Origin of the sequence: Comamonas terrae, from assembly GCF_001544075.1 — a bacterium.
Lineage (GTDB): Bacteria > Pseudomonadota > Gammaproteobacteria > Burkholderiales > Burkholderiaceae_C > Comamonas > Comamonas terrae.
Genome location: NZ_BCNT01000011.1, coordinates 1 through 56787, shown reverse-complemented (window position 1 = coordinate 56787; position 56787 = coordinate 1). Strand labels below are relative to the sequence as shown.

48 protein-coding genes (1 of these 48 only partly in view) are annotated in these 56787 nt (G+C 67.5%); 26 read left to right on the top strand and 22 right to left on the bottom strand.

The genetic code is table 11. From position 1 onward, the window contains the following. The 6 genes from Cte04_RS15465 to Cte04_RS15440 all read left to right on the top strand — a co-directional run. Positions 1–608, top strand: partial view of an SDR family NAD(P)-dependent oxidoreductase gene (locus Cte04_RS15465; protein WP_066480271.1) — the 3' portion only. Its footprint begins 160 nt before the window's first position; only the last 608 of its 768 coding nucleotides appear in the window; the start codon falls outside the window, past its left edge; it ends in the stop codon at positions 606–608. Between the two features lie 149 nt (positions 609–757). Next, positions 758–1612, top strand: a complete 855-nt coding sequence (locus tag Cte04_RS15460) for an enoyl-CoA hydratase family protein (protein ID WP_066480264.1) — start codon at positions 758–760, stop codon at positions 1610–1612. 1 nt (position 1613) lies between these two features. Next, positions 1614–2780: an acyl-CoA dehydrogenase family protein gene (locus tag Cte04_RS15455; RefSeq protein ID WP_066480084.1), complete on the top strand. Its 1167-nt coding sequence runs from the start codon at positions 1614–1616 to the stop codon at positions 2778–2780. A gap of 15 nt (positions 2781–2795) precedes the next feature. Continuing rightward, the gene (locus Cte04_RS15450; RefSeq protein WP_066480082.1) at positions 2796–4412 is read left to right on the top strand and encodes a benzoate-CoA ligase family protein; all 1617 of its coding nucleotides are present in this window, start codon (positions 2796–2798) and stop codon (positions 4410–4412) included. 10 nt (positions 4413–4422) lie between these two features. Continuing rightward, positions 4423–4875, top strand: a complete 453-nt coding sequence (locus Cte04_RS15445) for an acyl-CoA thioesterase (RefSeq protein WP_066480073.1) — start codon at positions 4423–4425, stop codon at positions 4873–4875. Positions 4876–4877: 2 nt separating this feature from the next. Continuing rightward, positions 4878–5270, top strand: a complete 393-nt coding sequence (locus Cte04_RS15440) for a RidA family protein (protein WP_066480263.1) — start codon at positions 4878–4880, stop codon at positions 5268–5270. Positions 5271–5488: 218 nt separating this feature from the next. Here Cte04_RS15440 and Cte04_RS15435 read toward each other — a convergent pair whose 3' ends face one another. The 3 genes from Cte04_RS15435 to Cte04_RS15425 are packed head-to-tail and all read right to left on the bottom strand — an operon-like array spanning position 5489 to position 9293. Next, positions 5489–6688, bottom strand: a complete 1200-nt coding sequence (locus tag Cte04_RS15435; protein ID WP_083526691.1) for a phospholipase A — start codon at positions 6686–6688, stop codon at positions 5489–5491. Positions 6689–6694: 6 nt separating this feature from the next. Beyond that, positions 6695–7216 carry a hypothetical protein gene (locus Cte04_RS15430; RefSeq protein WP_245633399.1) on the bottom strand — a complete coding sequence of 174 codons (522 nt, stop codon included), beginning with the start codon at positions 7214–7216 and terminating at the stop codon, positions 6695–6697. A 10-nt stretch (positions 7217–7226) separates the two neighbouring features. Next, a complete protein-coding gene (locus Cte04_RS15425; protein ID WP_066480066.1) occupies positions 7227–9293 on the bottom strand; it encodes an ATP-dependent helicase in 2067 nt (688 codons plus the stop codon). 179 nt (positions 9294–9472) lie between these two features. Between Cte04_RS15425 and Cte04_RS15420 the strand changes: the two genes are divergently transcribed. After that, positions 9473–10423, top strand: a complete 951-nt coding sequence (locus Cte04_RS15420) for an AEC family transporter (RefSeq protein ID WP_066480059.1) — start codon at positions 9473–9475, stop codon at positions 10421–10423. A gap of 570 nt (positions 10424–10993) precedes the next feature. Here Cte04_RS15420 and Cte04_RS15415 read toward each other — a convergent pair. From Cte04_RS15415 to hemE, 3 genes are all read right to left on the bottom strand, one after another. Continuing rightward, positions 10994–12115, bottom strand: coding sequence for an asparaginase (locus tag Cte04_RS15415; RefSeq protein ID WP_066480054.1), 1122 nt, complete (start codon positions 12113–12115; stop codon positions 10994–10996). 210 nt (positions 12116–12325) lie between these two features. Then, complete coding sequence (gene priA, locus Cte04_RS15410) at positions 12326–14494, bottom strand: replication restart helicase PriA (protein ID WP_066480051.1); 2169 nt, start codon at positions 14492–14494, stop codon at positions 12326–12328. Positions 14495–15258: 764 nt separating this feature from the next. Next, positions 15259–16359 carry a uroporphyrinogen decarboxylase gene (hemE, locus tag Cte04_RS15405; RefSeq protein WP_066480048.1) on the bottom strand — a complete coding sequence of 367 codons (1101 nt, stop codon included), beginning with the start codon at positions 16357–16359 and terminating at the stop codon, positions 15259–15261. A gap of 235 nt (positions 16360–16594) precedes the next feature. On the opposite strand from hemE, the gene Cte04_RS15400 reads away from it, so the two are divergent. Beyond that, on the top strand, positions 16595–17455 hold the full coding sequence (locus Cte04_RS15400; RefSeq protein WP_066480046.1) for a GNAT family N-acetyltransferase: 861 nt from the start codon (positions 16595–16597) through the stop codon (positions 17453–17455). Between the two features lie 54 nt (positions 17456–17509). Here the strand turns inward: Cte04_RS15400 and Cte04_RS15395 are convergent, their stop codons facing one another. Further along, positions 17510–18022 (bottom strand): hypothetical protein, encoded by a 513-nt coding sequence (locus Cte04_RS15395; protein ID WP_066480044.1) that lies wholly within the window; start codon positions 18020–18022, stop codon positions 17510–17512. Between the two features lie 240 nt (positions 18023–18262). Beyond that, positions 18263–20518, bottom strand: coding sequence for a protein-disulfide reductase DsbD family protein (locus Cte04_RS15390; protein ID WP_066480041.1), 2256 nt, complete (start codon positions 20516–20518; stop codon positions 18263–18265). A gap of 308 nt (positions 20519–20826) precedes the next feature. Between Cte04_RS15390 and Cte04_RS15385 the strand changes: the two genes are divergently transcribed. Next, positions 20827–21801: a Bug family tripartite tricarboxylate transporter substrate binding protein gene (locus Cte04_RS15385; protein WP_066480039.1), complete on the top strand. Its 975-nt coding sequence runs from the start codon at positions 20827–20829 to the stop codon at positions 21799–21801. Here Cte04_RS15385 and Cte04_RS15380 read toward each other — a convergent pair. Then, positions 21788–23443, bottom strand: coding sequence for an MATE family efflux transporter (locus tag Cte04_RS15380; RefSeq protein ID WP_066480033.1), 1656 nt, complete (start codon positions 23441–23443; stop codon positions 21788–21790). The two genes, Cte04_RS15385 and Cte04_RS15380, sit on opposite strands and share 14 nt — an antisense overlap. Positions 23444–23537: 94 nt before the next feature. On the opposite strand from Cte04_RS15380, the gene Cte04_RS15375 reads away from it, so the two are divergent. Further along, positions 23538–24416, top strand: coding sequence for a creatininase family protein (locus Cte04_RS15375; protein WP_066480261.1), 879 nt, complete (start codon positions 23538–23540; stop codon positions 24414–24416). Positions 24417–24533: 117 nt separating this feature from the next. On the opposite strand, the gene Cte04_RS15370 is transcribed toward Cte04_RS15375, so the two are convergent. The 3 genes from Cte04_RS15370 to Cte04_RS15360 all read right to left on the bottom strand — a co-directional run bounded on the left by Cte04_RS15370 (position 24534) and on the right by Cte04_RS15360 (position 26915). Then, complete coding sequence (locus tag Cte04_RS15370) at positions 24534–25532, bottom strand: Bug family tripartite tricarboxylate transporter substrate binding protein (protein ID WP_066480023.1); 999 nt, start codon at positions 25530–25532, stop codon at positions 24534–24536. A 107-nt stretch (positions 25533–25639) separates the two neighbouring features. Next, entirely contained in the window at positions 25640–26143 is a 504-nt protein-coding gene (locus tag Cte04_RS15365) for a hypothetical protein (protein ID WP_245633398.1), read from the bottom strand. Positions 26144–26240: 97 nt separating this feature from the next. Beyond that, the gene (locus Cte04_RS15360; RefSeq protein WP_066480020.1) at positions 26241–26915 is read right to left on the bottom strand and encodes a histidine phosphatase family protein; all 675 of its coding nucleotides are present in this window, start codon (positions 26913–26915) and stop codon (positions 26241–26243) included. A 288-nt stretch (positions 26916–27203) separates the two neighbouring features. On the opposite strand from Cte04_RS15360, the gene Cte04_RS15355 reads away from it, so the two are divergent. From Cte04_RS15355 to Cte04_RS15345, 3 genes are all read left to right on the top strand, one after another. Next, positions 27204–28241, top strand: coding sequence for a Fe(3+) ABC transporter substrate-binding protein (locus Cte04_RS15355; RefSeq protein WP_066480012.1), 1038 nt, complete (start codon positions 27204–27206; stop codon positions 28239–28241). Between the two features lie 191 nt (positions 28242–28432). Beyond that, a complete protein-coding gene (locus tag Cte04_RS15350; RefSeq protein ID WP_066480005.1) occupies positions 28433–30082 on the top strand; it encodes an ABC transporter permease in 1650 nt (549 codons plus the stop codon). Positions 30083–30206: 124 nt separating this feature from the next. After that, positions 30207–30863 (top strand): ABC transporter ATP-binding protein, encoded by a 657-nt coding sequence (locus Cte04_RS15345; RefSeq protein ID WP_066480002.1) that lies wholly within the window; start codon positions 30207–30209, stop codon positions 30861–30863. Positions 30864–31562: 699 nt separating this feature from the next. Here the strand turns inward: Cte04_RS15345 and Cte04_RS15340 are convergent. Beyond that, complete coding sequence (locus tag Cte04_RS15340; protein WP_066479999.1) at positions 31563–32531, bottom strand: PhzF family protein; 969 nt, start codon at positions 32529–32531, stop codon at positions 31563–31565. Positions 32532–32605: 74 nt separating this feature from the next. Further along, complete coding sequence (locus tag Cte04_RS15335) at positions 32606–33790, bottom strand: aminotransferase-like domain-containing protein (RefSeq protein ID WP_066479995.1); 1185 nt, start codon at positions 33788–33790, stop codon at positions 32606–32608. A 390-nt stretch (positions 33791–34180) separates the two neighbouring features. Here Cte04_RS15335 and Cte04_RS15330 point away from each other — a divergent pair, with 390 nt between their 5' ends. Beyond that, the gene (locus Cte04_RS15330) at positions 34181–35647 is read left to right on the top strand and encodes an aminotransferase-like domain-containing protein (RefSeq protein WP_066479987.1); all 1467 of its coding nucleotides are present in this window, start codon (positions 34181–34183) and stop codon (positions 35645–35647) included. A 141-nt stretch (positions 35648–35788) separates the two neighbouring features. Here Cte04_RS15330 and Cte04_RS15325 read toward each other — a convergent pair whose 3' ends face one another. From Cte04_RS15325 to flgA, 3 genes are all read right to left on the bottom strand, one after another. Beyond that, positions 35789–36160 (bottom strand): hypothetical protein, encoded by a 372-nt coding sequence (locus Cte04_RS15325; RefSeq protein WP_066480255.1) that lies wholly within the window; start codon positions 36158–36160, stop codon positions 35789–35791. A 38-nt stretch (positions 36161–36198) separates the two neighbouring features. Beyond that, on the bottom strand, positions 36199–36513 hold the full coding sequence (gene flgM, locus Cte04_RS15320; protein WP_066479985.1) for a flagellar biosynthesis anti-sigma factor FlgM: 315 nt from the start codon (positions 36511–36513) through the stop codon (positions 36199–36201). Between the two features lie 97 nt (positions 36514–36610). Next, a complete protein-coding gene (flgA, locus tag Cte04_RS15315; protein ID WP_370671034.1) occupies positions 36611–37351 on the bottom strand; it encodes a flagellar basal body P-ring formation chaperone FlgA in 741 nt (246 codons plus the stop codon). Between the two features lie 305 nt (positions 37352–37656). On the opposite strand from flgA, the gene flgB reads away from it, so the two are divergent. The 12 genes from flgB to Cte04_RS15255 all read left to right on the top strand — a co-directional run bounded on the left by flgB (position 37657) and on the right by Cte04_RS15255 (position 49840). Beyond that, entirely contained in the window at positions 37657–38070 is a 414-nt protein-coding gene (gene flgB, locus Cte04_RS15310) for a flagellar basal body rod protein FlgB (protein WP_066479971.1), read from the top strand. 27 nt (positions 38071–38097) lie between these two features. After that, positions 38098–38502, top strand: coding sequence for a flagellar basal body rod protein FlgC (gene flgC / locus Cte04_RS15305; RefSeq protein WP_066479968.1), 405 nt, complete (start codon positions 38098–38100; stop codon positions 38500–38502). Positions 38503–38518: 16 nt separating this feature from the next. Beyond that, entirely contained in the window at positions 38519–39181 is a 663-nt protein-coding gene (locus tag Cte04_RS15300; protein WP_066479966.1) for a flagellar hook assembly protein FlgD, read from the top strand. 31 nt (positions 39182–39212) lie between these two features. Next, positions 39213–40493 carry a flagellar hook protein FlgE gene (gene flgE, locus Cte04_RS15295; protein ID WP_066479958.1) on the top strand — a complete coding sequence of 427 codons (1281 nt, stop codon included), beginning with the start codon at positions 39213–39215 and terminating at the stop codon, positions 40491–40493. A 38-nt stretch (positions 40494–40531) separates the two neighbouring features. After that, on the top strand, positions 40532–41272 hold the full coding sequence (gene flgF, locus Cte04_RS15290) for a flagellar basal-body rod protein FlgF (RefSeq protein WP_066479955.1): 741 nt from the start codon (positions 40532–40534) through the stop codon (positions 41270–41272). Positions 41273–41404: 132 nt separating this feature from the next. Next, positions 41405–42187: a flagellar basal-body rod protein FlgG gene (gene flgG, locus Cte04_RS15285; protein WP_066479953.1), complete on the top strand. Its 783-nt coding sequence runs from the start codon at positions 41405–41407 to the stop codon at positions 42185–42187. Between the two features lie 167 nt (positions 42188–42354). Beyond that, a complete protein-coding gene (locus Cte04_RS15280; protein ID WP_066479951.1) occupies positions 42355–43071 on the top strand; it encodes a flagellar basal body L-ring protein FlgH in 717 nt (238 codons plus the stop codon). A gap of 20 nt (positions 43072–43091) precedes the next feature. After that, the gene (locus Cte04_RS15275) at positions 43092–44261 is read left to right on the top strand and encodes a flagellar basal body P-ring protein FlgI (protein ID WP_066479948.1); all 1170 of its coding nucleotides are present in this window, start codon (positions 43092–43094) and stop codon (positions 44259–44261) included. Next, complete coding sequence (gene flgJ / locus Cte04_RS15270) at positions 44258–45289, top strand: flagellar assembly peptidoglycan hydrolase FlgJ (protein WP_066479945.1); 1032 nt, start codon at positions 44258–44260, stop codon at positions 45287–45289. The genes Cte04_RS15275 and flgJ overlap by 4 nt, the downstream gene beginning before the upstream one ends. Beyond that, positions 45286–47247 carry a flagellar hook-associated protein FlgK gene (gene flgK / locus Cte04_RS15265; protein ID WP_066479940.1) on the top strand — a complete coding sequence of 654 codons (1962 nt, stop codon included), beginning with the start codon at positions 45286–45288 and terminating at the stop codon, positions 47245–47247. The genes flgJ and flgK overlap by 4 nt, the downstream gene beginning before the upstream one ends. A gap of 80 nt (positions 47248–47327) precedes the next feature. Continuing rightward, entirely contained in the window at positions 47328–48536 is a 1209-nt protein-coding gene (gene flgL / locus Cte04_RS15260; protein WP_066479930.1) for a flagellar hook-associated protein FlgL, read from the top strand. 35 nt (positions 48537–48571) lie between these two features. Further along, on the top strand, positions 48572–49840 hold the full coding sequence (locus Cte04_RS15255) for an HDOD domain-containing protein (RefSeq protein ID WP_066479928.1): 1269 nt from the start codon (positions 48572–48574) through the stop codon (positions 49838–49840). 235 nt (positions 49841–50075) lie between these two features. Here Cte04_RS15255 and Cte04_RS15250 read toward each other — a convergent pair whose 3' ends face one another. The 5 genes from Cte04_RS15250 to Cte04_RS15230 are packed head-to-tail and all read right to left on the bottom strand — an operon-like array spanning position 50076 to position 56535. Beyond that, the gene (locus Cte04_RS15250) at positions 50076–50792 is read right to left on the bottom strand and encodes an RNA polymerase sigma factor FliA (RefSeq protein ID WP_066479924.1); all 717 of its coding nucleotides are present in this window, start codon (positions 50790–50792) and stop codon (positions 50076–50078) included. Positions 50793–50797: 5 nt separating this feature from the next. Next, positions 50798–51676, bottom strand: a complete 879-nt coding sequence (locus Cte04_RS15245) for a hypothetical protein (RefSeq protein WP_066479921.1) — start codon at positions 51674–51676, stop codon at positions 50798–50800. After that, a complete protein-coding gene (flhF, locus tag Cte04_RS15240) occupies positions 51669–53249 on the bottom strand; it encodes a flagellar biosynthesis GTPase FlhF (RefSeq protein ID WP_066479919.1) in 1581 nt (526 codons plus the stop codon). Before flhF ends, Cte04_RS15245 begins: the two co-directional genes overlap by 8 nt. Further along, positions 53246–55342 (bottom strand): flagellar biosynthesis protein FlhA, encoded by a 2097-nt coding sequence (flhA, locus tag Cte04_RS15235; protein ID WP_066479909.1) that lies wholly within the window; start codon positions 55340–55342, stop codon positions 53246–53248. The genes flhF and flhA overlap by 4 nt, the downstream gene beginning before the upstream one ends. Then, positions 55342–56535, bottom strand: a complete 1194-nt coding sequence (locus tag Cte04_RS15230; protein WP_066479906.1) for an EscU/YscU/HrcU family type III secretion system export apparatus switch protein — start codon at positions 56533–56535, stop codon at positions 55342–55344. The genes flhA and Cte04_RS15230 overlap by 1 nt, the downstream gene beginning before the upstream one ends. Between the last annotated feature and the right edge of the window lie 252 nt (positions 56536–56787).

Sequence of the window (56787 nt, the reverse complement as noted above, 5' to 3'; positions counted from 1 at the left end):
AATGCCGCATGGAACTGGCCGATGTGGCGAGCGAATCAGAGGTAAAAACGGCCTTTGACCAGGCACAGCAAGCGCAAGGCGCTATCAGTATTCTGGTCAACAACGCCGGCCAGGCGCAGAGCGCGCCGTTCCTCAAGATGGACGCGGCGCAGTGGCAGAACATGCTGGCCGTCAACCTCACCGGCACCATGCTGTGCATGCAGCAGGTGCTGCCCGCGATGGCGGCGGCGGGCTACGGGCGCATCGTCAACGTGGCCAGCACCGCGGGGCTCAAGGGCTATGCCTATGTCGCCGCCTATGTGGCGGCCAAGCATGGCGTGGTGGGATTGACCCGCTCGCTGGCGCTGGAGTTTGCGAAGAAGGGCGTCACCATCAATGCCGTCTGCCCCGGCTATACCGAAACCGAGATCGTGCGCGAGAGCATTGCGCGCGTGGTCGAAAAGACCGGCCGCACGCCCGAGCAGGCCATGGCCGAATTCGTCAAGGGCAACCCCCAGGGCCGGCTGGTGCAGCCGCAGGAGGTGGCCGATGCCGTGCTCTGGCTGTGCGGCCCGGGCGCCGGCGCCGTTACCGGCCAGGCCATTGCGGTGGCCGGCGGCGAAGTGTGATGCACCCCTGAGCCGCTACGCGGCTTCCCCCTGGAAGGGGGACGGCGCCTTCGCAGCGGGGCGGCTCTTGCTCGGCGCCACTGGCTTGGGCTGGGGTGGCTTGAGAGACAGTGCCTTGGATGACTTATTCAATGGAGAGCGAGACCAAGATGAGTGAATACGCAATCGATCCCGCCCTGGTGGCGGGCAACCACCAGCAGCTGGCCGGCTACCAGGCACGGCACTTCCTGTGGCAGGTCGACGGCGGCGTGGCCACGGTCACGCTCAACCGCGCCGAACGCAAGAACCCGCTGACCTTCGACTCCTACGCCGAGCTGCGCGACCTGTTCCACAAGCTCAAGTGGGCGCAGGACGTGAAGGCCGTGGTGCTGGTGGGCGCGGGCGGCAACTTCTGCTCGGGCGGCGACGTGCACGAGATCATCGGCCCGCTGGTGCAGCTCAAGGCGCCCGAGCTGCTGATGTTCACTCGCATGACGGGCGAGCTGGTCAAGACCATGCGCGCCTGCCCCCAGCCCATCATCGCGGCCGTCGACGGCGTCTGCGCCGGTGCCGGCGCCATCATGGCCATGGCCTCGGACATGCGCCTGGGCACGGCGCGCAGCAAGACGGCCTTTCTGTTCAACCGCGTGGGCCTGGCGGGCTGCGACATGGGCGCCTGCGCCATCCTGCCGCGCATCATCGGCCAGGGCCGCGCCAGCGAGCTGCTGTACACCGGCCGCAGCCTGGGCGGCGAGGAGGGCGAGCGCTGGGGCTTCTTCAACCGCCTGTGCGAGCCCGAGGCCCTGCTGGAGCAGGCGCAGCGGCTCGCGGCCGACCTGGCCGCCGGCCCGACGTTCGCCAACGGCATCACCAAGACCATGCTGCACCAGGAATGGGCCATGACCGTGGAGCAGGCCATCGAGGCCGAGGCCCAGGCCCAGGCCATCTGCATGCTGACCGAAGACTTCGCGCGCGCCTACCACGCGTTCGTGGCCAAGCAAAAGCCGGTATTTGAAGGGAACTGACATGGCCGACAGCAGCTATCTGAAATGGCCGTTCTTCGAGCCCCGCCATGCGCAGCTGGCGCAGGAGCTCGACGCCTGGGCCGCGCAGCATGCCGCGCATGTGCACAGTGGCGATACCGATGGCGACTGCCGCCAGCTGGTCAGGGCGCTGGGCGCGGGCGGCTGGCTGCGCCATGCGGTGGCCGGCGCCGAGAATGGCGGCGCGGGCGCGCAGATCGACACCCGCGCCATCTGCCTGATCCGCGAAACCCTGGCACGCCACAACGGCCTGGCCGATTTTGCGTTTGCGATGCAGGGCCTGGGCTCGGGCGCCATTAGCCTGGCCGGCACGCCCGAGCAGAAGCAGCGCTACCTGGGCAAGGTGGCGGCGGGTGAGGCGATTGCGGCCTTTGCGCTGTCCGAACCCGAGGCGGGCTCGGACGTGGCGGCCATGGCCTGCGAGGCCCGGCTGGAAGGCGACCACTATGTGGTCAACGGCGAGAAGACCTGGATCTCCAACGGCGGCATCGCCGACTTCTACGTGGTCTTCGTGCGCACGGGCGAGGCGCCGGGCGCGCGCGGCATCTCGGCGCTGATCGTGGACGCCGGCACGCCGGGCTTCGAGATCGCCGAGCGCATAGCCGTGATCGCGCCGCACCCGCTGGCGCGGCTCAAGTTCACCGACTGCCGCGTGCCCGTGACCCAGCGCGTGGGTGAGGGTGGCGAGGGTTTCAAGGTGGCCATGCGCACGCTGGACGTGTTCCGCACCTCGGTAGCCGCCGCGGCCCTGGGCTTTGCGCGCCGCGCGCTCGACGAGGCGCTGCAGCGCGCCACCACGCGCAGGATGTTCGGCGGCGTGCTGGCCGACTTCCAGCTCACCCAGGCCAGGCTGGCGCAGATGGCCACGCAGATCGACAGCGCGGCCCTGCTCACCTACCGCGCGGCCTGGCAGCGCGACCAGGGCGAAAACGTGACGCGCGAGGCCGCCATGGCCAAGATGACGGCCACCGAGAACGCCCAGCAGGTCATCGACGCCGCCGTGCAGATCTGGGGCGGGCTGGGCGTGGTCAGCGAACAGCCCGTGGAGCGGCTGTACCGCGAGATCCGCGCGCTGCGCATCTACGAGGGCGCGACCGAGGTGCAGCAGCTCATCATCGCGCGCGAATTGCTCAGGGGCGCGAGTGCCTAGATAGCGAGGCTGACCATGACCTATACCGCTCATATCGACACCTTTGCTGCCGACAACCTGCCGCCCGCCGAGCTGCAGCCCGACTACCTGTTCGAGCTGCCCGAGCTGCAGTTTCCCGAGCGGCTGAACTGCGCGGCCGAGCTGCTGGACCGCCATGTGCAGGAAGGGCGCGGCGACCGGCTGTGCGTGCAGGCCGACGGCGTGCGCTGGACCTATGCCGAGCTGCAGGAAAAGGCCAACCGCATCGCCCATGTGCTGACGCGGGACATGGGGCTGGTGCCGGGCAACCGCGTGCTGCTGTGCGGCCCCAACAACCCCATGCTGGTGGCCAGCTGGTTCGGCGTGGTCAAGGCCGGCGGCATTGCCGTGGCGGCCATGCCGCTGCTGCGCGCCAAGGAGCTGTCCACCATCGTCGACATCGCCCGGGTCAGCCATGCGCTGTGCGACGACGCGCTGCGCGCCGAAGTGCTGGGCGCGCAGCAGAAAAGCCAGGTGCTGAAATCCGTGCGCTTTTTCAATGCGCGCGCCGAGGATGCCGGCACGCTCGAAGCCCTCATGGCACAGGCCTCGCCGCACTTTGATGCCGTGGACACGGCCGCCACCGATACCTGCCTGCTGGGCTTTACGTCTGGCACCACGGGCGTGCCCAAGGCCACCATGCATTTCCACCGCGACGTGATGGCCGTCTGCGCCTGCTGGCCGCAGAGCGTGCTGCGCGCCCATGCCGATGACGTGTTCATCGGCAGCCCTCCCCTGGCCTTCACCTTCGGCCTGGGCGGGCAGGTGCTGTTTCCCATGTCCATAGGCGCCTCCATGGCGCTGCTGGAAAAGGCCGGACCCAACCAGCTGGTGGACGGCATGGAGCGCTTCGGCGCCACCGTGGTGTTCACGGCGCCCACGTCGTATCGCGTCATGGCCCAGCAGGGCGAGCGCATACGCCGCACGCGGCTGCGCAAATGCGTGTCGGCCGGCGAGGCGCTCACGGCCTCCACGCGCGCGCTGTGGAAGGACGCCACCGGCATCGAGATCATCGACGGCATAGGCTCCACCGAGATGCTGCACATCTTCATCTCGCACCGCGAGGACGAAGCCCGCCCCGGCGCCACCGGCAAGGCCGTGCCCGGCTACCGCGCGCGCGTGGTGGATGACGACGGCAACGAGCTGCCGCCGGGCACGGTGGGCAAACTGGCCGTGCAGGGCCCCACGGGCTGCCGCTACCTGAACGACGCGCGCCAGCGCAACTACGTGCAGCATGGCTGGAACCTCACGGGCGACGCCTACCTGATGGATGCCGACGGCTACTTCGTCTACCAGGCGCGCATCGACGACATGATCATTTCGGCCGGCTACAACATCGCGGCGCCCGAGGTGGAGGAGGCCCTGATGCAGCACCCGGCCGTGGCCGAGTGCGCGGTGATCGGCGTGGCCGACGCGGAGCGCGGCCAGATCGTCAAGGCCTTTGTCGTGCTGCGTGCCGGGCATGCGGCAGGCGATGCCATGGCCAGGGAGCTGCAGGATTTCGTGAAAAGCACCGTGGCGCCCTACAAATATCCGCGCGCCGTGGCCTTTGTCGACCAGCTGCCGCGCACGCCCACGGGCAAGCTGCAGCGCTTCAGGCTGCACGGGCAGTGAAGGGGCGGCCATGACACAGACATCCGCCGCGCCGCGCTTCGTCAGCCAGGTGCCCATACGCTTCGCGCACTGCGATCCCGCGGGCATCATCTTCTTTCCGCAGTACCTGGTGCTGTTCAACGGCCTGGTCGAGGACTGGTTCAACCGCGCCCTGGGCGTGCCCTATGCCGACATGGTGGCGCAGGACCGCACCGGCCTGCCCATCGTGCACCTGGAGTGCGACTTCCGCGCCATCACGCGCATGGGCGAGACCGTGGATTTCGGCCTGCGCGTGGCCAGGCTGGGCAACCGTTCGCTGACGCTGGCCGTGGACTGCACGGGGCCCGACGGCGGACTGCGCGTGGCCGCCACCAAGGTGCTGGTGTTCACCGATCTGCAGACCCATCAGGCCATTGCCGTTCCCGACCACATCCGCGCGGCGATTGCGCAGTGGCTCGCCATCCCGTCACAAGAAAAGGAATGACCATGCAAGTATTGCTGCCTGCGGGCTGGCCCCGCCCCAAAGGCTATGCCAACGGCGTGGCCGTGAGCGGCCGCCAGATCTATGTGGCCGGCATGATCGGCTGGGACGGTCAGGGCCGCTTCCACACCGACGATCTGGCCGGCCAGGTGCGCCAGGCGCTGCAGAACGTGGTGGACGTGCTCAAGGAAGGCGGCGCCGGGCCCGAGCACATCGTGCGCATGACCTGGTACATCACCGACAAGAAGGAGTACCTGGCGCGCCAAGCCGAGATCGGCCAGGCCTACCGCGAACTCATAGGCTCGTTCAGCGTGGCCATGACGGCCGTGCAGGTGGCGGCGCTGATCGAGGACCGTGCCAAGGTGGAGATCGAGGTCACGGCCGTGGTGCCGGAGTGATTTCATTTTGATAGCTGGCAGCGCTTGTATCCATTGGATTTCAATGCTCGAAAGGCTTGAAATCAATAAGGAGCAAGTGTTGCCAGCTATGGAATATGAGTGCGCGGCAGGAGATGGCCGCGGTCCGCAAGACAGGAGTGTCCAGGCCGGCGGCTGCGGGCAAGGGCGTGGGCCGGATACGCCGCGGCGGCGGTGCCGTCCGCCGGGATGGAAGGCGCCTAGAAGTCCAGCAGGCTCAGGCCCACGCTCAGCACCGTGCGCTTGTAGTTGTAGTCCACCAGGCTGTCGCCATAGCCGCTGAACAGCTGCACATGCAGGCGCAGATTGCTCTTGCCGCCGTTCCAGCCTTCGCCCAGGGTGCGCAGCCATTCGATGCGGCCCGAGCCCCTGCCCTGGCCCAGCGAGCCGCGGGCCGTGAAGCCCAGGTAGTTCTGGTCGTTGACGTTCCAGCCCAGCTTGATTTCGCCGCGGCCTATGTAGTCCTGGATGTGCGGATTGTCGTCTTCCAGCGTGCTTTCGTGGATGCGCTTCCAGGCCTTGAGGTGCAGCTGCCAGCGGTTGCCGAGTTCGGCGCCGGTCATCAGATACCAGCGATTCCAGCTGCGCGACAGCGGGTTGCTCTGGCCGTTGGACTGGTGCACCAGGCCCACGCCCGAATAGCGCCAGCGCCAGCCGAAGGGCAGCTGCGCATCGGTGGGATAGACGTAGAACACCTCGGGCTCGTGGTCCGTGGTGCGGAAGGGGCGCGAGATGGCGCCGTTGAACAGCTGCCAGTACGACTGCTGGGTATAGCCGAACCACAGCGAGTCCTTGCCGCCGGAGGCCGGCCCGGTCAGCAGGCCCGAGGCGATCTTGGTGCGCGCCGACAGCTGGATGCGCATCTCGTGCTTCTGGTAGGCCTCGGAGTCGGGCGAACCGCGGCTGGGCGAGTGGGGCTGGTCGTCGACGCGGCTGCCCAGCACGGCGGACACCGACATGGGCCGGTAGCCGCGGAAGCTGAAGGTGCCGCAGTCCGAGCCGGGCTCCAGCTCGTAAAAGCGCGAGATTTCGCTGTAGCGCGGATCGCGGCAGCCGCCGTTGGTCGGAGTGACGGGCAGGGCCAGTCCCTGGCCGGCGTCGCCTGCGGCCGTGACCACGGCCGCCGCTTCGGAGGCCTGTGCCGGAGTGCTGGCGCTGCTGGCAAGTGCGGCCGGGGCGCTCCAGCCGGTGGCGGGCGGTGCGGTGAGCGGCTGCTGGCTCCGGGCCCAGGCATCGAAGCAGGCCAGGCGCGCCGAGTTGTCGGTGGTGGCCGCGCACTGGCGCCAGGCCTCGGGATCCAGGATGCCGGGGGCCGACGCCTGGGCTTGCGCCGGCAGTGTCCAGGCGCCGCAGGCCAGGGTTGCCAATGCCACGGCGGGGGTGAGAAAAGTTCGTTGCATGGTGCTTCAGTGGCGGATGGGGGCGGTGGCCGGCGCTGGGCTGGAATAGAGGGCCGGTGCCAGCTTGCGCAGCACGAAGGGCTGGGGCCGGGCTTCTTCGCCCGGCAGGTAGTCGCCGCGTATCTCACGGCCGCAGCTGCCGGCGACCACCTGGCCCAGCCAGGTGCCGGTGATGTGCACGCCGTCGGCGCTTTCCTCCAGCGTGACGCTGCCATTGTCCACATCGCCGACCATGGGCAGGCGCGCATCGCCGCGCAGCACATGGCCCTTGGCCGTACCCTTCCACTCAGGGTGCGGGCCGAGCTCTATGCGCACGCTGCCGGGCTGGCCTTCGATGCTGCCCGACCACTGGCCCAGCAGCTGGGTGTCGGACATGTCGCTGTCCGCAGGGCAGGCTCCGGCGGGCTGCGGCGTGGCCGGTGGGGAATTCTGGGCACAGGCGCTGGCCAGCAGGGCGATGCCGGCTGCGCAGATCAGGGTGCGCGAAAGCATCGGAGCGCGCGCACGGAACAAGGCGGAAACTGTCATAGGCAATCGTTCAGGGGGCGGCGCCGGGCTGAGCCTTGCGCGCGGCGAATTCGGCGCGCAGCTGGCGCAGCTTCTCGCGCGGATCTTCCTTGGCGGTGGCGGCATCCAGCCCCATCTCCTTGATGAAGCGGCTGGGCTGGCAGGCCACCATCTCGCGGCCTTTCTTGCGGCGCTTGGTCCAGCTCACGGCCAGCGTGCGCTGGGCGCGCGTGATGCCCACGTACATCAGGCGGCGCTCTTCCTGCAGGCGGGCGGCGGTCTCGTCGCTGACCTGCTGCTGGCGGCCGTTGTCGTCGTCGAGCTTGAAGGGCAGCATGCCCTCGGTGGCGCCGACCAGCATCACATGCGGCCACTCCAGGCCCTTGGAGGCGTGCAGGGTGGAGAGCACCACCATGTCCTGTTCCTGCTCGCGCTCGCTGATGGTGGACAGCAGGGCCACGTTCTGCGCCACCTCGAGCAGGCTCTTGATTTCGGTCTGCGTGGTGGTGCCGGCCGCATCCTCGATCTTGCCGCCCGCGCGCTGCGCCATCCAGTCGCAGAACTCCAGCACATTGCTCCAGCGCGCGGCGGCCACGGATTCGCTGTCCTCGCTGTCGTAGAGATGCTGCTCGTAGCCGATCTCCTTGAGCCAGTCGACCAGGAAGCCGCGCGCGGCCTCGAAGCCCAGCGTGTGGCGCGCCCGGTATTCGAGCTCGTTGACGGCGCGGCCGAACTCCAGCAGGCCGTCATGCGCCTTGCGGGGCAGGGCGTCTTCCAGCATGGCATTGAACAGCGCGCCGAACATGCTGGTCTTGTGGGCCGCCGAGAATTCGCCCAGCTTGGCCAGGGTGGTGTGGCCTATGCCGCGGCGCGGCGTGGTGATGGCGCGCAGAAAGGCCGGGTCGTCGTCGTTGTTGATCCAGAGGCGGAACCAGGCGCACAGGTCCTTGATCTCCGCGCGGTCGAAGAAGCTGGTGCCGCCCGAGACCTTGTAGGGAATGCTGGCCTTGCGCAGCGCCTTCTCGAAGGGCTTGGCCTGGTGGTTGGCGCGGTAGAGGATGGCGAAATCCTTCCAGGCCGGCTGCGGGTTCATGCTGGCACGCAGGCTCTGGATGCGCGCCACGGCGCGCTCGGCCTCGTGTTCCTCGGTGTCGCAGTCCACGATGCGCACGGGGTCGCCCTCGCCCAGCTCCGAGAACAGCGTCTTGGGAAACAGCTTGGGGTTGGGGCCGATGACATTGTTGGCCGCGCGCAGGATGGCGCTGGTGGAGCGGTAGTTCTGCTCCAGCTTGATGATCTTGAGCTGCGGAAAATCGAGGGGCAGCTTCTTGAGGTTGTCCAGCGTCGCGCCGCGCCAGCCGTAGATGCTCTGGTCGTCGTCGCCCACGGCCGTGAAATGGGCCCGGCTGCCCACCAGCAGCTTGAGCAGCTCGTACTGGGTGGCGTTGGTGTCCTGGTATTCGTCCACCAGCACGTGGCCCAGCAGGCGCTGCCATTTCTCGCGCACCTCGGCATGGCCGCGGAGCAGGCGCATGGGCATGCCGATCAGGTCATCGAAGTCCACGCTCTGGTAGGCGGTCAGGCGCTCTTCGTAGCGCTGCATGATGAGCGCGATGGTGCGCTCGTTGTCGTCCTGGGCCATGGCCAGGGCCTTGCGGCTGTCCCAGCCCTGGTTCTTCCAGTTGCTGATGGTCCACTGCCACTGGCGTGCCGTGGCCACGTCGGTGGTGCCGCCCGCGCAGTCCTTGAGGATGCCGGTCACGTCGTCCTGGTCGAGGATGCTGAACTGGGGCTTGAGGCCCAGCACATGGCCGTCCTCGCGCACCATGCGCACGCCCAGGGCATGGAAGGTGCAGACCAGCACGTCCTTGGCCTGGCGACCGATGAGGCCGGCGGCGCGCTCGCGCATCTCGGCGGCGGCCTTGTTGGTGAAGGTGATGGCCGCGATGCGCCGCGGCGCCAGTCCGTTCTCGATCAGCCGCCCGATCTTGTGCGTGATCACGCGCGTCTTGCCCGAGCCCGCGCCGGCCAGCACAAGGCATGGCCCTTCGGTGTAATGCACGGCTTGGAGCTGGGCGAGATTGAGACCTGCGGACATGAAGCGGAGAAATTCGATCGGAAGGGGAGAGCAGGGAGCATACCGCTTTGCCGTGATCCTGCTTTCGCAGGACTGTGACAACTGACGACAGGCGCGGGAATAGCAGGGTGGCATGCATGGAAGAAATTTCACGCAGGCACGCTCCGCCGGCATGGCCGCAATGCGGTGAGAATCTGCCGGTGCTGTCCGTCCTCCTCATCACCTTTCCCTTCTTCGCGCTCGTGGCCTGCGGCTTTGCGGCCACCTGGCGCGGCGTGCTGCCCCAGGCGGCGATACCGGGGCTCAATGCCTTCGTGCTGTATTTCGCGCTGCCCTGCATGCTGTTTCGCTTCGGCGCGCAGACGCCGATAGCCCAGCTGCTCGACGCCAACGTGACGACCGTCTACCTGCTGTGCGCGCTGCTCATGGTGGGTGCGACGGTGGCGCTCACGCGCCGGCGCCTGGGCTGGAACGACGCGGCCTTCGGCGCGCTGGTGGCGGCCTTTCCCAATACCGGCTTCATGGGCGTGCCCATGCTGGTGGCGCTGCTGGGGGCGCAGAGCGCGGGCACGGTCATCGTGACCATGGCCGTCGACATGGTGATCACCACCTCGCTGTGCATTGCGCTGTCGCGGCTGGACCTGTCGGGCGGCCACGGCGTGGCCGTGGCGCTTCGGGGCGCGTTCAGGGGCATGGCGTCCAACCCCATGCCCTGGTCCATCGTCCTGGGCGGCGTGGCCTCCGCCAGGGGCTGGACGCTGCCCGCCCCGCTGGACAAGACCGTGGCCATGCTGGCCGCAGCGGCCTCGCCCGTGGCGCTGTTCACCATAGGCGCGGTGCTGGCGCGCTCGCAGATGAACAGCCACGAGCGCGTGGCCGCGCGCGAGTATGTGCCGATCGCGCTGGCCAAGCTCGCCATCCATCCGCTGCTGGTCTGGGCCGTGGGCAGCGGCGCCATGGCCATGGGTCTGCCCCTGGGCCGCGAGGCCTTCGTCACCCTGGTGCTGCTGGCTGCGCTGCCCTCGGCCAGCAATGTCTCGCTGCTGACCGAGCGCTTCGGCGCCCACAGCGGCCGCGTGGCCCGCATCATCCTGGTGAGTACGGCCCTGGCCTTCCTGAGCTTTTCGGCCGCCGTGGCGCTGATGATCTGACCCAATTTGGCGGCATGCCTGATTGGCGTACAGAGGCCGGGATTTCGCCCCGGCAGGCGATCTACTTTCTTGTGCAAGAAAGTAGGCAAAGAGCACAGCCCTTACTGCCCACGCCTTCGCTGCGGTACGGGGCAACCTGCGCCGTCAACCTCTTGGGGCTGTGCGGCCCCCAACTCACTGCGCGCCTGTGGCGCTACGTTCAGACAAACGGCCGCAAGTCAGAGCACGAAGCGTCTGCACTCTGCGGTGCAGCCGCGCGCCCCAAGAGGCCGCCGTCGCAGGCGTGGTCACAAGGGGCAATACCGGATACGGGATAGCTTCTCTCGGATCTGATAGCTGTCAACGCTTGCTGGGTAAGCGTTGGAAGCCGATTGCAGCGCAACTTATTGGATGAGATTACCCTGCACAGGCAAGACCCGCGCAAGGCGTTTTCAATACCTCACCCACCCTGCCGCTCGCATCGCCTCTTTCGCAAGGAATGCCGAGCAAGAGCCGCCTCGCGGCGAAGGCGTCGTCCCCCCTCCGCGAAGCAGAGAGGGGGAAGGCGCGCCGGCGCCTCAGGGGGAGTGGTCAATACTCCCAGAACATCCGCTGCAGTTCCTTGGTGCTGGCACCCTTGGTCAGCGCCAGCATGGTCAGGATGCGGGCTTTCTCGGGGCGCATGTCGTGGGCCACGACCCAATCGTACTTGTCGTCGGGCTGCTCGGCATTGCGCAGCACGAAGCCGTAGGGCACGCGCGAGGAGCGCACGATGAGCACGCCCTTGGAGCGCGCGTCCTGCAGCGGCTTGACCATGCGGTCGGCCACCGAGCCGTTGCCCGTGCCGGCATGGACGATGGCCTTGGCGCCGCTGTCCACCAGGGCGTTCACGGCCGTGGGCTGGACGCTGCCGTAGGCATAGACGATGTCCACCTGGGGCAGCTTGTCGATGCTGTCGATGTTGAATTCGGAGTTGTTGGTGTGGCGCTTGACGGGTGCGCGGAACCAGTAGTTCCTGCCTTCCACGACCATGCCCAGCGGGCCCCACTGGCTCTTGAAGGCGCCGGTCTGGATGTTGATGTCCTTGTTCACGTCGCGCGCGGTGTTGATTTCGTCGTTCATGGTGACGAACACGCCCTTGCCCTTGGCATCCTTGGAGCCGGCCACGCTGACGGCATTGACCAGGTTGAGCGCGCCGTCGGCCGACAGGGCCGTGCCGGGGCGCATGCTGCCCACGACGACGATGGGCTTGTCCGTGTGCACGGTCAGGCTCAGGAAGTAGGCGGTCTCGGCCAGGGTGTCGGTACCGTGGGTGACGACGATGCCGTCCACGTCGGACTGCTTGGCCAGCTGCGACACGCGCTTGGCCAGCGTCAGCAGGTTGTCGTTGGTGAAGCTCTCGGAGGCGATCTGGAACACCTGCTCGCCGCGCACGTTGGCCACCTGGGCCAGCTCGGGCAGGCCGGCCAGCAGCTTGTCCACCGGCACCTTGGCAGCGGTATAGGTGGCGCTGTTGACGGTGGAGGCGCCGGCGCCGGCAATGGTGCCGCCGGTGGCCAGCACCACCACCTGGGGCTTGGCGGCAGTCTGGGCGGCCGCGGCATTGGCGGCGGGGGAGGCGTCCTGTGCCAGGCTCAGCGCGGGTGCGCCTGCAAAGCCGGCAAAAGCGATGGCTGCGGCCATCACGGACATGCGAAACGATTGGAAAGCCATGTGTGCTCCGTTGGGTGAAAAACGGCCTTGTGGACCGAGGCACGCACGATGCACGAGCGCGGCGGGCTTGGCATTGGAACAAACACCGATAGGAGCGTTGCAGCGAAATGGCTAAAAGTGCTATCGAAAAGAAAGCGGCATGCGTATGACTGCAGGTGCTTTCAGTGCAATTTATGCTGTGGTCCGCATGGGGTCATGCGCAATCGGCCTTCAGATGGAAAGCGGGTCCACATCCACCAGCCAGCGCACGATGGTGCGGTGCTCGCCCTGGCCGCGCAGCCAGTGCAGCCAGGGCTGCCAGTGGTTCAGAAAACGCAGCAGCGCGCCGCGGCTGGTGGCTTCCAGCAGCATCTGCGCCCGTTCCACATTGGCCACGCGCTGCACGGCCATGGGAATCGGCGGATAGATGAAGACTTCGTCCAGCCAGGGCAGCTGTGCGTCGCGCGCGGCCTGCGTGGCCGCGTTCAGGAAGGCCTGGGCGGCTTCCTGGGTCCTGGCGTCGGCGCGCACGATGGCCTGGAAGGCATAGGGCGGCATGCCGGCATCCTGGCGCTCCTGGAGCTGGCGCGCGGCAAAGGCTTCGTAGTCGTGCTTTTGCAGCGCCGCATAGACCGGGTTGGCGGGGTCGTGGGTCTGTATCCACATCTCGGCCCGGCTGCCCTGGGCAGCCACGTAGCCGGCATCGCGCCCGGCGCGGCCCGCGGCCTGCATGAGCAGGCAGAACAGGCGCTCGGGGGCGCGGTAGTCGCTCGAATACAGCGCACTGTCGGGCTGCACGGCGGCCACCAGGGTGATGCGCCGGAAATCATGGCCCTTGGCGACCATCTGCGTGCCGACCAGCACGTCGATGTCGCCCGCATGCATGGCGGCCAGCTGCTCCTGCAGCGCCCCCTTGGCGCGCGTGGTGTCGGCGTCGATGCGCGCCACGCGCGCCGGATTGCCGTCGGGGCGCTGCACATTGCGCAGCACGCGCTCCAGCTCTTCCTCCAGCTGCTCCGTGCCCTTGCCCAGCGGCAGGATGTCGGGGTTGCCACAGGAGGGGCAGGCAAAAGGTACGCGCTGGGTGAAGCCGCAGTGGTGGCAGCGCAGCGTGCGGTCGCCCTTGTGGAAGACCTGGTGCGCGCTGCAGTGCGGGCAGTCGCTCTTCCAGCCGCAGTCGGCGCAGAACAGGACGGGCGCGAAGCCGCGGCGGTTGAGCAGGACCAGGCTTTGTTCGCCGCGCTGCACGCGCGCGGTGATGGCTTCGAGCAGCGGGGGCGAGAACACGGCCTTGCGCGGCTGCTGGGTCATGTCCACCAGTCGCACCCGGGGCAGGGCGGCGGCCCCGATACGGCCGGGCATGGCGAGGCGCAGGTAGCGGCCCGGGCCTCCCTGTGCAGTGGGGCTGCTGGCATGCCAGCTTTCCAGCGAAGGCGTGGCGCTGCCCAGGATGACCTTGGCGCCCGCGTCGCGCCCGCGCCAGACGGCCAGGTCGCGGGCCGAGTAGCGCGCGCCTTCCTGCTGCTTGTAGCTGGCGTCGTGCTCCTCGTCGACCACGATCAGCGCCAGCCGCGGCAGGCTGGCGAAGATGGCCATGCGCGTGCCCAGCACGATGCGCGCGCGGCCCGTGTGGCCGGCCAGCCAGCTTTTGAGGCGTTGCGGGTTGGTCATGCCGCTGTGCATGCTGACCACAGCCTCCGCGCCGTATAGTGGCGCAAAGCGCGCCGTGAAGCGCTCTTCGAGCTGGGGCGTGAGATTGATCTCGGGCACCATCACCAGCGCCTGGGCCTGCGGATTCGCCTCCAGCACGGCCTGCACGGCGCGCAGATAGACCTCGGTCTTGCCGCTACCCGTGCTGCCGTAGAGCAGGAAGGGGCCGGGGCTTTGCTCGATTTGCGCAAAAACGCTGGCCTGTTCTGCGCTCAGCGCTATGGATGGGATAGCGGCTGGCTGCTGCGGCCGGACCGGTTCGCAGGCTTGCGGCTCGGTTTCCGTCTCCGCCTTGCTCTTGCGGGACTTCCTGGCCGGTTTCGGCGGGGCGAGCCGGCGCGCCAGCTGCTCGGCCGTCATGTCGCGCAGCTGCGGCGGCAGGGCGGTGACGGCAATCTCGCCCACGCTGCGCTGGTAGTAATGCGCGGCAAAGGCCACGAGCCGGCGCCAGCCCGCGTCCAGGGGCGCAAGGCCCGGCAGCACGCAGGCCACGCTGCGCAGTTCCAGCCCTTCGGGCAGCGGGGCCGGCGCGGCCGGCGGCTCCCACACCACGCCCAGCAGTTCGCGCCTGCCCAGCGGAACCCGCACCAGCGTGCCGGGAGGCAGGACTTCCTCGCTGGCGTAGCTGAGCAGTTCTCCCACGGCGCTGTGCGCGGGGGTTTGAACGGCGATATGGGCGATATGGGGCATGGGGGCAGAAACAGTGGGCGGCGAGCAAAGGCCCCGCGAAAAAGGTGCATCCGGGATGCAAAGGCCGCCCGGCGGGCAGGGCTCAGAGCATACGCGTGAACCCTTTCGGCAGGCTCTATAGCAGGTTTTGAGGCCCTGCATGGCTTCCGGGCTTGTGGATAACTTTGTGAGGAAAAACCGGCTGCGGGTCCGGCCAACGGATCTTCAATACTTTCTATCGCTACCGCCAAGGTCCATTGGAAGAAGTTTAAATTTATATGAAACAACAACTTATATGAAATGAAAACGCCGCGCTCCGTCGTGCCTGAGCCTTTGGAAGCGCATTCGCCGCTTGTGCACATCTGTGCATAAATCAGCCATGGGCGGGCTGTCAAGCGCGCTCTTCCCTAGACCAAAATGCCGGTAAATCCGCCAGCAAAGCGCAAAAGTCGCTAAAAAAATAGCATGAATGCATGGAGGCTGCGCGGTCCGGGCGCTGTGGAATACAGGGGTGTGGATAACTTTTTCCTACACGCCCTGCTTGCGGTTTCCTGCAGAAGCCGCGCGGTGCGCGAAGCGGCGGGCCGAATGGGGGAAGTGCGGAATTTTCTACTTACGGATCAATGACTTGCGGACCGGATCAAGGCTGTCGCGGCCCCGCGATAGTCGCCCTATAACCATTTGAAACAGTAGGATTTCCGACATTGGGACCGGTGCGGCAAGCAAAAAGGACCCGAAGGTCCTTGTTGCAGATATGAAACGCGCTGGTCCTGTGGATCGCGCTCTCAGCGGCCGGCGCGCTGCTGGCGCGAGTAGCCATGCACGGCCTCGACCAGCGCCGCCACATGCTCGGGCGGGGTGAACTGGCTGATGCCGTGGCCCAGGTTGAAGATATGGGTCGGGCCGGAGGTGGTGTAGTCCGTGTGTGGCGTACCGAAGCTGTCGAGCACGGCGCGGACCTGCTCGGCGATGCGCACGGGCGGTGCGAACAGCACGTTCGGGTCGATATTGCCCTGCAGTGCCTTGGTGTCGCCCACGATGGCGCGCGCATGGCCCAGGTTGGCCGTCCAGTCCAGGCCCAGCACCTCGCAGTCCATGTCCTTCATGTCGGGCAGCCAGATGCCGCCGCCCTTGGTGAAGACGATGCGCGGCACGTCGGTGCCGTCCACGCCGGTGCGCTTGAGCTGGGCCAGCACGCGCCGGGTGTAGGCGAGGCTGAATTCCTGGAAGGCGCCATCGGCCAGCACGCCGCCCCAGCTGTCGAACACCATCACGGCCTGGGCGCCTGCGTCGATCTGGGCATTCAGATAGGCGGCCACGCTGTCGGCATTGACGGCCAGGATGCGGTGCATCAGGTCCGGACGGCTGTACATCAGGCTCTTGACGAGTCGGTAGTCGTCGCTGCCCTTGCCCTCGACCATATAGCAGGCCAGGGTCCAGGGGCTGCCCGAGAAGCCGATCAGCGGCACGCGGCCGTTCAGGGCCTGGCGGATGCTGGTGACGGCATCGAACACATAGCGCAGCTTGTCCATGTCGGGCACGGCCAGCTGTGCCACGGCGGCTTCGTCGCGCACCACCTTGGCAAAGCGCGGGCCTTCGCCCTCGGCGAACGACAGGCCCAGGCCCATGGCGTCGGGCACGGTCAGGATGTCGGAGAACAGGATGGCCGCATCCAGCGGAAAGCGCTCCAGCGGCTGCAGCGTGACCTCGGTGGCGTAATCCACGTTCGTCGCCAGTCCCATGAAGCTGCCCGCCTTGGCGCGCGTGGCCTTGTATTCGGGCAGGTAGCGGCCCGCCTGGCGCATCAGCCACAGCGGCGTGTACTCGGTCGCCTGGCGCCGGCAGGCGCGCAGGAAGGTGTCATTGGTCAGGGGGGCGAAACTCATGGCCGTGATTGTCGCCCACTCCGGCGCAGCCATTGCGTGCATTCCCGAGCAGGGCAGTTCCCACAAATCTGCAGCAGTCCGGCGGCCGCCCGGTGAGACGACGGAAAGCCTGTCATGCAACCGTCATGCAACTGTCGTGCAGGCTTCACGCGCGTTTTCAACAATGGCGGCACGCAGGCATACCGTGTGGCACAGGCAGGCCGCCAACTGCGTCCAACATCAGAGGAAAGCAGATATGAGGCACCCCGACGTTCTTGATGTGCTGGACACCCAGCCGAACACCTCGCCCCAGTCGCCATTCGTTCCGCTTTCCTCGCTCAACCCTCTGGTTTCCTACGCTCCGGCCAAGGCAGCGGCGCCGAAGCTGGAGGTGCGCTGGGCCCGCCATCTCGACGAGGTCCGCCAGGCCCAGCGGCTGCGTTACCAGGTCTTTGCCGAGGAAATGGGAGCACTGCTGCAGACGCCGCTGGCCGGCCACGACATCGACGCCTTCGACGATTTCTGCGAACACCTGGTGGTTTACGACACCGAGCACGAAGCCGCGATCGGCACCTATCGGCTGCTCACGCCCGCCCAGGCGCAGCGCGCGGGCGGCCTGTACAGCGATCAGGAATTCGACCTTTCTCCCCTCCATGCCTGGCGTCCGCACATGGTGGAGCTGGGCCGCAGCTGCGTGCATGCCGGGTATCGCCAGGGGGGCGTGATCCTGGCGCTGTGGGGCGCACTGGCCGAGTTCATGCAGCGCAACCGGCTCGAAGCCATGGTGGGATGCGCCAGCATTCCCATGCAATACCCGGGCCTGGCCCACGGAGAGGGCCCGGCGCGCGTGTGGCAGCAGCTGCGCTGCAGCCATCTGGCCGAGCCCGCGCTGCAGGTCCGTCCCCGCGTGGCACTGCCCGAGCAGCTGGCCCACGTGGGCACCAGCGCCGCACCGGTGGAGCCGCCGGCGCTCATCCAGGGTTATCTGCGCGCCGGCGCCAAGGTGCTGGGCGCACCGGCATGGGACAGCGACTTCAATACGGCCGACCTGCCCATCATGATGCGCATGCAGGACCTGCCGGCGCGCTACCGCCGCCTGTTCGGACGCAGGGGCTGAGCGGCCTGCTGCAGGCGGCCCCTACAGCTCAAGCAAAGTCCCCGCCGTTCAGGCTCAGGCTTGCACCGGATCGCCGAGGTTTTCGGCCAGCAGTCCCAGGGCCGAGAACCCCATGGCCAGCATGGTGAACACATAGGTGGCCGTGGCAATGCCCAGGCTCAGGCTGTAGCCCCACTGCAGAACGTCGCAGGCCCAGGTGGTGTGGGGGTAGATGGCCATGCAGCGGCTGGAGGCCGGCATGTGCACATACCAGGTCACGGCGACCAGCATCAGCGCCAGCACCATGGCGGCATTGCGCAGCCGGTGGGCGGGCGAGACCTGCATGCACATGATCAGTACCACGGGGATTGCGGCGCCCCAGACGAACATCATCAGCCAGCTCAGCAACGGCACCTGGGCCAGCAGCGACTGCAGCCAGGCCATCTTGGGCAGCTCGTTGATGGCGGCCAGCACGTCCCAGACGAAGGGCAGTGCAAAGCCGGCGACCGCCAGGCTGGCCAGCGCCAGTGCACGCAACAGGTTCTTGCTGCGCCTGGAGGGATGAGAAAGGGAGTGAAGTACATGCATGGCCCACCTCCTGTGCGGTGCAGGACTGGCAGTGGCCGCATGCATGGAAAGGGCGGTGTCCGAAGGCGCGGCCGCTGCGGCGCCTGGTGTCTGGAATGCAGATCCCCCGGACGAGCCCAGTCTAGTCCTTTTGCTCCGGGGGCGACATAGGGCGCAAGCCTGGGCCGTCGTAGGCGGATTGTCGATCGTCAAGCTGCCGTCAGCACGGTATCAAAATGCACAGCGGCCGGCGCCCGCAGCCTATAACGTGCCCAGTGCCTCCATGACTTCGCCGCGCGTCAGCAGCTCGGTCATCACCACGGGCTGCCGGCCCGGTGCATAGAGCACGTACACCGGCACGCCGCTGCGGCCCAGCGCATGCAGCGCCTGGGTGATGGCCGGGTCCTGGCGCGTCCAGTCGGCGCGCAGCAACTGCACCTGGTTCTTCTCGAAGGCGGCCATCACGTCGGGATGGCTGAGCGTGGTGCGCTTGTTGACCTGGCAGGTCACGCACCATGCCGCGGTGAAATCCACGAACACCGGCCGGCCCTGGGACCGGGCGGCCTGCACGCGCTCGGCCGACCAGGGCTGCCAGAGTGATTTGTCATCGGTCCGGGCGCTGGCAGCGGGCGCTTCGGCGGCGATCAGCGGTACCGCATGCCACAGCAGGCCGGCCGACAGCAGCAGCACGGCGGCGGACAGTACCCAGCGCGTGCGGCCCTGCAGGTGCAGCGCCCAGATCAGCGCGCTCAAGGCCAGCAGCAGGGCCAGCAGGGCCGCCGCGCCGTCCACGCCGCTTTGCTGGCCCAGCACCCACACCAGCCAGACCACGGTGGCGAACATGGGAAAGGCCATGGCATGGCGGAAGGTCTGCATCCAGGCGCCGGGCCGGGGCAGCCAGCGCACCACGGCAGGCACGAAGCAGGCCAGCAGATAGGGCAGGGCCATGCCCACGCCCAGGGCGGCAAACACCGTCAGCGCCTGCAGGGCCGGCATGTCGATCGCGAAGCCCAGGGAGGCGCCCATGAATGGCGCCGTGCAGGGCGAGGCCACGGCCACGGCCAGCACGCCCGAAAGAAAGGAGTCGGCGACCGGATGGCGCGCCTGCACCGAGGCCAGGCGCCCCGGCAGCAGATTGCCGAACTCGAACAGGCCTGCCAGATTCAAGCCCAGCAGCGTGAACAGCGCGGCCAGCAGCGCCACGACGGCCGGGGATTGCAGCTGAAAGCCCCAGCCCAGCTGCTGGCCCGCAGCGCGCAGCGCCAGCAGCAGCGCGCCCAGGGCCAGGAAGGACAGGATGACGCCGGCCGCATAGGCCAGCCCGCCCAGGCGCTGGGCGCGGCCGTTGCTCCCGTGGCGGGCAAAGCCGATCACCTTGATGGCCAGCACCGGGAACACGCAGGGCATGAGGTTCAGGATCAGGCCGCCGACCAGTCCGCCCAGCAGGGCCGCCCACAGGCTGGCAGAACCGGTGGCGCCGCTGCCCGCAGGCGCCGGGGAGTCGGCCGCCGCCCGGTTGGCTTCCAGCGCCGCAGCCAGGGCCGGGGAGACGCTGGCCAGCGTGGCCGGCGTCCACTGGCCCTGAACGGCCAGTTCGCTGCGCCAGGCCACGGGCCGTCCCTGGGCCAGCGCGGCGGCGCGCTCCTGCTGCGGCAGGGCCAGCACCACGGCCAGCTGTCCCGGTGTCTGGCCGCGCAGATCGGACAGCGGCAGGCTTTCACCGATCCAGGTATCGCCTTCCCAGCGCTGCTGCCAGTCCTTGCCCGGCTCGGCGGCGTGGTGGAAGGTCTCGGCGTTCTCGGGGTAGAAATCCAGCGGCTTGCCGCGCACGGCAGCGGGCAGGCCCGGTATCCGCAGGCGGATGCGGTCGTCCACGAGCTTGGCTTCGCTGGGCTGCGCGCCGGGCATGACCGTGGCCTGGCCGGCTGCGGCCAGCGCGGCCGGCTGCAGGGCCTGCGCCTGGGCAAAATCCTGGCTGTGGCTGGCCGTCGTGCCCTGCACGGGAATCTGCAGCTGGAATTCACCGCTCTCGGGAATGCATTCGACGCGGCAGATCAGCCAGTTGGCCGACAGGTGCACATTGACCTGGCCCGATGCCGGGGCCTTGAAGTCGGTTGCCACCCGGACCGGAACCGGCAGCAGCACCGTGTCCTCGTAGCCGTAGTTGACCAGCGGGCCAACGCGCAGCGCATGGGGTGCGGGCCAGGCGATGGAGCCGGCCGAAAGGCCGGCGGGCAGCTGCCAGCTGAATTCCGTGGGCAGGCCGGAGTCGCCCGCATTCTTCCAGTAGGTATGCCAGCCGCTCTGGTGCTCCAGCCGCAGGCCCAGCCAGAAGGTCTGGCCCGCCACGATGCCGTCGGGCGCCTGCGCCACCAGTTCGGCGCGCACGCGCGGCGTCTGCGCCACGGCTCCCTGGGCCGCCATGCCCTTGAGCACGATCTGCGCATGGGCGCTGCCGGAGAACGCGCAGGCGGCCAGCGCAAAGGCCAGCGCGAGCCAGAGCGCAAAGCGTTCCATGAAGCGCGAGTGAAAAGGCGATTGGCGAGGCGGCAGTCCGGAGAAACGGAAGAACGGTTGAGAAGGCATGGCGGACTGTGGGAGTCGGTGGCGGTATTTTGGTTCCCCGGCTGCAGGCGGGCGACGATTGGCAAAACCTATGCTTGGATAGGCGCATGGTATTGGACAACGCGCATGGCCGAACGCCATCATGGCCCGGCAAAGCAACAAGCCCGCCAAGAGGGCCTTCATAAGCCCCGGTAGGCCTGAATAGGCCTGCAGCATGCCCGCAAGGGAGCTCCGGCCGGGTACCACAGGAGACAAGCATGATGGTGAACCCTTGCCGCCGCCGCTTCCTGGCGGCCGCGGCCGCTGCAGCCGCCTGCGAACTGCCCTTGCATGCCGCGGCAGCGCCCAGCTATCCGGACAAGCCGGTGCGCGTCATCGTGCCCTTCCCGGCCGGAGGCACCACGGACGTGGTGGCGCGGCTGGCCATGCAAAAGCTCGGCGAGCTCACGGGCCAGTCCTTCGTGGTGGACAACAAGGGCGGCGCCAACGGCGTCATCGGCACCGAACTGGCGGCCCGCGCCGCGCCCGACGGCTACACCCTGCTGATGAACACGGCCGGCGCCCAGACGCTGAGCCCCGTGCTCTACAAGACCAGCTACGAGGCGCTGGGCAGCTTCGAGCCCGTCAGCCACCTGTGCGACGTGAGATTCGTGGTGATTGCGCGCAAGGACCTGCCGGCCGGCAGCCTGCAGGAGCTGATCGCCATGGCCCGGCAGGGCAAGCCGCTGAGCGCGTCCTCGGGCAGCAGCATGATTTCGCTGATCACCGAGCAGTTCAAGCAGGTGGTCGAGGCGCCCGGCATCGTCAATGCCCAGTACAAGGGCACGGGCCCGCAGATGCAGGCCGTGGTCGCGGGCGAGGTGGATTTCTCGTTCGACTCCTTCACCTCGGTCGAGATGATCCGCTCGGGCAAGGTCAAGGCCCTGGCCGTGCTGCTGCCTCAGCGCGCACCTGCCTTTCCCCAGGTGCCGACGGTGGGGGAGCTGGGCGTCCCGGGCATGGATTTCAGCTCCTGGTCGGGGCTGCTCGCGCCCAAGGGCACGCCGCAGGAAATCGTGAACTACCTGGCCCAGCAGATGGACAGGATCATGCAGATGCCCGACGTCCTGGCCAAGCTGGCCGGCTACAACTATGTGCCGCGGCGCAGCACGCCCCAGGAGTTCGGGCGGCTCATCGCCGCCGACCACGAGCGCTGGAAGCGCATCGTCAAGGAAACGGGCATCACCCTGGGCTAGGCCTGCCCGAAGCCGCCTCCCCCATCCGGGCGGTCCGCTCCAGATCCGTGGCCTGGGTGGCCACGGGGCTGGGCGGCAGGCCCGCCACTTCGGCCGGTATGGCAATGCGCTCGCAAGGGCCGGACTGGTCCAGCAGCGCGTCGCTGTCCACGGGGACCATGGCGTCCGCATCCTCCTGGACCGGCTCCTGGTCCCGGCCGGGCGCGGCAGCTGCCGGAGCCTGGGCGCCGGCTGGCAGCATGCGCGCCCGGCGCCAGTGGCCCCAGCGGTAGTAGGCCAGCATCATGGCCATGGAACAGAACGCGCTGACCGGAAAGCTCCACCAGATGGCGTCCACGCCCAGGCTGCCCTGCAGCCACTTGGCCACGGGCACGCGGATGCCCCACATGGCAATGGCCAGGATGACGAGCGGGGGCATCACGGCGCCCGTGGAGCGCACCACGCCGGCCAGCACGAAGGTCACGCCGAAGAACAGAAAGGAGCCGATGGCGATGTGGTTGAGGTGGCGCGCCACCTCCAGCGAAGGGCTGCCCGTGGGCAGGAACCAGCCGAGCACGATGCGGTCCAGCAGCACGATGAGCGCGATCAGCCCGCCCGTCATCACGATGTTGGCCAGCATGCCGGCGCGGGCCGTGGCGTTCACGCGCGGCCACAGGCCGGCGCCCACGTTCTGCGCGGCCATGGTGGAGCAGGCCGCGCCTATGGCCATGGCCGGCATCTGCACATAGGTCCACAGCTGCAGCGCGGCACTATAGGCCGAGGAGGTGACCACGCCGTAGGCGTTGACCAGGGAGATCATGGCGATCATGGCCAGGGAGATCATCACCAGCTGCACGCCCATGGGCAGGCCCTTGGTGATCAGGGTGCGCACGATGCGCAGGTCGGGCTTGAACAGGCCCAGCTGGCGCCGTCCTATCCACAGAGGATGGCGGCGCTTGCGCAGCCAGGTGAGCAGGGCAGCGAAACTCAGTGCATTGGCGATCAGCGTGGCCAGGGCCGAGCCCTTGATGCCCAGCGCCGGCACCGGCCCCAGGCCGAAGATGAACAGCGGATTGAGCGACATGTCCAGCACCACCACCACGAGCAGGAACCAGAACGGCGTGCGCGTGTCGCCCGCGCCGCGCAGCACGGCGGTGACGAAGGTGAACATGAACAGCAGCGGAATGGCCAGGAAGATGATCTGCAGATAGGCCTCGGCCAGGTGCAGGGCCTCCTCGGGCGTGTTCATCCATTGCATGAGCGTGCGCGACAACGGCACGCCCAGGCTCGCGATCAGCAGCGAGACGGCACCGAAGAAGGTGGCGCTGGAACCCAGCACGCGCTTGGCCTGCCCCAGCCGCCTGGCGCCCATGGCCTGGGCCACCAGGATGTTGGTGGCCATGCTGATGCCGAAGATGGCGCCGATCAGCGCGAACATCACGTTGTTGGCATTGGCCGTGGCCGTCAGCGCGGCCTCGCCCAGGTGGCCGCCGACCCAGACGGCGTTGACCGAGCCGTTGAGCGACTGCAGCACATTGCCCGCCAGGATGGGCAGCGAGAACACCAGCAGCGTGCGGGCGATGGGCCCCCGGGTGAGGTCCCGGGTGGGCGCGCCGGAAGAGGGCGTGCCGGGCGGGGCAGTGCTTTTCGTGCTGGAACTCATGCCTGCATTGTGCGGGAGGGGGCGGCCGCGCCTTGCCGGAGCGGGGCGCATGTGTTTGCAGTCGCAGGCCGCCGCAGCCCGCTACGATGGCGGCATGAACGCATCCGCCTCACCCGCCTCGACCCGATGGCCTGCCCGCTGGTGGGCCGAGGTCTCGGCCTACGATTTCGCGCTGGCGCAGACCAGCGGCCTGGCCGCCGACACCGTGGCCGTGCTGCCGGTGGCAGCGGTCGAGCAGCACGGTCCGCATCTGCCGCTCTCCGTCGACGCGCGCCTGCTGCAGGGCGTGATCGACGCGGCGCTGCCGCTGCTGCCCGCCGAGCTACCCGTGCTCTTCCTGCCGCCGCAGAACATCGGCTTCAGCGTGGAGCACCAGTCCTATGCGGGCACGCTCACGCTCACGCCGGCCACGCTGATCGCGCTGTGGACCGAGCTGGGCGCCTGCGTGGCGCGCGCCGGGGTGAGGAAGCTGCTGCTGCTCAATGGCCATGGCGGCCAGGTCAGCGTGATGGACGTGGTGGCGCGCGAGCTGCGCCAGCGCCACGGCATGCTGGTCTACAGCAGCAGCTGGTTCTCGCTGGCGGACGATGCGGCCAACGCGCAGTTCTGCGCGCACGAGCACCGCTTCGGCATCCACGGCGGCGAGGTCGAGAGCTCGATGATGCTGCACCTGGCGCCGCAGGCCGTGCACATGGAGCGGGCGCAGAACTTCGCCTCCACCTCGGAACACCGCTCGCGCCACTACGAGCTGATCGGCAACGGCAAAAGCGCCAAGATGGGCTGGGCCATCGAGGACTACAACCCGGCCGGCGCCGTCGGCAATGCCGCGGCCGCCACGGCCGAGCGCGGCGCGGCCATGGTCGCGTCCTCGGCCCGGGGCCTGGCCAAGCTGCTGGGCGAGATCCATGCGCTGCCGCCGCAGGCCTGGGGGCAGACGCCCACGCCGCTGGCGCTGCCCGCGGACAAGGCATAGCGCGGTATCGGTATCGCTCTTTTTCGGGAGCTTCTTTCGCAAAAACAGCCTGCAATTGCAGGCTGTTTTTATTGGAAATCAAGAACTATCAGGCGCTAGCAGCTACGAAAAGCATAGTCACTGCCTGGGGATTCGGGCCTGGACGATCACATCGCCCCAGCGCTTGATTTCGGACTGCAGCAGCCTGGCCGTCTGCTCGGGCGTGCTGGCCTGGGCCTGGACGTTGAGTTCGCGCAGCTTTTTGGCGACTTCGGGGTGGTTCACGGCGGCGTGGATTTCCTTGTTCAGGCGCTCGATCACGGCCGGCGGCGTCTTGGACGGCGCGGCCAGCGCATTCCAGGACGAGGCCACGAAGCCCTTCACGCCGGACTCCTGGGCCGTGGGCACGCCGGGCAGCAGGGGCGAGCGCTTTTCGCCCGTGACGGCCAGCAGGTTCACGGCCTTGGAGTGGATCTGGCCCATGATGGGCGTGAGGATTTCCACGGCCGCATCGATCTGCTTGCCGCGCAGCGCGGTGACCACGGCGGGCGTGCCGTTGAAGGGCACGATCTGCGCGTCGATGCCGGCCGTGGTCTTGAACAGCTCGGCCGCCAGGTGCTGGGTGCTGCCCACGTTGATGCTGCCCAGGTTGAGCTTGCCGGGGTGGGCCTTGGCGTAGCTCACCAGTTCGCCGAGATTGCGGAAGGGCGACTTGGCATCGGTGATCACGCCGATGTCGAAATAGCCCAGCGTGGAGATCGGCGTGAAGTCCTTGACCATGTCGAAGGGCAGCTGGTTGAACAGGCTCACCGTCACGGCGCTGCCGTTGGACATCAGAAAGAGGGTATGCCCGTCGGGCGCGGACTTGGCCACGGTATCGGCGGCCACGATGCCGCCGGCGCTGGGCTTGTTGTCGATCACCACGGGCTGGCCCAGCTGGGTGGCCAGCTGCTGGGCCACCACGCGCGCCGTCACATCGGCCACGCCGCCGGCGCCAAAGGGCACGACGATGCGGATGGGGCGGCTGGACAGCCCCTGCTGGGCCTGGGCCCCTGCGGCCGACAGGGCCAGCGTGGAGAACAGGGCGGCGCCGGCGGCGGCATGCGCCAGGGTGCGGGTGAAGGAACGTCGTTTCATGCTTGTCTCTGCATAGGGCTCTTTATCCGGCCAGTGTGGCGCAAAAAGCCGCACCGGCCCAGTGCGCGCCCGTTCTGGCTGCTATGCCGATAGCGGATAGCGCGAGGCTAGTCCAGCAGCTGCACCTGCAGCATGCCCCAGTGGTGCAGGCATTCGCGCAGGATCAGCAGCGCCGCGGCGGCCTGCACGTCCTGCGGCTGGGCCTGGCCGGCATGCAGGCCCTGTTCGGCCTGGCCCGCCAGCACGGCAAACAGATGCTCGATGGCTTCGCGCGCGGCCCGTTGCGGGCCCGGATGCACGGGAGCGCCCGTGGCGCTCAGCACCAGCTGGCGCAGCAGGGGATCGGCCGTGCACAGCGTCTGCACCTGGGCCGGCAGCCATTGGGCGGCGGGCATGATGGCGTCCTCCACCTCGGCAATCCCGTTTTCCAGCGCCAGCGCGTCGGGCATACGGTCGCCGAAGGCATGGGCCAGCGTCTCCAGCCCTATGGGCAGGCCGTGCTGTTCGGTGCTGCGGCCCCGCCCATGGTGTATGCGCAGCTGCAGCTGCAGCGCGCCCAGGTCCAGCTCCACGCAGGGCTGTCCGGCATCGATGGCAAGGGCGGCGGTCATGCCGTCCGTTGTAGCGCAACGCGCGCGGCAACAATCCGCGCGTGGGTAATCAGGCGGCCAGGGCGGGCTCCCAGGCCATGCTTACGGGGCCCGGCGCTCAGGCATGCGTGGCCCAGCTGCGGTGCTCGGCGGTATCCAGGTGGTTGAGCGTGTTGAAGGTCTGCAGCATCAGCCGCTTGGGGCTGGTGCTGAATTCGGTCACGGCGCTGTTGCGCAGGCGCATGTTCAGCGCGATCGTCACCTCGGGCGAGGTGCCCAGCACCTGGCCCACGGCCGTGGAAATGGGGCCGCCGCTGCTGACGATGAGCACATTGCCGCCCGAATGCTGGTGGCGCACCTGCTCCAGCACCTGGTGCACGCCGCCCGAGAAGGTGTCCCAGTCGGGCATGCCCTGGGGGCTGATGGTGCCGCCCATCCACTGGGCCAGCGCATCGCACAGCAGGCGGAAATGGTGGCGGAACAGCTCGGGCGTATCGGCCTTGGGCAGGGGCATGGGATGGATGGCCTTGAGCAGCGCATCGCTGTCGTATTCGTTGAGCCCCGGCACGGCCTGCACGGGGGTGTCCAGCCCGCCCAGACCCTGGACGATGCCCTCCAGCGTCTGCCGGTGGCGCTTGAGGGTGCCCGTGAAGACGGTGTCGAATGTCAGGCCCCGTTCGCGCCAGTACTCGCCCAGCCGCACGGACTGCTCGCGGCCGCGCGCACTGAGCTGATCGTAGTCATCGGCGCCAAACGAGGCCTGGCCGTGGCGCACAAGATAGAGGGTTCCCATGGCGCGGATTGTGTTGCGCGGCCCGTGGGCCGCGCTGTCATGCGGGCGACCGGCTGGCGCGCGGGCGACAGGGGCTATCCCGCATGGGTTTTCCGGCCGGATGCCGGGCCCGGGGCAGGCGACAGGTTAAGATAACTGAGAGCCATTCTCAAAAACATAACAACACGCTCCGCTTTCACGACCGGCCACGGCATGGGCTGCTGCTCCGCAGCCCGTGCTGCCGCGCCCGTCCGAGGCGGGGCGTGTTCTTTCTTGTGCGCTGACCTTTGCGCTTTCCTGGAGAACCGAATGTTCCGACGACCCCTGTCTGCACTGGCCGCCATTGCCGGCCTGTGCGCGCCCCTGGCCTTCGCCCATGCCGCGCAGGAGGAGCTCACGCTCTACACCACGCGCGAGCCCGCACTGGTCCAGCCGCTGCTGGCCGCGTTCACGGCCAAGACCCAGATCGGCGTGAAGACCGTGTTCGTCAAGGACGGCCTGCTCGAGCGCGTGAAGGCCGAGGGCGAGCGTTCCCCGGCCGACGTGCTGATGACCGCGGACATCGGCAACCAGCTGGACCTGGTGGATGGCGGCGTGACCCAGCCCGTTCGCTCCCGGGCGCTGGAGGCAGCCATCCCCGCCCAGCTGCGCGGTGCCGACGGCCAGTGGTTCGCGCTGTCCATGCGCGCCCGCGTGCTCTATGCGGAAAAGGACTTGCCGCTCAACAGCTTCCGCTACGAAGACCTGGCCGATCCCCGGTGGAAGGGCAAGGTCTGCATCCGCGCGGGCCAGCATCCCTACAACACGGCCCTGATCGCGGCCATGATCGCGCATGACGGCGAGGCCCGCACCGAGCAGTGGCTGCGCGGCGTCAAGGCCAATCTGGCGCGCAAGGCCACGGGCGGCGACCGCGATGTGGCGCGCGACATCCTGGGCGGCATCTGCGACATCGGCCTGGCCAATACCTACTACGTGGGCCATATGAAGGCGGCCAGGGAAGGCACGGACGCGCGCAAGTGGGGCGATGCCATCAAGGTCATCAAGCCCACGTTTGCGGGCAGCAAGGACGGCGGCACGCATGTGAACATCAGCGGCGCCTCGGTCGCGCGGCATGCGCCGCACAAGGACAGCGCGGTCAAGCTGCTGGAGTTCCTGGTCTCCGAGCCCGCGCAGAACCTCTATGCCCAGGCCAACTACGAGCACCCGGTGCGCAAGGGCGTGGCGCTGGACCCCGTCGTGGCCCGGCACATCGGCGAGCTGAAGGTCGATGCGCTGCCGCTGCCCGAGATCGCCAGGTACCGCAAGCAGGCCAGCGCGCTGGTCGACAAGGTCGGGTTTGACAAGTAACTCCCCCTGAGTCGCTGTGCGCCTTCCCCCTCTCTCTACGCGCTTTGCGCTAGGGGAGGGGGACGACAGCCTCGCTGCGGGGCGGCCCTTGCTCGCTGTCCCTGATGTGGGGTGTGCTTGGTCGAGTGCTGCGTTCTGTATGAGCGCAGCTTTTTGGTTTTTTGGATGCGGCGGTTTTTCTTTCGCAGTTGATGGTTTCTTTTCTTCGTTCAGGGCTCAGGCCCGTTGGGCCTGTATGGCAGGGCGCCACCTGGCTGATCGCCCTGGGCGTGCTGGCGCCCATGGTCTCGCTGGGCTGGCTGGCGCTGGGCGCCGATTTTGCGCACTGGCAGCACCTGGCCCGCCATGTGCTGCCCGATGCCGCGCTCAACACCGGCTTGCTGCTGGCCGGCGTGGGGCTGCTGGTGCTTATCGTCGGCACGGGCTGCGCCTGGCTGGTCACGGCCTGCGATTTCCCGGGGCGCGGCCTGCTGCACTGGGCGCTGCTGCTGCCTCTGGCCATGCCGGCCTATATCGTGGCCTTCGCCTATCTGGACCTGCTGCATCCGATCGGACCGGTGCAGGGTGCATTGCGCTGGCTGCTGGGCTACGACAGCCCGCGCCAGTGGCGCCTGCCCGACCTGCGTTCCATGGGCGGCGCCATCTTCGTGCTGGGCTTTGTGCTCTACCCCTATGTGTACATGACGGCGCGGGCCATGTTCATGACCCAGCCCGCCCATCTGATGGAGGCCGCGCGCTCGCTGGGCGAGACGCGCTGGGGGGCGTTTTGCCGCGTGGCCTTGCCCATGGCGCGGCCCGCGCTGGCCGTGGGCCTGAGCCTGGCGCTGCTGGAGACGCTCAACGACATCGGCGCCTCCGAATTCCTGGGCGTGAACACGCTCACGGTCTCGGTCTACACCACCTGGATCACGCGTTCCGACCTGGCCGGCGCCGCGCAGATCGCCTGTTCCATGCTGCTGGCCGTGGTGCTGCTGGTCTGGCTGGAGCGCCAGGGCCGCAGCCGCCAGCGCTTTGCCTCGGCCCAGCGCATGCGCGCCATCCAGCCGCGCCGCCTGCACGGGCCGCTGGCCTGGGGCGCCACGGCCGCGGCCGCGCTGCCGGTGCTGATCGGCTTTGCCGCGCCCGCGGCCTATCTGGCCTGGGAGACCCTCAAGCGCCTGCGCCAGGGCGCGGGCATTTCCGCCGGCCTGTGGGCCAGCCTGGGCAACACGCTGGGCTTGGCGCTAGGCGTGACGCTGCTGTCGGTGGCCGCAGGCTTGGTCGTGGCCTGGGCCACGCGCACCGGCATCAGCACGCGCTCGCCGGCGCGCTGGCCCGCGCGCGTGGCGGCCCTGGGCTATGCCGTGCCCGGCACGGTGCTGGCGATCGGGCTGCTGACGCCCGCGCTGGCGCTCGATGCCGGCTTTGCCCGCCTGTTCGGCATGGACGGCCTGCCGCTCATGGGCCAGGGCATGGTGCTGGTGGCCGCCTGCGTGATCCGCTTCCTGGTCATGCCCGTGGGCGGCATCGAGGCAGGCCTGGCGCGCATTCCGCCCACGCTGGAGCAGGCCTCGCGCCTGCTGGGCGAAAACACCGCCGGCACGCTGCGCCGCGTGCACCTGCCGCTGCTGCGCCCCGCCATCGCCACCAGTGCGCTGCTGGTCTTCGTGGATGCGATGAAGGAACTGCCGGCCACCTTGCTGCTGCGCCCCGCCGACTTCGATACCCTGGCCACCTGGCTGTACGCCGAGGCCGCGCGCGGCACCTATGAGGAAGGCGCGATTGCCGCGCTGTGCATCGTTGTCGCGGGCCTTGTGCCCGTGGTGCTGCTGGCGCGTTCGCAGCTGCGCATGCGCCGGTAGAGAATGCTTTGTTCTTGATAGCTTTGAGCGCCTGAAGAGCAATGGTTTCTTTGCGAATCAACCTGGAAATCTTTATTTGACGTGCGCTGCCTGCTATCCATTTGTTGAAACTGCCGAACTTTCCATGAACGCCTCCCTGCATATCGAACAGCTGCACCTGGCCTATGCCACGCCCCAGGGCCCGCACAGCGTGGTGCGCGATTTCGCTCTGGATGTGCCGGCCGGCCATATCGCCAGCCTGCTCGGCCCTTCGGGCTGCGGCAAGACCTCGGTGCTGCGTGCCATCGCCGGCTTCGAGCCCGTGGTCTCGGGCAGCATACGGCTGGGCGAGGCGCTGCTGTCCGGGCCCGGCATCCACCTGCCGCCCGAGCGGCGCCGCGTGGGCATGATGTTCCAGGAGTACGGGCTGTTCCCCCACCTGACGGCCGCGCAGAACGTGGCTTTCGGCCTGCGCCGCCTGGACCGCGCCGCGCAGTCCGCCCGCGTTCAGGAGCTGCTGGCCGTGGTGGGCCTGGCCCAGTCGGGCGCCAAGTTTCCGCACGAGCTCTCCGGCGGCCAGCAGCAGCGCATCGCCCTGGCCCGCGCGCTGGCGCCGTCGCCGGCATTGTTGCTGCTGGACGAGCCGTTTTCCAACCTCGACGCCGCCACGCGCGAACGCCTCACCGTGGAGGTGCGCGACATCCTGCGCGCTGCGGGGCAGACGGCGGTGCTGGTGACGCACCATGCGGCGGAGGCCGAGGCGATGGCGGACCAGATTTGCGTGATGACGCCGGTGCATTGAGCAGGGCCAACGCATCCAAATCAGCCCTTTTTGCCTGTTTTAGAGACAGAGGCCGGGACTCGCCCCGGCGGGCGACCTACTTTCTTGTGAGAAAGTAGGCAAAGCACCGGCCCTGCTGTCTGCGACCCTCCGGCTGCGCCTGCGGGCAACCTGTGTCGCCCGGCACTTGCTGCGGTGCGGCCCAACTCGTTCTGCGCCTGTGGCGCGCCACTCAGACAAGCGGCCGCAAGCCAGAGCACGAAGTGGCTGTGTCCTGCGGCACAGCCACCCGCAGCAAGTACCGGGCGCCACAGGCGCAGCCAAAAAGGGCGGACATCCATGCGAGCCATCGCTGCGCTCGGCCTGGCTGCCGCTGCGCGCCTCGCCGTCACGGCTCTTGCAGGCCGTTCGCATTTCCCCTTTGGCTGCGCCTGCGGCACCCGGTTCAGGCTGCGGGCAACGCTGCCGAAGGACAGCGTTGCATCGTCATCTGGCTTGCGCCCGTTTGTCTGAACGAAGCGCGTAGCGCGCAGTGAGTTGGGGCGCACCGCAGACTGAATCGGGTGACGCAGGTTTGCCCGGAGCGAAGCGCAGGGTCGCAGGCAATGGGGCACGTTTCTTTGGGTACTTGCTTGTCGTGCGACAAGAAAGTACCTCGCCTGCCGGGGCGAGACCCGGCCCCTGTCCAAAACATTGGCATGCCGCCAGCAGTGAATCCGGCTACAGCAGAACACTCCCCTGCACACAGCTCACCACATCCCCTCCCACCCACAGCTGTCCTTCATCGTCATGCTGCACCGAAATCCAGCCGTCGCGCCCCAGGCAGGCGCCCTGGTTGGCCATGTAGGGCGTCTGCAGCCGGCCCTGGGCCGTCAGCCACTGGCCCAGGCAGGCGTTGAGGCTGCCCGTCACCGGGTCTTCCACGCTGGGCGGGATGAAGGCGCGCACTTCCAGCTGGGCCTGCTGGGGCAGGCTGCTGTCCAGGCCGGCGCGCAGGCCGGTGGAAAAGGCCTCGGCCTCACGGCAGGCGCGGCCGATCAGCGGGGTGGCGTCGTCCTCCCGGTACAGCGCAGCCACGCCGATCTTGCAGCCCAGCGCATGCAGGCGGGCCATGTCGGGCTGCAGCGACAGCACGGTGTCCGTGCTGTCCAGCAGCAGGCACAGCCACTGCGGGCCGTTGTCCAGCAGGGCGGCATCCAGCACCTGCGCGGGTTCCAGGCCCAGGGCGGTGTAGATGTGGGGCAGGCTGGCGGGCAGGGGCAGGGCCTGCAGGGAGGGGGCGGCAAAGGCCAGGCCGCTGCGGGTGCTCGTGTGGGTGCGGCGGATGGCGATCAGTCCCTTGGCGCATTCCTGCACGATGAACGCCTCCGACTGCGGCGTGCCGCCGTGCGCGAGCCAGGCATGGCAGCTGCCCAGCGTGGGGTGGCCGGCAAACGGCAGCTCGCCCATGGGCGTGAAGATGCGCACGCGATAGTCGGCCCCCTGGGCGCGGCCGGCCGGCGTGGGCGGCAGCAGGAAGGTGGTTTCCGACAGCTGGGTCCAGCTGGCGAAGTCCTGCATCTGCGCATCGCTCAGGCCTTCGGCATCCAGCACCACGGCCAGCGGCGCGCCGCGGTAGGGAACGGCCGTGAACACGTCCACGGTCATGAAGGGGCGCTGGCGCAGGGCAGGGGAGGTGGCAGAGGTCATGGCCGTCAAGCGGTAGGAAGGTGGATACGAAAAAGCCGGCAGAGCCGGCTTGCAGGATAGGCGTTGCCCGGATCTTATGCGGCGTGCTGGCTGCGAATGGCCGAAGCCAGCGCCGCAATGCCCTTGTCGATCTGCTCGGGCGTCACGGTCACGTAGGACAGGCGCAGCGTGTTGCCCTGGGCGTCGCCCGCGAAGAAGGGGGCGCCGGGCACGAAGGCCATGCCGCGTTCCACGGCAGCGGCCAGCAGCGTCTGCGCATCCATGCCCTGGGGCAGCCTCACCCACAGGAACATGCCGCCCACGGGGCGGGTCCAGCTGACGTTCAGGCCGCTCATCTCGCGCTCCAGCGCGGCCAGCATGGCGTCGCGCTGCACCTTGTACATGGCGCGGATGGTGGGCACATGGCGGTCCAGGAAGCCGTCCTTGATGACCTCGGCCACCACGCGCTGGTTGAAGCTGGGAGTGTGCAGGTCGGCGGCCTGCTTGGCCTGGGTGAGCTTGCCGTAGACCGACTTGGGCGCGACGATGAAGCCGATGCGCAGGCCCGGGGCCAGCACTTTGGAGAACGAGCCCATGTAGATCACGCCCTCGGGGTTGCGCGCGGCCAGGGGCAGCGGCGGCTGCTCTTCGTACCAGAGGTCGCCGTAGGGGTTGTCCTCGATCAGCGGAATGTTCAGCTCGCGGGCCTTCTCGACCAGGGCCTGGCGGCGCGCATCGCTCATGGTGCGGCCCGTGGGATTCTGGAAGTTGGGCAGCACATAGGCCAGGCGGGCCTTGCCGGCGCCCGTGCCGACCTGCTTGGCGAAGTCCTCGATCAGCATGCCTTCGTCATCGCTGTCCACGCCCACGGCCACGGGTTCCATGGGCGTGAAGGCCTGCAGCGCGCCCAGGTAGGTGGGCTTTTCCACCAGCATGCGGCTGCCCTTGTCCAGGAACACCTTGCCGATCAGGTCCAGCGCCTGCTGGCTGCCGGTGGTGATCAGGATCTGCTCGGGGTCCACGTTCCAGGGCAGGAAGTCGGCAATCGCCTGGCGCAGCGCCGGCAGGCCTTCGGTGGTGGAGTACTGCAGGGCGGCGGCTCCGTCGCGCTGCATCACGGCCTGGCAGGCGGCGGTGAAGGCTTCCAGCGGAAAGGCCTTGGGCGAGGGCAGGCCGCCGGCCATGCTGATGATGCCGGGGCGGTCCGTCAGCTTCAGGATCTCGCGGATTGCGGAGGAGTTCATCTTGGCAGCACGTTCTGCCAGCGTCCATGTCGTCATAAACAGTTGTCTACTTGGGTGCGGCCATCCTGCCGCCAGAGGTGGCAGGGCCGGCCGGTATGTGTTGCATGCCTGCGCATTGCGCAGGCTCAGGGAGCTTATTGTGTCGCCTGCGGCTTGCCTTTGTGGGGCTGTAGGCCAATAGATGGATGGCGGGCGGCGGTTGGCGCGATCGGCATCCAACTTGTCCGGATCAATGTAAAACTTTGACCATTACAGTTCCAATACAGACAGGTTCACAATCATGCCTTCTGTATTGGTATTTGTTTCGGTACAGTTTCCTGCCGGTTGCCGCCCGGCCGCTCCCTCGGCAAGAAGCGATACCCCCGTGGAATAGCCGCCCACGCAGTGAGCAGGCATGGGGGCTCTTTTCCACATCTGTCTGTCGCCATGCCCGTCTCCCTGTCCCGCCAGTCCTCGCAGACCCTGACCCAGCAGCTGGCCGAGCGCCTGGCCGAGCGCATACGCATGCACCTGCTGCCGGCCGGCACGCGCCTGCCCTCGGTGCGCGAAAGCGCACGCCAGCAGGGCGTGAGCCCGTATACGGTGGTGGCCGCCTACGACCTGTTGCAGGCGCAAGGGCTGGTGGAGGCGCGCCCGCAGCGCGGCTTTTTCGTGCGGGATCTTGCGCAAAAGCCTCAGGCGGGCCCGGCAGGGGCGGCGCCAGCTGCCGCCGACAGGAAGACGGCCATGCCCATGGGCGTACCGCCGGGCACGCGCATCAACGCCTCCATGCTGATACGCGGCATGTTCGTGGAGCGTGTGGACGGCAAGCCCCAGCCGGGCGCCGGCGTGTTGCCGGCCGAATGGCTGGACGCCGGCTTTCTGGCGGCGGCCATGCGCAAGGTCAGCAGCGGCCAGGCCCTGCGCGGCTCCCTGGTGCGCTATGGCGAGCCCATGGGCGACAGCAGCCTGCGCGAGGCGCTGGCGCGCCGCCTGCTGAACCTGGGCATTGCCGCATCGCCGGCCCAGATCATGACCACCATGGGCGCCACCCAGGCGCTGGACATCGTGAGCCGCGCCCTGCTGCAGCCCGGCGATCCGGTCATGGTGGAGGAGCCGGGCTGGGCCGTGGAATACGCGCGCCTGGCCGCCATGGGCATGCGCGTGCTGCCCGTGCCGCGCGGTCCCGAAGGGCCGGACCTGGCCGTGATGCAGCGCTATTGCGAGACCCTGGCGCCCAAGCTCTATGTGAGCGTGAGCGTGCTGCACAACCCGACGGGCTACAGCCTCTCGGCGGCCAGCGCGCACGAGGTGCTGCAGCTGGCGCAGCGCCACGGTTTCTACGTGGTCGAGGACGATACCTACAGCCATATCGCCCCCGAGCACGCGCCGCGCGTGACTGTGCTCGACCGCCTGCAGCACAGCATCTACGTGGGCGGCTTCGCCAAGGTGCTGGTGCCCAACTGGCGCATCGGCTATCTGGCCGCGCCGCCCGGGCTGGTGGAGCGGCTGCTGGACACCAAGCTGCTGTCCACGCTGTCCTCGCCCACACCCATGGAACAGGCGCTGGCGCTGTGCATGGAGCAGGGCCAGCTGCGCCGCCATGCCGAGCGCCTGCGCCGCCGCCTGGCCCAGGCGCGCACGCGCAGCGTGGCGCTGGCCCAGCAGGCGGGCTGCCGCTTCGTGGCCGAGCCGGCCGGGCTGTTCGGCTGGGTGGATACGGGCGTGGATACCGAGGCGCTGGCCCAGCGCCTGCTCGACGAGGGCTACCTGATCGCGCCGGGCGCCATGTTCCACGCCAGCCGCAGCCCCAGCACCTGCATGCGGATCAACTTCGCCACCACGCAGGAAGCGGGGTTCTGGCGCGTGTTCGCGCGCGTGGTGGCGGACATGGGCGCTGCGGGTGGCAAGTAGGGGTGGCCGCCGGACACGAGGGAATGGTATGCAGGAGTTGCGTAAAAAAGTGACCCAATCCCTTGCAGGCCAAGCGCTGGCAGCTATCAAAAACAAAGCCCTGCAATGCAGGGCTTTCTCATGGGTCAGGCCGCGGGCGGCTCAGCTGGCCGCGTGGTAGATGCGCGCCCGGCCCGGGCCTGCCTGGGGTCTGGCGCGCAGGCTGCTTTCGTAGGTGGTGTCATCGCCGGCCATGGGCACCAGGGCCTGGGCGCGGCGCTGGGCCAGGACCGACAGGCGGGCCATCTGGTCGCGCATCAGCGTCAGCTCGTCGCCCACGCGCCGGGCGCGCTCGCGCAACTCCGGCGTCCAGTCCTGGGCGGAAAAACGGCGCGCCAGCTGGGAAAAGGCCACCATGGCATCGCGCAGGCGGGTGCTGGCCTGCTCCAGGACCGCCGCGTCCGAGCCTTGCAGCGATGCCGAAGCCGTCTGAACCACCGCGTCCAGCGAGTCGAGCATTTCTTGCAGGGTCATGGTCTGGTCTGTCCTGGTGAACAAGAAGAGGCTGCGCCTCAGGCGCGGCCGTGGACGAGGAATTCCTCGGAATTGGCCAGCAGCTTGTCGGCCACGGCGTCGGCATTGACGCGGAACGTGCCATTGGCGATCGCTTCGCGCATGGCCTTCACGCGGTCGGCGTCGAAGTCTGCATTGCTGCGGGTCTGGGTGTCCAGCGCGCGGGCCGAGGAGGAAAACGACACGGGCACGCCGGCGGCACGCTCGGGCAGGGCTTTGCTCGATTCCTCGGTGGCGACGGTGGTCGCGGACTTGGGGGCTTGCTTGGCGATCTGCGCAGCCTGCAGCAAATCCGTCTGGTTACCTATTTTCATGGTGATTCTCCAATCGCCCTGGCGGCGTAGGGCGCTGTAGCCTTGCTTTCGACCACGTCGCGTGAAACTTGAGGACTTTTTTGCACGGCAAGGGCTTTTATTGGACCAGGACGACGCCTTCGGGGCTTACGGTCCCCGAAACAAGGCGCCCATTATCCATGCGAACCCGCACGGTCTGACCTGCTCCGGCAGCGGCCATGGCCTTGCCCGAGGCGGAAACGGCGAATCCGCCGCCGTTGACCATGACCTGCACCTGTGCGCCGGCGGCAAACAGCGGCGGCGGGCGCAGCATGTTCTGGCGCAGCGCCTGGCCCGAGGCCAGGGGGCGCGCGGCCACCATGCCCACCCAGTCCTGGGCATTGGCAAAGACCGGCGCGGAGTCTTCCGCCCAGTCCACCTCGCCCTGCACGGCATCTTCGGCGGTCAGGGTCCTGCCGGCCGGCACGGCCGTCTGCAGCACCCAGGCCGGGCCCCAGGCCTTGACCGTGATCGGCAAAAACACATTCCAGGGCACGGCGCCCTGCAGGCAGCGCAGGCCCAGCCGGGTCCGGCCCCAAAGGCGGCTGCCGGCCGGCAGATAGGGCTCCACCCTGGCGCAGGCCGCCAGGCGCAGGCGCGAGTCCAGCTGGCCCAGCTGCACCTCCATGCGCAGCGGCATGCTGGCGCCGCCGACCGGGGTTTCCTGTCCCTGGTGCAGGGCTTCGTCCAGGAAGCGCTGGCTGATCTGGTTGAGCTGGGTAATGCCGTCCTGCTGTGCCCAGGCGCCTGCCGCTGCCAGCAGGCCCAGCGCGCAGCCCACGGCCATGCGGCGCAGGCGCTGCATGGCGGCGGTGGGCATGGACGGGCAGGGAACGGGCATCGGGCACTCCTGGATAGCCGGGTTGCGGCAGGCAAACGGCAGGCAAATTCGTCGGCGGGCAGGCAGGGCTTCCGGAGAGGCGCAGCTTGCTCAGCCTGTGCCGCAAATATAGGCGCGCGGCGCGGCGCCAATGGATGGAAGTGGGCGAGCAAAACCGCTTTCTTCGCGCTTTAGCGCCGCGGTCCGATTTCCATAATCGACGCATGCCGCAGTCTGCGGGCTGCCACCATGCGCAGGCGCCAACACCAGGGCCCTGGCATGCAGAACTTCGAAGCGAGGCCACCATGCTGAACAAAATGACCGAACGACTGGATTTCCAGAGCAAGGCGCTGCTGCTGCGCGCCGAGCGCCAGCGCACGATTGCCAGCAATATTGCCAATGCCGACACGCCCGGCTATGTGGCGCGCGACTTCAATTTCCGCGAAGCCCTGCTTTCGGCCACCAGCGGCCCTTCGCCGCTGACCCTGGCCAGCGCGACCCACGCCGGCCACATGCCGCTGCCGGCCGCCGCCACGGGCGAGCTGGGCAAGAGCCAGCTGGGCTACTCGGTGCAGTCCCAGCCCAGCATGGACAACAACACGGTGGACCTGGACCGCGAACGCGCCAACTTCGTGGACAACGCCGTGCGCTACGAGGCCACGCTGCGCTTCATCAACGGCCAGGCCAAGACCATGCTCAGCGCCATCCAGGGCCAGTAAGCCGCTGCCCGAACCAGGAGTTTTTCCATGTCCATGTTCTCCATCTTCAACATCTCCGGCAGCGCGGTGAGCGCGCAGTCCCAGCGCCTGAACGTGGTGGCCTCCAACCTGGCCAACGTCGACGCCGTGGCCGGGCCGGACGGCAATGCCTACAAGGCGCGCCAGGTGGTGTTCCAGACCGTGCCCATGGGCACCGACGGCTCGGCCGGCGTGCAGGTCAAGGCCATCAGCGAGGACAACACGCCCGGCCGCCGCATCCATGACCCCAGCCATCCGCTGGCCGATGCCGAGGGTTATGTCACCCATTCCAACGTGAGCGCCGTGGACGAGATGGTCAACATGATCTCGGCCTCGCGCTCCTATCAGAACAACGTGGAAGTCATGAACACGGCCAAGACGCTGCTGCTCAAGACTTTGCAGATGGGCCAGTGAGCCCGGGAGCCAGAGCATGATTTACGGCGCAGGCAGCGTGGATACCACCTCCACCGGCACGACGGGCAACAGCAAGTCCGCGGTCACCGACCCCAACGAGGCGCAGGACCGCTTCCTGAAGCTGCTGGTGGCCCAGCTGAGCAATCAGGACCCCATGAATCCCATGGACAACGCGCAGATGACCTCGCAGATGGCGCAGATCAACACCGTGACCGGCATCCAGCAGCTGAACCAGACCATGCAGACCATGGCCGGCCAGTTCACGGCCATGCAGGTGCTGCAGGGCACGTCCATGATCGGCCGCACCGTGCTGACCGAGGGCAACACGCTGGGCGTGGCCGCCAACGGCACGCACACCGCGGCCTTCGACCTGGACGGCGCAGCCGCCAGCGTCAAGGTCCAGATCACCACGGCCACCGGCGAACTGGTGGACACCATCGACCTGGGCGAGGGCCAGTCCGGCCGCAACTATTTCACCTGGAAGGCCGAAGGCAAGTACAGCGGCGATACCTCGCAGCTGCGCTACAGCGTGACGGCCACCAACGGCACGACTGCCGTGGGCTCCACCACGCTGGCGCCGCATGCCGTGATCGCCACCGGCGCGACCAACGGCAGCCTGACGCTGGAACTGGACAACGGCCAGAGCGTGGCCTATTCCGGCGTCAAGGCCGTCTACTGAACCACCGACCAATCGTTCTCAGGAGAACACCATGGGTTTCCAACAAGGCCTCTCCGGCCTGAATGCCGCCAGCAAGAACCTGGACGTCATCGGCCACAACATCGCCAACGCCAACACCACGGGCTTCAAGTCCTCGCGCGCCGACTTCGCCGAAATGGTGGCCAGTGCCATCGGCTCGGCCAGCGGCCAGACCAGCGGCATCGGCGTGAACGTGGCCAGCGTGTCCCAGCAGTTCCGCCAGGGCGCGATCTCCACCACGGGCAACAGCCTGGACATCGCGATCAACGGCAACGGCTTCTTCATCGTCAGGCAGCCCGACGGCAGCACGGCCTATACGCGCGCCGGCAACTTCGGCCTGGACAAGGCCGGCAACCTCAAGACCGTGTCCGGCGACAACGTCATGGGCTATCTGGTGGACCCGACCACGGGCAAGCCCATGGCCGGCGCCACGCCCGTGCCCCTGAGCTTCCCCACCGGCCAGCCGATTCCGGCCAAGCAGACCGGCAAGGTGAATGTGGAGCTGAACCTGGATGCCCGCGCGACGGTTGCCGCCGGTGACCCCACGGCGACGCCGCCCATCGAGGCGACGCCGCGCGCCACCTACGGCACCTCGCTCAACGTCTACGACTCCCTGGGTACCGCGATCCCCGTCCACCTGTATTTCGAAAAGGATGCGGCAACCAATACCTGGACCATCTACAACCAGCTGGACGACCCCACGGCCACACCTCCGGTCACGGCCACGCCCATCGGCACCGCCGTTTTCGACACCAGCGGCAAGCTCACCGGCGTGACGGGCAACGCGCCTGCCACGGCAGCCGGAACCGCATTGACGTTCAATGTCGCAGGCAGCGGCGGCAGCAGCACGCCCTTCCCGGTGGCTTTCGACCTGGGCGGCATGACCCAGTTCGGCACCAAGTTCGCGGTCAGCAACCTCAAGCAGGACGGCTACACGGCGGGCGTGATGACCGGCGTCAATGTCAGCAAGGACGGCTCCATCGTGGCCACCTATTCCAATGGCGTGACACGCACCGAGGCCCAGCTGGCCCTGGCAGCCTTCACCAATACCCAGGGCCTGGCCTCGGTGGGCGACAACAAATGGGTGGCCACGGCCGATTCCGGTCCGGCCCTCAACGGCTCCGCGCAAAGCGGCACCTTCGGTTCGCTGCAGGCCGGCGCGCTGGAGGAGTCCAACGTGGACCTGACCGCCGAGCTGGTCAACATGATGACCGCCCAGCGTTCCTACCAGGCCAATGCCCAGACCATCAAGACGCAGGACCAGGTGTTCTCCACCCTGGTGAACTTGCGCTAAGACTGAACCGCTGACCGAGCAGAGCAAGGAGATCCAGCATGGACCGCATTATTTATACGTCGATGACGGGCGCCAACGCGGCGGCCCAGCGGCAGGCCGTGCTGGCCCACAATCTGGCCAACGCCGGCACCAACGGCTTCCGGGCCGAGATGTCCACGTTCCGCTCGGTGCCCCTGCAGGGCAGCGGCTCGGGCACGCGCGTGTTCGCGCTGGAGGCCACCTCCGGCTACGTGGACACGCCCGGCCCCGCCCAGCGCACCGGCCGCGCGCTGGACGCCATGGCCATGGGGCGCGCCTGGTTCGCGGTGCAGGGACTGGACGGCCAGGAGGCCTATACGCGCAACGGCGTGTTCGAAATCTCGCCCGAGGGCCAGCTGGTCAACAGCAACGGCATGCCCGTGCTGTCGGACGGCGGTGCGCCCATCGACATCCCGCCCGAGTCCACGATCTCCCTGGGTTCGGACGGCACGCTCACCGCCAAGACCGGCAACCAGCTGCCCGTGGCCGTGGGCCGCATCAAGCTGGTCACCCCGCCCGAGGATGCGCCGCTGACCCGCGGCGACGACGGCCTGTTCCGCGCGGCCCAGGGCGATGCACTGCCCAACGACGAGAACGCGCGCCTGCTCTCGGGCTCCATCGAAGGCTCCAACGTGAATTCCGTGGAGACCATGGTCGGCATGATCGCCGCCTCGCGCCAGTTCGAGCAGCAGATGAAGCTGATGCAGACCGCCGAAACCAACGACAAGACCGCCAGCCAGCTGCTGAGCGTGAATGGATGACCCCCTGAGTCGCTGCGCGCCTTCCCCCAAGGGGAACGACGCCCTCGCCGCGAGGCGGCTCTTGCTCGGCGTCTCCGGCTTGGAAAGCGCCCAGTTACCAGACTGCCCTCGGCCCACCGAAAGGAAAGAATCATGATCAATTCGCTGTTCATCTCCAAGACCGGCATGGAAGCCCAGCAGACCCAGCTGGACGTCATCTCGCACAACCTGGCCAACGTCTCGACCACGGGCTACAAGCGTGCCAACGCCGTGTTCGAGGACCTGATCTACCAGAACCTGCGCCAGTCCGGCGCCCAGGCCACCGAGCAGAACCAGCTGCCCACCGGCCTGCACCTGGGCCTGGGCGTGCGCACCGTGGCCACCTCGCGCAACTTCCTGCAGGGCAGCCTGCAGCAGTCCAACAATGCGCTGGACGTGGCCATCAACGGCAACGGCTTCTTCGAGGTCAACATGCCCGACGGCACCATCGCCTATACGCGCGACGGCTCGTTCGAGGTCAACGCCCAGGGCCAGCTGGTGACATCGAGCGGCTATCCCGTGGCCAACGGCATCACCATTCCCCAGGGCGCGACCAAGGTGTCGATCAGCGCCGACGGCGTGGTCAGCGTGACCATGCCGGGCCAGGCCGCGCCCCAGCAGGTCGGCAACATCGCCATGAGCCAGTTCATCAACCCGGCCGGCCTGGAGCCGCGCGGCCAGAACCTCTACACGGAGACTGCCGCCTCGGGCCAGCCCCAGCAGGGCACGCCCGGCCTCAACGGCCTGGGCACCATCCAGCAGGGCTACCTGGAAGCCTCGAACGTGAACGTGGTGCAGGAGCTGGTGACCATGATCCAGACCCAGCGCGCCTACGAGATGAATTCCAAGGCCATCCAGACCAGTGACCAGATGCTGGCCAAGCTGGCCCAGCTCTGATCGCCGGGTGCTATGAAACCATGAGTTGCCTGCGCCGAATGATTCTTCATTTCAAGAAGTTTCGGTTTCAGGAGTGGCGTGCTGCTGGCGCAGAACGCTCTTTTATCGATAGCGATCCACGCTATCCCCGGGCAGGTGCGGCCTGCCGCTGCCAAGGACTTGCCACCATGACCCTTTCCGTCCCTTCGCTTCCGGCATCGCTGCGCACCGCCGCAGCCCTCGGTGCCTTGCTGGTTACCGCCGGCTGCGCCACGCTCAATCCGCCGCCGCCCGTGGACATGCCATCCACCGCGCCACCCGTGCTGCAGCCGCGCGAGCAGGTGGCGCATACGCCCACGGGCAGCCTGTTCAATGCCAGCCGCTACCGTCCCATCTTCGAGGACCAGCGCGCGCGCATGGTCGGCGACACGGTGACCGTGCAGATCGTGGAGCGTGTCTCGGCCAGCCAGAGCTCGGATTCCAAGGTGGGCCGGACCAACGACATGAGCACCGGCCTCAGTGCCGTGCCGCTGTTCAAGGGCGGCGCCGAAAACACCATCAAGGATGCGCTGACGCTGGGCGTCAAGAGCGATACCGACTTCAAGGGCTCGGGCGCCACCACCAGCAACAACAACTTCACGGGCTCCATCGCCACCACCGTGGTCGACGTGCTGCCCAACGGCCATCTGGTCATTGCCGGCGAGAAGCAGATCGGCGTGAACCACAACGTGGATGTGCTGCGCTTCACGGGCACCGTGGACCCGCGTTCGCTGCGTCCCGGCAGCACCGTGGCGTCGACCCAGGTGGCCAATCTGCGCGTGGAATCGCGCGGCCGCGGACAGGCCGGCGAAGCCCAGTCAATTGGCTGGTTGTCACGGTTCTTTTTGAACGTTATGCCGTTCTGATTCTCCCGAGAATGGACGGTATGAAAGTACTGTCCATGCTCCTGAAAATGCGCCCGGCACCCAAACTTGCCGGTGCGGCCCGCACCGCCGTGTGGATCGCAGCCGCCCTGGGCGCCGGCATGCCGACCCTGCCCGTGCATGCCACCCGCATCAAGGAAGTCGCTGCCGTCCAGGGCGTGCGCAGCAACCAGCTGACCGGCTACGGCCTGGTCGTGGGCCTGGACGGCACCGGCGACCAGACCACGCAGATGCCCTACACCAAGCAGGCGCTGTCCAACTACCTCGAGCAGATGGGCATTGCCCTGCCGGCCACGGGCAATGCGGGCCAGCTGCAGCTCAAGAATGTGGCTGCCGTCATCGTCACGGCCGAGCTGCCGGCCTTTGCCCAGCCGGGCCAGGCCATCGACGTGAACGTCTCGTCCATGGGCAATGCCAAGTCGCTCAAGGGCGGCACGCTGGTGGCCACGCCGCTGCGCGGCGCCGACGGCGAGATCTATGCGCTGGCCCAGGGCAACGTGGTGGTCGGCGGCGCCGGCGCTGCAGCCGGGGGCTCCAAGGTCCAGGTCAACCATCTGAACGCCGGCCGCGTGCCCCAGGGCGCTCAGGTCGAGCGCTCCGTGCCCACGCCGCTGGCCGAGGGCAACACCATCACGCTGGGGCTCAATGCCACCGACTTCCAGACCGCCGACAGGGTGGTGCGCGCCATCAATCAGCGCATGGGCGCCGGCACCGCCACGGCCATGGACGGCCGCACCGTGCGCGTGCTGGCACCGCAGGAGACGGGCGCCCGCGTGCGCATGATCGCCGAGATCGAGGAGATGCCCATCGAGACTTCCAAGCCCGGCGCCAAGGTGGTCATCAATGCGCGCACCGGCTCCATCGTGCTCAACCAGGCCGTGACGCTGGGCCCCTGCGCCATCGCCCACGGCAACCTGTCCATCACCATCAGCACCACGCCCGTCATCAGCCAGCCCGGGCCCTTCTCGCAGGGGCAGACCGTGGTGGCGCAGAAATCCGACATCCAGGTGCGCCAGGAGCCCGGCAAGGTCATCAACATGCCGTCCTCTCCGCAGCTCACCGACGTGGTGCGTGCCCTCAACACCCTGGGCGCCACGCCGCAGGACCTGCTGGCCATCCTCCAGGCCATCAAGGCCGCAGGCGCCCTCAATGCCGAACTGGAAGTGATATGAGCATTGCCCTGCCCAACACATCCTCGCTGGCGGCCGGCAATGCGCTGGCGGCGGATGCGCGTTCGCTCAACGCGCTCAAGGCGGCCGCCGGCGACAACAGCCCGCAGGCCGCCCGCGAGACAGCCAAGCAGCTCGAGTCGCTGTTCATGCGCGAGATGATCAAGAGCATGCGCGAGGCGACCATGAAGTCCGGCCTGCTCGACAGCGCCCAGGGCAACCTGAGCACCGACCTGCTGGACCAGCAGCTGTCGGTGGCCATGTCCGGCCAGCCCGGCGGACTGACCGACGCCATCACCAAGCAGCTGGCGCGCACCATGGGCACCGAGGCTGCCGACGACGCGGAGCTGTCCGTGCCTTCCACGCTGAGCCTGAGCCGCAATGCCTGGCGCAGCTTCAACGGCGACGGTGTCTACAGCGGTGTGCGCAGCGGCGCACGCACGGGCGTCGGGCCCGGCACAGCCCGGTCCATCGATGCCTATGCGCCGGCGCCCAAGGGCCGCGACAACTTCGTCGCCCACCACACCCCGGCGGCCGCGCGCGTGGCCAAGGAAAGCGGCATTCCCGCCCATTTCATGCTGGGCCAGGCCGGCCACGAGACCGGCTGGGGCAAGAGCGAGATCCGCAACAAGGACGGCAGCAATTCCTTCAATCTGTTCGGCATCAAGGCCGGGGCAGGCTGGACCGGCAAGGTGGCCGAGGTCACCACCACCGAATACATCAACGGCACGCCGCGCAAGGTCACGGCGAAGTTCCGCGCCTACGACTCCTACGAGGACTCGTTCCGCGACTATGCGCGCCTGATCGGCACCAACCCGCGCTACGAGAAGGCCATGGGCCAGACGGGCTCGGCCCTGGCCTATGCCAGCGAGCTGCAAAAGGCCGGCTACGCCACCGACCCGGCCTATGCCAGCAAGCTCAGCCGCGCCATCCTGAGCGTGGCGCAGGCCGGCGTCCCGGCGCCGGCCGCTCCCACCGCCACGTCGCCTGCCCTGGCGGCCAAGTCCCAACCCAACGAGAACCAATCATGAGCCTGTTGAATGTCGGCGCGCGCGCCCTGATGGCCAACCAACTTGCCCTGCAGACCACGGGCCACAACATCGCCAATGTCAACACGGCCGGCTACTCGCGCCAGTCTGTGGCCCTCAAGACCTCGGACGGCCAGGACCGAGGCTCCGGCTACATCGGCAACGGCGTGGATGTCTCCACCATCGTTCGCAACTACAACGACCTGCTGTCGCGCCAGGCTGCCTTGGCCGGTTCGGTCAGCGCAGGCGATGCCATCCGCTACCAGTCGCTGGCGCAGATGCAGGACATTTTCACGGGCGGAAAGAGCGGGCTGGGAGCCGCCATCAACGACATGATGAACGCCTTTGGCGATGTGGCGAACACGCCTACCGACATTTCGGTGCGCCAGGTCATTCTGACCCGCATGAACGAAGTGGCGGCACGTTTCCGTTCGGCATCCAGCCAGCTTGATGAACTGGACTACAACGCCAAGCAGCAGATGCTGAGCGATGTCTCCCAGGTCAATAGCCTGGCGGGCCAAGTCGCGGCACTCAACGGCCAGATCAGCCGGGCCTTGGCGACAGGCAATACACCGAACGATTTGTTGGATCAGCGCGACCAACTGGTTCGTGAGATCAACAAGTTCGTGCAGACCACGCAGATCTCCGCCGAGGACGGGAGCATTTCCCTGTTCGTGGCCAATAGCCAGCCGCTTGTGATGGGAAGCAACGCGGGTCAGCTGACAGCCAAAGAGACGCCCGAATTCCCGGGCAGCGGCAAGATGGGGCTGTACTTCCAATCGCCCAACGGACAACCGGTGGCGCTGACCGCCAGTATGCTCGGAGGCGGCGAGATTTCCGGACTGATGCAGTTCCAGAACAGCGATCTGACGGAAGGCCGCAATCTGCTGGGCCGCATGGCACAAGCCATCGGTGGCGCGCTGAACGAGCAAAACCGGCTGGGACTGACAATGTCGGGCCAGCCAGGCAGCGATTTGTTCAAGCTCCCGTTGACCAGCCAGGGATACACGACCGGCCCGCAGTGGACAGCACCGAATACTCCGCAGGTCACGGTGACTGACGCCAGCCAGCTCAAGGCATCGGACTATCAGATCGTTTTTGGCAATGATGCTCCCAAAGGCCGCGTGATCCGGCTGTCCGACGGGCAGACGACGGCGTTCAACGATCTGGCCGACCTCTCCAGCAAGACCATCGACGGCTTGCGGTTCGATTTGCAGGCGGATGGCAATGCAGGCCAGTCCGTGCTGTTTCGCCCCATGGCTGCGGCAGCCCACGATATCCAGGCTGCCGTGTTTGCGCCCAACGACTTGGCCGCGGCCAATCCCGTGGCGGCGCGCATCACGTCTTTGGGCGATGCTGCCTTGCAGATGGGAGGCATCCAGGTCAGTGCGGGCTTTGACTTCTCCACTTTTGCAGGGGCCGAGATTTCGTTCGGCAAGAATGCTGCGGGTGAGGTGGAGTACACCATCACGCCGCCGCCCGCAGGCATACCGGCTACCGGCAAATTCCGCTCTGGCGAGCCTATCCAGGTGGGCCCGGGGCTGATGGTCACCCTCAATGGCACGCCAAACCTGAATGGAACAGGCAGCGACAAGGTCACGCTGGGAAAGGCCACCGATCCCCAGTACGGAACGGCTTGGCAGCGCGACACGGGTAATGCCGGCGCATTCCTGGCTTTGCGTGACGCCAAGCTGTTCGATGGCTCCACCACTTTGAGCGATGGCTTCTCCATCGCCATGGCGCAGGTCGGCACGCGTACGCAGAGCGCCAAATACACGGCCCAGCTCTCGGAAACCATCGCCAAGAACCTGGAGTCCGATCGCACGGCCGTTTCGGGAGTCAACCTGGACGAAGAGGCTGCCAAGCTGTTGCAGTTCCAGCAGGCGTACCAAGCTTCCGCCAAGATGCTGCAAGTCGCCCAGGGCATTTTCGACAGCGTGCTGCAAACCGTAGGCCGCTGAGGCATGCCAGCGGCCCTCTTGGGGGCAACGGCCGCAATCTGGCTAAGCCAAGCGTGGCGCTTTTTTCAGGAGATTTCCGTATGAATACCATTGCCCGTCTGGGTACCGCCAACATGTATGACGGCACCCTGCGCAACATTGGGGCACGCCAGAGCGATTTGGCGGATCTGATCAACAAGGCAACGGCTGGCAAGCGCGTTCTGCGCCCCAGCGATGACCCCGTGGGCGCCGCGCAGGCCGAGCGCGCGCGCACTCGTATCACCCGCTCGGAGACGGATCAGCGCATGCTTGGCGCACAGCGCGACATCATCGCCCAGGGTGAATCCATTCTGGGCAAGGCCTATGACACGCTCGGAGACTTCCGCGAGCGCATCATCCAGGCCGGCAATGGCTCATACGACCAGGATGCGTTGAATGCACTGGCGCAGCAGCTATCGAGCCTGCGCGATCAGGTCTTCAGTTATGCCAATACGAAGGATGCCAGCGGTCTTCCTCTCTTTCGTGGCCTGGGCAGTTTTGACGTGCCTATTGCCAATGGCAGCCCTGGGTCCGTCGAGCAACTTCAGCCGGGCCAGAGCAGTGGCGGCGAAAATGGCTTGCCCACTGCACTGGATGGCCATGCGGCCTGGTTCAGTGTCCCCAAGGGCAATGGCGTATTCAGCATTACCCGCAATGCCGCGCCAGGCTCCGTGAGCGCCGATATTGGTTCGGTCACGGATCCCAGTCTGGTCAAGGACAACTACACCATTGCCTTCACCAAAGATCCTGTTACTGGCGCCGTGACGTATACGACCACCAATATGGCCACCAACGTCACCAGCCCTCCCAGCCCCTATACATCTGGTGCGGCAATCACTGTGGGCGGCATGTCTGTTGCCATATCGGGCGAGCCGGCCACTGGCGACAGCTTCACTCTGGCGCCCAACCAGAATGATCCCACCGACTTGTTCAGCGTACTGGACCAGGTCATTGCCGACGTGAAAGCCGGACGGTCCGACCCCGGCCGTCTGCAAAGTGGACTGAAGCGTGGCTTGAGTGAACTGGACGCCGGCATGAGCCGCATGCAGGCGGTGCGCAGCTTTGCCGGTGACCAGCTCAACCGTGCCGACCGACTGGAGTCTGATATGAAGGACCAGGCGCTGACCCAGGAAGGGCTACGCTCCCAGGCAGAGGATATGGATATGGTGCAGGCGATTTCCGATGCGCAGGTTCAGCAGGCAGGTCTGCAGGCTGCGCTACAGTCTTACGCTTCCATCCAGAAGCTGTCACTGTTCAACTACATCAGCTGAAGCTACGATCAGCCAGCTGTCTTTTCCGCATCTCCATGACCCAGTCTGCACTGTCCGCCCTGACCCTTGGCTATCGGCCCTTGTGGAACCGCCAGCGGCGTCTGGCTGGCGTACAGCTCTATCTGCACGAAGATCCGGGCGAGCCGGCCGACATGCAGCACCTGCTGCGCATCCTCCAGGAGCTGTGGAGCGATCAGGCGCCACCGCTGCTGCTGTCGCCCCAGTCCCGCCAGACGCTGTGCGACCTGCTGGTCCATGCGCCTCAGGGCAGCCCCTGGATCGAGGTGCGCGGCGACTGGCTGCTGCAGGACGAAGGCATTTACGAGCTGGTCCTGCAGGCCAGGGCTCGCGGCCTGATGCTGGTCTGGGGAGGCTCGCTGGACGCGGTGCCCGAGCCCGATGCGGCCCGACTTTTCGCCAGCAGTCTCCTGAGCCTGCCGCTGCAGGGCGCCGAGGGCGTGCCCAACATGCCATCCGCGCAGGTGGCCCAGTTCATGGCGCAGCAGGAGCCCACGCAACTGTCCGTTCGCCCGCTGCAGCTGCTCGGCGGTCAGATGTACGAGGGCCTCAAGAGCCTGGCTCTGGCCCGCATCTGCCTGGACGTGCAGGAAGCCGGCGCCGTGGCCGGCTGGCCCGTGGCCGATACCGTGCAGACCTTCCGGCTGCAACAGCCCCAGCCTGCGCGTGACAACCTGCTCAAGCTGATGCAGGCCATCGACAAAGAGCAGTCCATGGACACGCTGGAACACCTTCTTGCCGAGGACCCGGTGCTGGCCTACCGCTTCATGCTCTACACCAACTCCGCGGCCCTGGGCCTGCGCCGCGGCGTGGACTCGCTGCGCCGCGGCCTGGTCATGCTGGGCCTGGGCACGCTGCAGCGCTGGCTGGCCGACCAGCTGCCCCACGCCTGCACGGAACAGGATCTGGTGCCGCTGCGCACCCAGATGGTGCTGCGTGCGCGCCTGGCCGAGCATTTGATCGAGGCCGGCGTCGGCCTGGAGCTGCAGCGCGAGATGTATCTGTGCGCGCTGTTCTCCCAGCTCGACCTGCTGCTGCACGAACCCCTGAACACCACGCTGCGCCGCATGCCGCTGTCGGATCGCATCTTCGATGCCGTCATTGCGCGCACCGGCCCCTACTCAGGCTCCCTGGCCATGGCCATGGCGCTGGAGTCGCCCGAAGCGGCTCCCATCCGCCAGCTGCGTGAGGAGCATGAGTGGGAAACCGAGGACCTCAACCGCATCCTGCTGCGCATGCTCGGCGATCTGCGCCTGGGCATGCCGGCTGCGGCCAAGGCGGCCTGACTGCCTGCATGTTTCTGGCTGGAAATGGCCTTGAGCGATTGCTATGCTGGGGCCATGGCTCTCTTTCAAGCCTGCGGAGATTCTTTCTCTGAAGCCGGGTGCGAGAGCCGGCGCAGTTGGCCGCCCCGGCCTGTCTGAAAACAAGCGCTCAACAGATTCGGATACAAGGCGCGCCACCTGGCTCGCCCAAAGAAAAGGCACCCGAGGGTGCCTTTTCTTTCTGCTGCCAGCCATGTCAATGCGCGCGCATCTTGGTGCGCAGCCGCGCAATCGCCTGGCTGTGCAGCTGGCAGACGCGGGACTCGGTGACGCCGAGGACGGCGGCGATCTCCTTGAGGTTCATGTCGTGCTCGTAGTACATGCCCATCACATACTGCTCGCGCTCGGGCAGGGCCTTGATGGCATCCACCAGGGCCGAGCGCAGGCGCTGGTCGCGCAGCTGCGAGAACGGATCGGCACCGCTGTCGGCCACATGGCGCTCCAGATAGTCGTCGCCGTCCTCGCCGCTGGGCGCCATGTCCTCCAGGTACACGAGCTGGGTGCCGCGCACCTTGCCCAGCAGGGACTGGTATTCGTCCAGGCTCATCTTGAGTTCGGCCGCGATCTCGGATTCCAGTGGCGGCCGGCACAGGCGCTGTTCCAGCCGGTTGAGCGCCTGCTCGATCTCCTTCTGGCTCTTGCGCGAGCTGCGGCTCATCCAGTCGCCCTCGCGCAGTTCGTCCAGCATGGCACCGCGGATGCGCTGGCTCGCGAAGGTTTCGAATTGCACGCCTTGCTCGCTTTCGAAGCGCGACAGCGCTTCGGCCAGACCAATCATGCCGACCTGGATCAGATCATCCACTTCCACATTGGGAGGCAGCTTGGCAATCATGTGCAGGGCAATCCGACGCACGAGCGGCGCGTGCTGACGGATCAGTGCGTCTCGGTCGAGTTGGCCTTTGGCGGTGTACATGGGGTTCAATGGCTCCAGGCAAGAGGGGCACAGGCGCCCGTACCCAGCCTTGGCACGGAATGCTCGTGCAAAGGCAGGATGCAGGCGGTCTTGAGCATGTGCAGCGTGAGCTGATGCAGGTCGCGCGTCTGGCGCCAGCGCAGGCGCATGAGCACGGGCGCATCGCCCAGGTGGCGCTGCGAGCACTGCAGCAGCGCGTTCAGGCGCTGCAGGCGGATCTGGGATTTCTGCGCATCGGTGAGCACGCTGCTTTGCTTGCGGCTCCAGTCGTAGCGCGCCGGACCGTCGGCGGCGGCCGGCGCTTCCAGCGCGGCCAGCGTGCACTCCACGCCGGCGTAGACGGCCAGGGTCTTGAGCTGGCGGTAGCTGTCGACGAGCTGTTCGGCATCGGGCGGAACGACCAGCAGCGGCTGCAGGTTCTGGCCCTGCAGCAGTGGCGTGAGAGCCTTGGCGTCGGCATAGATCAGCACCGTGGTGTAGCCGCGCACGTAGCGCTGCAGGGCGGCCAGCGGCTCCATGCCCAGCTCCTGCGCCGTCGCGCGCAGGCGTGCCAGTCCCTGGCGGGCGGGCAGGGTGGCGATGGAACGGGTTTCGGCTGCCTCGGCCATGCTGCGCAGGCCCATCTGGGCATGCCAGGCCGAGCGCTCCAGCAGCTGGGCCATGCCCGGCGTCTGGAAGGATTCGCTCTGGCTGCCGTCCAGCACCAATACGGTCTGGCCCAGGCGCTGCAACTGGGCGCACAGAGGCCAGAGCACGGCCTGCTCGGCAGCGGCGCTGTCGGCGCTGTGCACCATGGCCAGCACGCGCAGCCCCGCCGTGCCGGCGCTGTCGGCCTGCAGGTGCAGGCCCATGCCCTGGTGGGGTGGCGAGTAGTGCTCAAGCATGGGCGGCCTCGGCGGCGTGCGATGCGGACGGCGTGAAGAAGAAGTCCAGATCCAGGGTCTTGGGGTCGAAGGCCGACTTTACGCTGGCGCGCATGGAGGTCGAGACCAGGGCCTGGGCGCTGGCGCGTTCCCAGTCCTCGGGCACGCGCTGGCCGTTGGTCACGCCGCGCAGCTGGATCTGGTGGCGGATCAGCGTGTCGATGGAGGGACCGAGCTTGACGGCCTCATCCACCTTGGTCAGCACGGCCTGGTGCGAGCCGCGGGCCTTGAAGGCCTGCATCACGTCGTCCAGCGCATCGCCCTGGGCGGCTGCGTTGACGGCCAGCAACTGCTGCACGCCGGGCAGGTCCAGCACGTCCATGATCTCGTCCTTGCGCGGATCGCGCGGGGCCACGCCCGTGGTGTCGATCAGCACCATCTTCTTGCCTTCGAGAAGGCCCAGCAGGTCCTGCAACGCGGCCTTGTCGTGAGCCTGGTGGGCCACCATGCCCAGCATGCGGGCATAGGCGCGCAGCTGCTCATGGCCGCCGATGCGGTAGGTGTCCAGCGTGATCAGGCCCACCGAGGAGGGGCCATGCTCGGCGGCGCACAGCGCGGCCAGCTTGGCCGTGGTCGTGGTCTTGCCCACGCCGGTGGCGCCGACCAGGGCAAAAACGCCGCCCTGTTCGTAAATGGGGGCCTGGGCCTTGTCGGTACGCAGATTGCGCTCCAGCACTTCCATGAGCCAGCGCACGGCGTCGCCAGCCGACAGGCTTTCGGGCAGATGTTCGATCAGCGCACGCGACAGCACGGGCGAGTAGCCGGCGCGGATCAGCTTGTGCATCAGGCTGGACTGGATGGGGTTCTGGCGCGTCTGGCCCAGCCAGGTCAGGGTATTGAAGCGGTCCTCGATCAGATCCTTCATGGACTGCAGCTCCTGCATGAAGTGCTGCTGGCTCATGGGCGCTGCGGCAGCGGCCGGCCTGGCGGTTGATGCATCCCTGACCACGATGGGTTCGCCGCGCAGCGGGTTGTGGCGGCTCACGTTCAGGCTGGGACCGGACGGCTGGCCCGCCGGCGCGGCAGGGCGCACGGCGTCATTGTGCTGGCGCGCGCGCTGGGCAAAGGTGGGCAGGACCTCTTCGGTTTCCAGCGCCGATTCGTGGCGGCGGCGCAGCATGCGTTCACGCACATAGTCCTGGAAGGATAGCGTGCTCATGGACAGCTGCTCCACATCTTCCTGCACAGACTGGGATGGCGCCTGCGATGCCTTGGCCTGCTTGGCCTGGCGCTCCTGCACATGGTCCAGCGTGCTCATGCCGGCCCGCGGCTTGGCGGCCTGGCGCGCAAACAGTGCAGTGCGCTCGCGCATGTCCGCGGAATCCTCGACTGCGCGGCGTTCGATGGCGGCCTGCAGCGGAGAGCCTGGCTTGCCGGACTCCATGTTCTGCAGCGTGTCCTCGGCCGTGGCCATGACTTCCACGCCTTCGGGCGTCTGGCGGTTGGAGAGGATGAGCGTGCCTTCGCCGAAAGCCATGCGCGCCTTGGCCAGGGCCTCGCGGGAGGTGGGGGCGTAAAAGCGTTTGATGTTCATGCGGATGCACCTTTAAGAATCGGGCCGATGCGGATGGTGTGCGTCTCGGGGATCTCGCTGTGGGCGAGTACCTGCAGACGCGGCGCCACGCGGCGCAGCAGCTTGGCAATGGAGTTGCGGATGGAGTCGGGCACCAGCAGGCAGGCGGGCAGGCCCAGCTCTTCCTGTTGATTGGCCACGTCGACGGCCTTTTGCGTGAGGATCTCGGCGACGCCGGGATCCAGCGAGGGCGCGCCGGGGTTGGACAGGGCTTGCACCAGCAGGCGCTCCAGGCCGGGCTCGATGGCGATGACATTGAGCTCGCGCGTGGGGCCGTAGATCTGCTGCACGATGGCCGGAGACAGCGCGATGCGCACGCGCCGCGCCAGTTCCACCGGGTCGTTGGTGGCGGCAGCGTTCTCGGCCAGGGTTTCGATGATGGTGCGGATATCGCGGATGTGCACAGAGTCCTCCAGCAGCAGCTGGAGCACTTTCTGGAACGTCGTGATGGGCACCATTTTCGGAATGACTTCTTCGATCAGCTTGGGAGCCAGCTTGGCGACGTGGTCGACCAATTGCTGGGTTTCCGTGCGCGACAGCAGCTTGGCTGCATGCACTTGCATCAAGTGTGACAAATGGGTGGCCATCACGGTTTCCGAATCAACGACGGTAAAACCGGCCATTTGTGCCGCTTCCTTCTGGCGTTCATCGATCCAGTGGGCAGGCAGGCCGAAGGCCGGGTCGGTCGTGGCGGTGCCGATCAGCGGCGTGGTGATGCCGCCGGGGTTGATGGCCAGGAACATGCCCGGAAAGGCCTCGCCCTCGCCCACCATCACGCCGCGCAGCGTGATGCGGTAGGCGCTGGGCTTGAGCTCCAGGTTGTCGCGCACATGGACGGCCGGCGGCAGAAAACCCACTTCCTGCGCGAACTTGCGGCGCACGCCCTTGATGCGGGTCAGCAGGTCGCCCTGGCGGTTCTTGTCCACCAGCGTGATCAGGCGGTAGCCCAGCTCCAGGCCCAGCAGGTCCACGGGCTGCAGGTCGTCCCAGGTGGCTTCGCCGTCGGACTGGCTGGCCTGGGCCGCCGGGGCGGGGGCGGGTATGGCGGCGCGGGCCTTCTGCTGCCTGTCCAGTGCCCAGGCCAGCCAGCCCAGCAGGCCGCCCATGGTCAGGAAGGCCAGGTGGGGCATGCCGGGAATCAGTCCCAGCAGCACCAGGATGGCGGCGGCAATGCCCAGCACCTTGGGCGACATGAACAGCTGCTGCACGATCTGGCGGCCCATGTCGGTATCCTTGCCCACGCGCGAGATCACCATGGCCGAGGCCACCGAGATCAGCAGGCCCGGTATCTGCGCCACCAGCGCGTCGCCCACGGCCAGCAGGATGTAGCTGTCGGCGGCCTGGCCCGCCGACAGGCCGTGCTGGGCCATGCCGATGGCAAAGCCGCCGATGATGTTGATGACCAGGATCAGAATGCCCGCAATGGCGTCGCCGCGCACGAACTTGCTGGCGCCGTCCATGGAGCCGAAGAAGTTGGCTTCCTCCTGCACTTCGGCACGGCGGCGCTTGGCCTCGGTCTCGTCGATCAGCCCGGCGTTCAGATCGGCGTCCACGGCCATCTGCTTGCCGGGCATGGCGTCCAGCGTGAAGCGGGCCGACACTTCGGCAATGCGCTCGGCGCCCTTGGTGATCACCACGAAGTTGATGACCACGAGAATGGCGAACACGATCAGGCCCACGGCGAAGTTGCCCCCGATCAGGAAGTGGCCGAAGGCCTCGATCACCGCGCCGGCCGCGCCCGGGCCCGTGTGGCCTTCGAGCAGCACCACGCGGGTGGAGGCCACGTTCAGTGACAGGCGCATCAGCGTGGTCAGCAGCAGCACCGAGGGAAAGGCCGCGAAATCCAGCGGCTTGATCATGTAGGCGGCCACCATCATCACCATCAGCGCCACGGCGATGTTGAGGGTGAAGAAGGTGTCCAGCATCCACGGCGGAATCGGCAGCACCATCAGTGCCAGGATGGCCACCACCAGCAGCGGTGCGGTCAGGCCCTGCAGGGCCTTGCTGTTGGAGCCCGTCCACTGTTGCAGGGATTGAAGCGGATTCGTTGTCATCAGGCTTTACCTTCGGGGGGGCCGGCCGGCGGCTGTGTAGTCGGTTGCATGGCGGTCTGGCTCCGTCCGCGATGGGGGTCCAGCTCCACCGGCACGGCGGGCTGGCCCAGGTCGCCGGGCATGGGGCCTTCGCCGCGCAGCGCGGCCTTGAGGCGGTAGACATAAGCCAGCACCTGGGCGACGGCGGTGTAGAGCGCCGCAGGAATGGCCTGGTCCAGTTCGGCATGGGCGTACAGCGCACGCGCCAGCATGGGCGATTCGAGGACCGGGATCTTGTGTGCCCCCGCCACTTCGCGGATCTTGAGGGCTACCAGGTCGGTGCCCTTGGCGATCACCTGGGGTGCGGCCATGGTGTGCTCGTCGTAGCGCAGGGCCACGGCGTAGTGCGTGGGGTTGGTGACCACGAAGTCGGCGCGCGGCACGGCCGAGACGCTGGCGCGGTCGGCGATCTCGCGCTGCTTCTGGCGGATCTTGCCCTTGATCTGCGGGTTGCCTTCGGATTCCTTGTGCTCCTGCTTGACTTCCTCGTGGCTCATCTTCAGGCGCGACTTGAACAGAAAGGCCTGCAGCGGCACGTCGATCACGGCCACCAGCAGCACCACGACGAGCAGCAGCGCCACGCCGCTGGTCAGCCATGAGCCCACCATGGACAGGGCCATGGGCGAAGGCTGGGTGGAAACGGCCGTGACCTCGGCAATGCGGCTGCCCATGAACTTCCAGGCGACAAAGCCCAGAATGGCCGTCATCAGCACCATCTTGCTCACGGTGACGAGCTGCTGCTTGGAAAACAGATTGGCCAAGCCTTTGAGGGGATTGAGCCGGCTGAACTGGGGCTGTATGGGCTTGAAACTGAAGATCCAGCCGCCCGCGGCCACACCCGCCAGCACGGAGGCGCCGGTGGTCACGATGGCGAAGATCAGCGCGATGACCAGGCCCAGGCCCAGCATGGACTGCAGGCGCTCGAGCATCTGTGCGGGGTTCCTGGCAATGATGCCGTCAAAGACCAGTTGCTGGGCCATGGCCAGGCGCAGATGCTGCACCAGTGGCTGCGCACCGATGAACATCAGTGCCGCGCCCGTACCCAGGATGGCCAGGTGCGACAGATCACGCGAGCGCGCACCCTGGCCGTCCGCACGCGTTTTCTGCAATTTGCGTGCGGTTGCGGGCAGGTTTTTGTCTTGGGAGTCGGCCATGGCGCAATGACGGATTGGATGGCGTCATTGTGCGAACTGGCGGCGCGGGCAATGCGTGGATAAGCGGCGCTGCAGGGCTGCTTATCTAGGGCTGAGTGGTTTTGCCTGTGTTTTTCCTGCGGGCAACGGAGGCCGGGATTCGCTCCTGCAGCGCCATTGGCTCTTCTGGCTCGCACCAGCACGGTAGGGAGCAGGGGCGCGTTCCCGGGTTGCTTTCGTGCGCGAACACGAAAGTACCGCGTCTGCCGGGCC

Excerpts from the sequence above, each read along its gene's own strand:
- Cte04_RS15255 (WP_066479928.1), top strand. The coding sequence starts at position 48,572 with ATGACCCAGTCTGCACTGTCCGCCCTGACCCTTGGCTATCGGCCCTTG.
- Cte04_RS15385 (WP_066480039.1), top strand. The coding sequence starts at position 20,827 with ATGGTGAACCCTTGCCGCCGCCGCTTCCTGGCGGCCGCGGCCGCTGCA.
- Cte04_RS15350 (WP_066480005.1), top strand. The coding sequence starts at position 28,433 with ATGGTTTCTTTTCTTCGTTCAGGGCTCAGGCCCGTTGGGCCTGTATGG.
- flgK (WP_066479940.1), top strand. The coding sequence starts at position 45,286 with ATGAGCCTGTTGAATGTCGGCGCGCGCGCCCTGATGGCCAACCAACTT.
- Cte04_RS15360 (WP_066480020.1), bottom strand. The coding sequence starts at position 26,915 with ATGGGAACCCTCTATCTTGTGCGCCACGGCCAGGCCTCGTTTGGCGCC.
- Cte04_RS15325 (WP_066480255.1), bottom strand. The coding sequence starts at position 36,160 with ATGACCCTGCAAGAAATGCTCGACTCGCTGGACGCGGTGGTTCAGACG.
- Cte04_RS15400 (WP_066480046.1), top strand. The coding sequence starts at position 16,595 with ATGAGGCACCCCGACGTTCTTGATGTGCTGGACACCCAGCCGAACACC.
- flgM (WP_066479985.1), bottom strand. The coding sequence starts at position 36,513 with ATGAAAATAGGTAACCAGACGGATTTGCTGCAGGCTGCGCAGATCGCC.
- Cte04_RS15455 (WP_066480084.1), top strand. The coding sequence starts at position 1,614 with ATGGCCGACAGCAGCTATCTGAAATGGCCGTTCTTCGAGCCCCGCCAT.
- flgL (WP_066479930.1), top strand. The coding sequence starts at position 47,328 with ATGAATACCATTGCCCGTCTGGGTACCGCCAACATGTATGACGGCACC.
- hemE (WP_066480048.1), bottom strand. The coding sequence starts at position 16,359 with ATGAGTTTCGCCCCCCTGACCAATGACACCTTCCTGCGCGCCTGCCGG.
- flhA (WP_066479909.1), bottom strand. The coding sequence starts at position 55,342 with ATGACAACGAATCCGCTTCAATCCCTGCAACAGTGGACGGGCTCCAAC.
- Cte04_RS15425 (WP_066480066.1), bottom strand. The coding sequence starts at position 9,293 with ATGTCCGCAGGTCTCAATCTCGCCCAGCTCCAAGCCGTGCATTACACC.
- flgC (WP_066479968.1), top strand. The coding sequence starts at position 38,098 with ATGTCCATGTTCTCCATCTTCAACATCTCCGGCAGCGCGGTGAGCGCG.
- Cte04_RS15390 (WP_066480041.1), bottom strand. The coding sequence starts at position 20,518 with ATGGAACGCTTTGCGCTCTGGCTCGCGCTGGCCTTTGCGCTGGCCGCC.
- Cte04_RS15245 (WP_066479921.1), bottom strand. The coding sequence starts at position 51,676 with ATGCTTGAGCACTACTCGCCACCCCACCAGGGCATGGGCCTGCACCTG.
- Cte04_RS15345 (WP_066480002.1), top strand. The coding sequence starts at position 30,207 with ATGAACGCCTCCCTGCATATCGAACAGCTGCACCTGGCCTATGCCACG.
- Cte04_RS15330 (WP_066479987.1), top strand. The coding sequence starts at position 34,181 with ATGCCCGTCTCCCTGTCCCGCCAGTCCTCGCAGACCCTGACCCAGCAG.
- Cte04_RS15415 (WP_066480054.1), bottom strand. The coding sequence starts at position 12,115 with ATGGCTTTCCAATCGTTTCGCATGTCCGTGATGGCCGCAGCCATCGCT.
- Cte04_RS15275 (WP_066479948.1), top strand. The coding sequence starts at position 43,092 with ATGAAAGTACTGTCCATGCTCCTGAAAATGCGCCCGGCACCCAAACTT.
- Cte04_RS15445 (WP_066480073.1), top strand. The coding sequence starts at position 4,423 with ATGACACAGACATCCGCCGCGCCGCGCTTCGTCAGCCAGGTGCCCATA.
- flgB (WP_066479971.1), top strand. The coding sequence starts at position 37,657 with ATGCTGAACAAAATGACCGAACGACTGGATTTCCAGAGCAAGGCGCTG.
- flgJ (WP_066479945.1), top strand. The coding sequence starts at position 44,258 with ATGAGCATTGCCCTGCCCAACACATCCTCGCTGGCGGCCGGCAATGCG.
- Cte04_RS15435 (WP_083526691.1), bottom strand. The coding sequence starts at position 6,688 with ATGCAACGAACTTTTCTCACCCCCGCCGTGGCATTGGCAACCCTGGCC.
- Cte04_RS15280 (WP_066479951.1), top strand. The coding sequence starts at position 42,355 with ATGACCCTTTCCGTCCCTTCGCTTCCGGCATCGCTGCGCACCGCCGCA.
- flgG (WP_066479953.1), top strand. The coding sequence starts at position 41,405 with ATGATCAATTCGCTGTTCATCTCCAAGACCGGCATGGAAGCCCAGCAG.
- Cte04_RS15230 (WP_066479906.1), bottom strand. The coding sequence starts at position 56,535 with ATGGCCGACTCCCAAGACAAAAACCTGCCCGCAACCGCACGCAAATTG.
- flgE (WP_066479958.1), top strand. The coding sequence starts at position 39,213 with ATGGGTTTCCAACAAGGCCTCTCCGGCCTGAATGCCGCCAGCAAGAAC.
- Cte04_RS15430 (WP_245633399.1), bottom strand. The coding sequence starts at position 7,216 with ATGACAGTTTCCGCCTTGTTCCGTGCGCGCGCTCCGATGCTTTCGCGC.
- Cte04_RS15370 (WP_066480023.1), bottom strand. The coding sequence starts at position 25,532 with ATGAAACGACGTTCCTTCACCCGCACCCTGGCGCATGCCGCCGCCGGC.
- Cte04_RS15375 (WP_066480261.1), top strand. The coding sequence starts at position 23,538 with ATGAACGCATCCGCCTCACCCGCCTCGACCCGATGGCCTGCCCGCTGG.
- flgA (WP_370671034.1), bottom strand. The coding sequence starts at position 37,351 with ATGCCCACCGCCGCCATGCAGCGCCTGCGCCGCATGGCCGTGGGCTGC.
- Cte04_RS15250 (WP_066479924.1), bottom strand. The coding sequence starts at position 50,792 with ATGTACACCGCCAAAGGCCAACTCGACCGAGACGCACTGATCCGTCAG.
- Cte04_RS15460 (WP_066480264.1), top strand. The coding sequence starts at position 758 with ATGAGTGAATACGCAATCGATCCCGCCCTGGTGGCGGGCAACCACCAG.
- Cte04_RS15335 (WP_066479995.1), bottom strand. The coding sequence starts at position 33,790 with ATGACGACATGGACGCTGGCAGAACGTGCTGCCAAGATGAACTCCTCC.
- flgF (WP_066479955.1), top strand. The coding sequence starts at position 40,532 with ATGGACCGCATTATTTATACGTCGATGACGGGCGCCAACGCGGCGGCC.
- Cte04_RS15340 (WP_066479999.1), bottom strand. The coding sequence starts at position 32,531 with ATGACCTCTGCCACCTCCCCTGCCCTGCGCCAGCGCCCCTTCATGACC.
- Cte04_RS15355 (WP_066480012.1), top strand. The coding sequence starts at position 27,204 with ATGTTCCGACGACCCCTGTCTGCACTGGCCGCCATTGCCGGCCTGTGC.
- Cte04_RS15365 (WP_245633398.1), bottom strand. The coding sequence starts at position 26,143 with ATGACCGCCGCCCTTGCCATCGATGCCGGACAGCCCTGCGTGGAGCTG.
- priA (WP_066480051.1), bottom strand. The coding sequence starts at position 14,494 with ATGCCCCATATCGCCCATATCGCCGTTCAAACCCCCGCGCACAGCGCC.
- Cte04_RS15380 (WP_066480033.1), bottom strand. The coding sequence starts at position 23,443 with ATGAGTTCCAGCACGAAAAGCACTGCCCCGCCCGGCACGCCCTCTTCC.
- Cte04_RS15300 (WP_066479966.1), top strand. The coding sequence starts at position 38,519 with ATGATTTACGGCGCAGGCAGCGTGGATACCACCTCCACCGGCACGACG.
- Cte04_RS15395 (WP_066480044.1), bottom strand. The coding sequence starts at position 18,022 with ATGCATGTACTTCACTCCCTTTCTCATCCCTCCAGGCGCAGCAAGAAC.
- flhF (WP_066479919.1), bottom strand. The coding sequence starts at position 53,249 with ATGAACATCAAACGCTTTTACGCCCCCACCTCCCGCGAGGCCCTGGCC.
- Cte04_RS15440 (WP_066480263.1), top strand. The coding sequence starts at position 4,878 with ATGCAAGTATTGCTGCCTGCGGGCTGGCCCCGCCCCAAAGGCTATGCC.
- Cte04_RS15450 (WP_066480082.1), top strand. The coding sequence starts at position 2,796 with ATGACCTATACCGCTCATATCGACACCTTTGCTGCCGACAACCTGCCG.